General features: G+C 57.6%; 59 protein-coding genes (1 of these 59 running past the window's edge). 55 read left to right on the top strand and 4 right to left on the bottom strand.

Annotated elements, in window-relative coordinates:
- From MRS74_RS17820 to MRS74_RS17700, 25 genes are all read left to right on the top strand, one after another.
- On the top strand, positions 1-455 hold the end of the coding sequence (locus tag MRS74_RS17820; protein WP_254581623.1) for a sodium:solute symporter family protein. The gene continues 1,345 nt to the left of window position 1, outside the view; only the last 455 of its 1,800 coding nucleotides appear in the window; its start codon lies off the left edge, out of view; the stop codon is at positions 453-455.
- Positions 456-823: 368 nt separating this feature from the next.
- Complete coding sequence (locus MRS74_RS17815) at positions 824-2,656, top strand: DUF294 nucleotidyltransferase-like domain-containing protein (protein ID WP_254581622.1); 1,833 nt, start codon at positions 824-826, stop codon at positions 2,654-2,656.
- The gene (locus tag MRS74_RS17810; protein WP_254581621.1) at positions 2,656-3,285 is read left to right on the top strand and encodes a 3'-5' exonuclease; all 630 of its coding nucleotides are present in this window, start codon (positions 2,656-2,658) and stop codon (positions 3,283-3,285) included. Before MRS74_RS17815 ends, MRS74_RS17810 begins: the two co-directional genes overlap by 1 nt.
- 215 nt (positions 3,286-3,500) lie before the next feature.
- Positions 3,501-3,848: a flagellar hook-basal body complex protein FliE gene (gene fliE, locus MRS74_RS17805; protein ID WP_254581620.1), complete on the top strand. Its 348-nt coding sequence runs from the start codon at positions 3,501-3,503 to the stop codon at positions 3,846-3,848.
- Between the two features lie 37 nt (positions 3,849-3,885).
- On the top strand, positions 3,886-5,568 hold the full coding sequence (fliF, locus tag MRS74_RS17800; protein ID WP_254581619.1) for a flagellar basal-body MS-ring/collar protein FliF: 1,683 nt from the start codon (positions 3,886-3,888) through the stop codon (positions 5,566-5,568).
- Positions 5,561-6,577 carry a flagellar motor switch protein FliG gene (fliG, locus tag MRS74_RS17795; protein WP_254581618.1) on the top strand — a complete coding sequence of 339 codons (1,017 nt, stop codon included), beginning with the start codon at positions 5,561-5,563 and terminating at the stop codon, positions 6,575-6,577. Before fliF ends, fliG begins: the two co-directional genes overlap by 8 nt.
- 7 nt (positions 6,578-6,584) lie before the next feature.
- Positions 6,585-7,337 (top strand): flagellar assembly protein FliH, encoded by a 753-nt coding sequence (locus tag MRS74_RS17790; protein ID WP_254581617.1) that lies wholly within the window; start codon positions 6,585-6,587, stop codon positions 7,335-7,337.
- Positions 7,338-7,352: 15 nt separating this feature from the next.
- Positions 7,353-8,738, top strand: coding sequence for a flagellar protein export ATPase FliI (gene fliI / locus MRS74_RS17785; RefSeq protein WP_306422009.1), 1,386 nt, complete (start codon positions 7,353-7,355; stop codon positions 8,736-8,738).
- Entirely contained in the window at positions 8,735-9,178 is a 444-nt protein-coding gene (gene fliJ / locus MRS74_RS17780; protein WP_254581616.1) for a flagellar export protein FliJ, read from the top strand. The genes fliI and fliJ overlap by 4 nt, the downstream gene beginning before the upstream one ends.
- Positions 9,179-9,312: 134 nt before the next feature.
- On the top strand, positions 9,313-11,145 hold the full coding sequence (locus MRS74_RS17775; protein WP_254581615.1) for a flagellar hook-length control protein FliK: 1,833 nt from the start codon (positions 9,313-9,315) through the stop codon (positions 11,143-11,145).
- A gap of 80 nt (positions 11,146-11,225) precedes the next feature.
- On the top strand, positions 11,226-11,753 hold the full coding sequence (locus tag MRS74_RS17770) for a flagellar basal body-associated FliL family protein (protein WP_254581614.1): 528 nt from the start codon (positions 11,226-11,228) through the stop codon (positions 11,751-11,753).
- A 17-nt stretch (positions 11,754-11,770) separates the two neighbouring features.
- On the top strand, positions 11,771-12,751 hold the full coding sequence (gene fliM / locus MRS74_RS17765; protein ID WP_254581613.1) for a flagellar motor switch protein FliM: 981 nt from the start codon (positions 11,771-11,773) through the stop codon (positions 12,749-12,751).
- Positions 12,752-12,844: 93 nt separating this feature from the next.
- Positions 12,845-13,246, top strand: a complete 402-nt coding sequence (fliN, locus tag MRS74_RS17760) for a flagellar motor switch protein FliN (RefSeq protein ID WP_254581612.1) — start codon at positions 12,845-12,847, stop codon at positions 13,244-13,246.
- A 171-nt stretch (positions 13,247-13,417) separates the two neighbouring features.
- Positions 13,418-13,804, top strand: a complete 387-nt coding sequence (gene fliO / locus MRS74_RS17755; protein WP_254581611.1) for a flagellar biosynthetic protein FliO — start codon at positions 13,418-13,420, stop codon at positions 13,802-13,804.
- Positions 13,801-14,595 (top strand): flagellar type III secretion system pore protein FliP, encoded by a 795-nt coding sequence (gene fliP, locus MRS74_RS17750; protein ID WP_254581610.1) that lies wholly within the window; start codon positions 13,801-13,803, stop codon positions 14,593-14,595. The genes fliO and fliP overlap by 4 nt, the downstream gene beginning before the upstream one ends.
- 79 nt (positions 14,596-14,674) lie before the next feature.
- Positions 14,675-14,950: a flagellar biosynthesis protein FliQ gene (gene fliQ / locus MRS74_RS17745; RefSeq protein ID WP_254581609.1), complete on the top strand. Its 276-nt coding sequence runs from the start codon at positions 14,675-14,677 to the stop codon at positions 14,948-14,950.
- A 27-nt stretch (positions 14,951-14,977) separates the two neighbouring features.
- Complete coding sequence (gene fliR / locus MRS74_RS17740; protein ID WP_254581608.1) at positions 14,978-15,760, top strand: flagellar biosynthetic protein FliR; 783 nt, start codon at positions 14,978-14,980, stop codon at positions 15,758-15,760.
- Between the two features lie 2 nt (positions 15,761-15,762).
- On the top strand, positions 15,763-16,902 hold the full coding sequence (gene flhB, locus MRS74_RS17735; RefSeq protein WP_254581607.1) for a flagellar biosynthesis protein FlhB: 1,140 nt from the start codon (positions 15,763-15,765) through the stop codon (positions 16,900-16,902).
- A 204-nt stretch (positions 16,903-17,106) separates the two neighbouring features.
- Positions 17,107-19,191: a flagellar biosynthesis protein FlhA gene (flhA, locus tag MRS74_RS17730; RefSeq protein ID WP_254581630.1), complete on the top strand. Its 2,085-nt coding sequence runs from the start codon at positions 17,107-17,109 to the stop codon at positions 19,189-19,191.
- Between the two features lie 93 nt (positions 19,192-19,284).
- The gene (gene flhF / locus MRS74_RS17725) at positions 19,285-20,991 is read left to right on the top strand and encodes a flagellar biosynthesis GTPase FlhF (protein WP_254581606.1); all 1,707 of its coding nucleotides are present in this window, start codon (positions 19,285-19,287) and stop codon (positions 20,989-20,991) included.
- A 19-nt stretch (positions 20,992-21,010) separates the two neighbouring features.
- On the top strand, positions 21,011-21,817 hold the full coding sequence (locus tag MRS74_RS17720; RefSeq protein WP_254581605.1) for a MinD/ParA family protein: 807 nt from the start codon (positions 21,011-21,013) through the stop codon (positions 21,815-21,817).
- Positions 21,818-21,826: 9 nt separating this feature from the next.
- Positions 21,827-22,537, top strand: a complete 711-nt coding sequence (locus MRS74_RS17715; protein ID WP_254581604.1) for an RNA polymerase sigma factor FliA — start codon at positions 21,827-21,829, stop codon at positions 22,535-22,537.
- Positions 22,538-22,868: 331 nt separating this feature from the next.
- Positions 22,869-23,609 carry a flagellar motor protein gene (locus tag MRS74_RS17710; protein WP_254581603.1) on the top strand — a complete coding sequence of 247 codons (741 nt, stop codon included), beginning with the start codon at positions 22,869-22,871 and terminating at the stop codon, positions 23,607-23,609.
- A gap of 8 nt (positions 23,610-23,617) precedes the next feature.
- The gene (gene motD, locus MRS74_RS17705) at positions 23,618-24,517 is read left to right on the top strand and encodes a flagellar motor protein MotD (RefSeq protein WP_254581602.1); all 900 of its coding nucleotides are present in this window, start codon (positions 23,618-23,620) and stop codon (positions 24,515-24,517) included.
- A gap of 63 nt (positions 24,518-24,580) precedes the next feature.
- Positions 24,581-24,997: a DUF2802 domain-containing protein gene (locus MRS74_RS17700; protein WP_254581601.1), complete on the top strand. Its 417-nt coding sequence runs from the start codon at positions 24,581-24,583 to the stop codon at positions 24,995-24,997.
- Between the two features lie 469 nt (positions 24,998-25,466).
- On the opposite strand, the gene MRS74_RS17695 is transcribed toward MRS74_RS17700, so the two are convergent.
- A complete protein-coding gene (locus MRS74_RS17695) occupies positions 25,467-25,745 on the bottom strand; it encodes an EscU/YscU/HrcU family type III secretion system export apparatus switch protein (RefSeq protein WP_254581600.1) in 279 nt (92 codons plus the stop codon).
- A gap of 19 nt (positions 25,746-25,764) precedes the next feature.
- Positions 25,765-26,943 carry a flagellar hook-length control protein FliK gene (gene fliK, locus MRS74_RS17690; protein ID WP_254581599.1) on the bottom strand — a complete coding sequence of 393 codons (1,179 nt, stop codon included), beginning with the start codon at positions 26,941-26,943 and terminating at the stop codon, positions 25,765-25,767.
- A gap of 260 nt (positions 26,944-27,203) precedes the next feature.
- Between fliK and ccmA the strand changes: the two genes are divergently transcribed.
- From ccmA to MRS74_RS17620, 14 genes are all read left to right on the top strand, one after another.
- Positions 27,204-27,824 (top strand): cytochrome c biogenesis heme-transporting ATPase CcmA, encoded by a 621-nt coding sequence (ccmA, locus tag MRS74_RS17685; protein ID WP_306422008.1) that lies wholly within the window; start codon positions 27,204-27,206, stop codon positions 27,822-27,824.
- Positions 27,821-28,540: a heme exporter protein CcmB gene (gene ccmB / locus MRS74_RS17680; protein WP_254581597.1), complete on the top strand. Its 720-nt coding sequence runs from the start codon at positions 27,821-27,823 to the stop codon at positions 28,538-28,540. Before ccmA ends, ccmB begins: the two co-directional genes overlap by 4 nt.
- Positions 28,541-28,550: 10 nt before the next feature.
- Complete coding sequence (locus tag MRS74_RS17675) at positions 28,551-29,318, top strand: heme ABC transporter permease (RefSeq protein ID WP_254581596.1); 768 nt, start codon at positions 28,551-28,553, stop codon at positions 29,316-29,318.
- A gap of 54 nt (positions 29,319-29,372) precedes the next feature.
- Positions 29,373-29,576, top strand: a complete 204-nt coding sequence (gene ccmD, locus MRS74_RS17670) for a heme exporter protein CcmD (RefSeq protein ID WP_438362347.1) — start codon at positions 29,373-29,375, stop codon at positions 29,574-29,576.
- Positions 29,573-30,034, top strand: coding sequence for a cytochrome c maturation protein CcmE (ccmE, locus tag MRS74_RS17665; protein WP_254581595.1), 462 nt, complete (start codon positions 29,573-29,575; stop codon positions 30,032-30,034). Before ccmD ends, ccmE begins: the two co-directional genes overlap by 4 nt.
- On the top strand, positions 30,031-31,989 hold the full coding sequence (locus MRS74_RS17660; protein ID WP_254581594.1) for a heme lyase CcmF/NrfE family subunit: 1,959 nt from the start codon (positions 30,031-30,033) through the stop codon (positions 31,987-31,989). Before ccmE ends, MRS74_RS17660 begins: the two co-directional genes overlap by 4 nt.
- Positions 31,990-32,006: 17 nt before the next feature.
- Entirely contained in the window at positions 32,007-32,546 is a 540-nt protein-coding gene (locus MRS74_RS17655; RefSeq protein ID WP_254581593.1) for a DsbE family thiol:disulfide interchange protein, read from the top strand.
- Complete coding sequence (locus MRS74_RS17650; protein WP_254581592.1) at positions 32,543-33,043, top strand: cytochrome c-type biogenesis protein; 501 nt, start codon at positions 32,543-32,545, stop codon at positions 33,041-33,043. The genes MRS74_RS17655 and MRS74_RS17650 overlap by 4 nt, the downstream gene beginning before the upstream one ends.
- Positions 33,043-34,296, top strand: coding sequence for a c-type cytochrome biogenesis protein CcmI (gene ccmI / locus MRS74_RS17645; protein ID WP_254581591.1), 1,254 nt, complete (start codon positions 33,043-33,045; stop codon positions 34,294-34,296). Before MRS74_RS17650 ends, ccmI begins: the two co-directional genes overlap by 1 nt.
- A gap of 126 nt (positions 34,297-34,422) precedes the next feature.
- Positions 34,423-35,985 carry a cell division protein ZipA gene (zipA, locus tag MRS74_RS17640; protein ID WP_254581590.1) on the top strand — a complete coding sequence of 521 codons (1,563 nt, stop codon included), beginning with the start codon at positions 34,423-34,425 and terminating at the stop codon, positions 35,983-35,985.
- A gap of 78 nt (positions 35,986-36,063) precedes the next feature.
- Positions 36,064-38,439, top strand: coding sequence for an NAD-dependent DNA ligase LigA (ligA, locus tag MRS74_RS17635; RefSeq protein WP_254581589.1), 2,376 nt, complete (start codon positions 36,064-36,066; stop codon positions 38,437-38,439).
- Positions 38,405-39,034, top strand: a complete 630-nt coding sequence (locus MRS74_RS17630; RefSeq protein WP_254581588.1) for a transglycosylase SLT domain-containing protein — start codon at positions 38,405-38,407, stop codon at positions 39,032-39,034. Before ligA ends, MRS74_RS17630 begins: the two co-directional genes overlap by 35 nt.
- Positions 39,007-39,249 (top strand): YheU family protein, encoded by a 243-nt coding sequence (locus MRS74_RS17625; RefSeq protein WP_256557994.1) that lies wholly within the window; start codon positions 39,007-39,009, stop codon positions 39,247-39,249. The genes MRS74_RS17630 and MRS74_RS17625 overlap by 28 nt, the downstream gene beginning before the upstream one ends.
- A 70-nt stretch (positions 39,250-39,319) precedes the next feature.
- Complete coding sequence (locus MRS74_RS17620; protein WP_254581587.1) at positions 39,320-40,024, top strand: DUF4126 domain-containing protein; 705 nt, start codon at positions 39,320-39,322, stop codon at positions 40,022-40,024.
- Between the two features lie 340 nt (positions 40,025-40,364).
- On the opposite strand, the gene MRS74_RS17615 is transcribed toward MRS74_RS17620, so the two are convergent.
- Both MRS74_RS17615 and mnmC read right to left on the bottom strand, forming a co-directional pair.
- The gene (locus tag MRS74_RS17615) at positions 40,365-41,024 is read right to left on the bottom strand and encodes a CBS domain-containing protein (RefSeq protein ID WP_254581586.1); all 660 of its coding nucleotides are present in this window, start codon (positions 41,022-41,024) and stop codon (positions 40,365-40,367) included.
- A gap of 113 nt (positions 41,025-41,137) precedes the next feature.
- Positions 41,138-43,123, bottom strand: a complete 1,986-nt coding sequence (mnmC, locus tag MRS74_RS17610) for a bifunctional tRNA (5-methylaminomethyl-2-thiouridine)(34)-methyltransferase MnmC2/FAD-dependent 5-carboxymethylaminomethyl-2-thiouridine(34) oxidoreductase MnmC1 (RefSeq protein WP_254581585.1) — start codon at positions 43,121-43,123, stop codon at positions 41,138-41,140.
- Between the two features lie 144 nt (positions 43,124-43,267).
- Here mnmC and tviB point away from each other — a divergent pair, with 144 nt between their 5' ends.
- The 16 genes from tviB to MRS74_RS17530 form a co-directional block, all read left to right on the top strand.
- Positions 43,268-44,551, top strand: coding sequence for a Vi polysaccharide biosynthesis UDP-N-acetylglucosamine C-6 dehydrogenase TviB (tviB, locus tag MRS74_RS17605; protein ID WP_254581584.1), 1,284 nt, complete (start codon positions 43,268-43,270; stop codon positions 44,549-44,551).
- Positions 44,552-44,630: 79 nt separating this feature from the next.
- Positions 44,631-45,134, top strand: a complete 504-nt coding sequence (gene rfaH, locus MRS74_RS17600; protein ID WP_254581583.1) for a transcription/translation regulatory transformer protein RfaH — start codon at positions 44,631-44,633, stop codon at positions 45,132-45,134.
- A gap of 189 nt (positions 45,135-45,323) precedes the next feature.
- Positions 45,324-45,635 carry a nucleotidyltransferase family protein gene (locus MRS74_RS17595; protein ID WP_254581582.1) on the top strand — a complete coding sequence of 104 codons (312 nt, stop codon included), beginning with the start codon at positions 45,324-45,326 and terminating at the stop codon, positions 45,633-45,635.
- Positions 45,625-45,969, top strand: coding sequence for a HepT-like ribonuclease domain-containing protein (locus MRS74_RS17590; RefSeq protein WP_254581581.1), 345 nt, complete (start codon positions 45,625-45,627; stop codon positions 45,967-45,969). The genes MRS74_RS17595 and MRS74_RS17590 overlap by 11 nt, the downstream gene beginning before the upstream one ends.
- A 213-nt stretch (positions 45,970-46,182) precedes the next feature.
- Complete coding sequence (rfbB, locus tag MRS74_RS17585; protein WP_254581580.1) at positions 46,183-47,274, top strand: dTDP-glucose 4,6-dehydratase; 1,092 nt, start codon at positions 46,183-46,185, stop codon at positions 47,272-47,274.
- Positions 47,275-47,441: 167 nt separating this feature from the next.
- Complete coding sequence (rfbD, locus tag MRS74_RS17580) at positions 47,442-48,341, top strand: dTDP-4-dehydrorhamnose reductase (RefSeq protein ID WP_254581579.1); 900 nt, start codon at positions 47,442-47,444, stop codon at positions 48,339-48,341.
- Positions 48,338-49,228 carry a glucose-1-phosphate thymidylyltransferase RfbA gene (gene rfbA, locus MRS74_RS17575; RefSeq protein WP_254581578.1) on the top strand — a complete coding sequence of 297 codons (891 nt, stop codon included), beginning with the start codon at positions 48,338-48,340 and terminating at the stop codon, positions 49,226-49,228. The genes rfbD and rfbA overlap by 4 nt, the downstream gene beginning before the upstream one ends.
- Positions 49,228-49,770 carry a dTDP-4-dehydrorhamnose 3,5-epimerase gene (gene rfbC, locus MRS74_RS17570; RefSeq protein ID WP_254581577.1) on the top strand — a complete coding sequence of 181 codons (543 nt, stop codon included), beginning with the start codon at positions 49,228-49,230 and terminating at the stop codon, positions 49,768-49,770. The genes rfbA and rfbC overlap by 1 nt, the downstream gene beginning before the upstream one ends.
- A 39-nt stretch (positions 49,771-49,809) precedes the next feature.
- Entirely contained in the window at positions 49,810-51,132 is a 1,323-nt protein-coding gene (locus MRS74_RS17565; protein ID WP_254581576.1) for a flippase, read from the top strand.
- Positions 51,132-51,806, top strand: coding sequence for a hypothetical protein (locus MRS74_RS17560; RefSeq protein WP_254581575.1), 675 nt, complete (start codon positions 51,132-51,134; stop codon positions 51,804-51,806). Before MRS74_RS17565 ends, MRS74_RS17560 begins: the two co-directional genes overlap by 1 nt.
- Positions 51,779-52,555, top strand: a complete 777-nt coding sequence (locus MRS74_RS17555) for a DUF268 domain-containing protein (RefSeq protein ID WP_254581574.1) — start codon at positions 51,779-51,781, stop codon at positions 52,553-52,555. Before MRS74_RS17560 ends, MRS74_RS17555 begins: the two co-directional genes overlap by 28 nt.
- Positions 52,545-53,339, top strand: a complete 795-nt coding sequence (locus MRS74_RS17550) for an FkbM family methyltransferase (RefSeq protein ID WP_254581573.1) — start codon at positions 52,545-52,547, stop codon at positions 53,337-53,339. Before MRS74_RS17555 ends, MRS74_RS17550 begins: the two co-directional genes overlap by 11 nt.
- Positions 53,336-54,190: an alpha-1,2-fucosyltransferase gene (locus tag MRS74_RS17545; RefSeq protein ID WP_254581572.1), complete on the top strand. Its 855-nt coding sequence runs from the start codon at positions 53,336-53,338 to the stop codon at positions 54,188-54,190. The genes MRS74_RS17550 and MRS74_RS17545 overlap by 4 nt, the downstream gene beginning before the upstream one ends.
- A 46-nt stretch (positions 54,191-54,236) precedes the next feature.
- Positions 54,237-55,160: a glycosyltransferase family protein gene (locus tag MRS74_RS17540; RefSeq protein ID WP_254581571.1), complete on the top strand. Its 924-nt coding sequence runs from the start codon at positions 54,237-54,239 to the stop codon at positions 55,158-55,160.
- 125 nt (positions 55,161-55,285) lie between these two features.
- Complete coding sequence (locus tag MRS74_RS17535) at positions 55,286-55,930, top strand: class I SAM-dependent methyltransferase (RefSeq protein WP_254581570.1); 645 nt, start codon at positions 55,286-55,288, stop codon at positions 55,928-55,930.
- Between the two features lie 4 nt (positions 55,931-55,934).
- Positions 55,935-56,549, top strand: a 615-nt coding sequence (locus MRS74_RS17530) for a glycosyltransferase (protein ID WP_254581569.1), incomplete at its 3' end; no start/stop codon positions are given.

The following is a 56,549-nucleotide window of genomic DNA, read 5'->3' as shown; positions in this document are numbered from 1 at the left end:
TCAACCCCAACATAACCGACAAGCAGGAGCTGTTGTATGCACGGTTGGCGGCGGTGGTCTCGATCTGTATCGCCGGCTACTTCGGGATCAATCCACCGGGCTTTGTGGCGCAGGTGGTAGCCCTTGCCTTCGGTCTGGCCTGTGCTTCGGTCTTCCCTGTACTGCTGATGGGTATCTTCAGCAAGCGCATGAATACTGAAGGTGCGGTGACAGGCATGCTGGTAGGTCTGGTCTCAACCATGGCGTACATCATCTACTTCAAGTTCATGGGTGGCAGCCCGGATGACTACTTCTTCGGTATTTCTCCCGAAGGTTTCGGTACCGTCGGCATGATCCTGAACTTCGCGTCGGCCTTCCTGGTCTCGTCGATGACGCCCGCGCCCTCGGCTGAAATTCAGGCGATTGTCGAAAACATCCGTATCCCTCGCGGTGCGGGTCAGGCGCACGCACACTAACCTATCTGAGCTTTACTGTTAGTCAGTAGGGACAAAGGCACACCGGCTTATGCGGGTGTGCCTTTTTGGTTTCAGGAGGCTTGTCATGGGCGACGGCAGGGTTCTGGACAGCCTGTCGGACTTAACACTGATCTACTGCGGAAAAGCCGCCTTTGGTCATTTTTCGTGCTCTTTTTTGTTAAATAGAACCACTATTCACAAGCTACATCCCTGTAGCTTGCCCGGTGGGCAGCTAACGCTGTGTAAATCGGCTGTCCTGCCGATTTATCGTCTCAAAAGAGCTCAAAAACTGCCTCAAAACGGGCTTTCCCTCGCTACGATCGGCCAAGCCCGACAGGCTGCTAGCAATGTCAGACAAGGAGTTTGTGATGTCTTCGACCTTTAATATCAGCAATCTGCCCTTCAGCCTGCTTAGTGAGAGCGAGCAGGCGCTGTTGCAGCAGAGTCTGGATATCGCCTACTACCAGAAGGGCGAAACCATAGTTGCGGCCGGTGGTGAGTCCGAGGGGGTCTATGTCATCCTCAAGGGCCGTGTCAGCGAGAGTGAAGAGTGCCGGGCCGATGGGACCGATGTGCCTGGGCAGGTATTTGTGCACTATCAGGCGGATGACTACTTTGGCGGCTGGTCGGCCATCCGTGGCCGTGCGATACATAACTTCGTCGCGGTGGACGAAACTATCTGCCACATACTGCCGACGCGGGTGCTGCTGGAGCTGGTGTCCAGCAACTCGCTGTTTGCGGACTACTTCGCGCAGAATCTGGCGGTCAAATCCGAGATAGTGGCGCAGCACGATCAGGATCAGGACATGGCCGAGTTCATGCTGGCCAAGGTCAGCAGTGGCCTGATGCAGGAACCGCTGATCGTCGACGAAGGCACCAGCATTAGCGATGCCACTGTGTTGATGCGCGCCCGCAAGGCCGACTGCGTGCTGGTGCGCAAGGGCAATCGCTACGGCATGATCACCAAGACGGACCTGCTGGAGGCCCTGGTCATCGGCAAGCTGGAGCAGTCGGCGGATCTGGTGCAGATCGCCAGCTTCCGGCTGGTGACGGTCAGCCCGGATGATTACCTGTTCAATGCGCTGGTACTCATGACCCAGCAGCATATTGAGCGCCTGGTGGTCATGCGCCAGCAGACGCTGGTGGGGATAGTCGCGCTGACCGATATTCTGAGTTATTTCTCCAGCCATTCCCATGTAATAGGTCTTCGTATCGAGCGCGCCCAGAGCGAGGAGGATCTGCAGGAGGCCGCGCAGGGCCTGAACAGCCTGATCAAGTCGCTGGTATCCCACGGCGTCAAGGTGCGCTTTACCATGGATCTGCTGGCGGCCATGAACGGTCGTATCATGGCCAAGCTGTTCGACCTGATGATCCCGGCGGACATGCAGCCCCACGTGTGCCTGGTGGTGATGGGATCCGAAGGGCGGGGTGAGCAGATTCTCAAGACCGACCAGGATAATGCCGTCATCTACCGCGATGGCCTGAGCTGGCCCGGCATGCAGCTGACGCTGCAGCGCTTCAGCGCACGGCTGATCGAGTTTGGCTTTCCGCCTTGCCCCGGCAATATCATGGTATCGAATCCTGCGTGGGTGAATTCGCTGGGGGACTGGACGCAAAAACTGAGCGACTGGGCGCAGTCCTGCGAAGGTGACGCCGTAATGAACCTGGCTATCGCCGTGGATGCCAAGCCTGTGGCGGGAAACCCTGCGCTGTTCAAGGCCGGACGTAACTGGTTTTTGCGTCACCTGCGCAATAACGATCTATTCTTTTCTCACTTCACCCGTGCGGCGCTGGAATTCGACACGCCGCTGACGTTTTTTGGCAGCCTGCGGGACAAGGCGCAGCTGGATATAAAGAAGGGCGGCATTTTCCCTGTGGTGCACGGCATCCGCGCCATGGCGCTGGAGTATAGGCTGCTGGCCACCAATACCTTCGCCCGTATCGACGCCCTGGTGGAGCTGGGGCAGCTACAGACCGAGCAGGGTGCGGAACTGGCTGAAGCGCTGGCGCTCTTTGTGCAGCTGCGCCTGCGACAGCAGATGCGCAGGCTCGAGGCCAGTGCCGACGGTCATGATCCGACCCCCAACCTGATCGAGCTGCCGCTGCTGAACAAGATGGAACGGGATCTGTTGCGCGATGGGCTGCAGATCGTCAAAAGTTTCAAGAAACATCTGGCATTGCGTTATCGCCTGGAGGGCTGATGTACATTCCCAGAACCCTGCGCCGACTCAAGGACCGGCTCGATCACCGCGGCGGCATCCACGGGGCCCTGTTCGAGCCGTATCGGGGTGATGAGGTGGTCTCGCTGGACTGCGAAACCACCAGCCTCAATGTGGCCGAGGCGGAGATTCTCTCCATCGCCGCGGTGCGGATACGCGGCACCCGCGTGCTGACCAGCGAGCGGCTCGATATCCGTCTCAAGCCGCCGGCGAGCCTTGGCGCTGACTCAATCAAGATACACAAGCTGCGTGCTGCGGATCTGGCGGACGGTATCGAGATCGACGAAGCGCTGCGCCTGGTACTGGAGTTTGTCGGCAACCGACCGATTCTCGGCTACTACGTCAGCTTCGATGTGCGCATGCTCGACAAGTATCTGCGCCCGCGTTACGGCTTTGGTCTGCCCAACAAGACCATCGAGCTGTCCCATGTTTATCACGACATCATCAAGTGGAAATCCATCGGCGGCACCCTGGACCTGCGTTTCGACACTCTGGCCTCAAAGCTGGACGTGCCTGTCATTGAACGTCATACCGCCCTCGGTGATGCCATCACCGTGGCGCTGATGTATGTGCGCCTCAAGCACGGCGAAGCTCCCAGCGCCGGTGATTGAAAGCGGGTGGCGCTTCGCTGCCTGGCGGGTTTGTAGCGTGCCGTCAATTTTAAATCATATTGTTGGCGTGCTATTTGCTTTGTTTCCTGTTGATAACTAACTTATTGACGTTCTGGTGACAGCATTTTGTCGTAATAGTGCGTTGGCGAGCTTGCTGACGTGTTAAAGCGACATATAATGTCAAAATGCTGCCAGGTTGGTCGGGGGAGACAGCAATGGTTGAGCGCGCCGATATCAATAGCGTACTGATGCAGATGCGAGCAATGCAGGCCCAGGCACAGCAAGGGGTGTCGCCGATTCTGGCGCCGGGTGTGCAGCAGGGGCCGCAAGGCGTGGACCGTACCGGTTTCGGTGAGCTGCTGAAGAATGCAGTCGACAATGTGAATGGTCTGCAGGGAGATGCCAAAAAATTGGCGGTATCCTACGAGCAGGGCGATCCCACGGTGGACCTTCCCCAGGTCATGATCAGTATGGAAAAGGCGTCGGTTTCGTTCGAGGCCATGACTCAGGTGCGTAACCGGCTGGTTTCGGCCTATGAAGACATTATGAAGATGCCGATGTAATACGGGATCCAACAGGAATCAGGGCGGCTTCACTTGAATGGATAATACCCCGGCGCAACTCGAAGGCGGCAAGCGTGGTCTGATGGCCGGCTTCAGCAGTCTCAGCATTCTTCGGCAGATAGGCCTGATGGTGGGCCTGGCTGCCAGTGTTGCGATCGGTTTCGCCGTGGTGCTCTGGTCGCAACAGCCCGATTACCGGGTGCTCTTTTCCAACCTCTCCTTTGCCGACGCCAATCAGGTGATCGAGCAGCTGCGCCTGTACAACACCCCCTACAAGTTCGATGCCGATGGCCGCGCCATACTGGTGCCGCAGGAGCATGTGCATCAGGCCCGTCTGAAGCTGGCCGCAGAGGGCTTTACCGCGGACAAGAGCGTAGGCTTTGAACTGCTGGATCAGGAACAGACCCTGGGCACCAGTCAGTTCATGGAGAACGCCCGCTACCGCCGCGGCCTGGAAGGTGAGTTGTCGCGTACCATCGCCAGTCTGGTCGCCATTCGCAGCGCCAGAGTGCATCTGGCCATTCCCAAAAGTACCGTGTTTATCCGCGATGAGCGCAAGCCCAGTGCATCGGTGTTCGTTGAGCTCTTTGCCGGCCGGCGTATCGAGCCCAACCAGGTGGCCGCCATTGCCAGCCTGGTGGCCTCGTCGGTGCCGGAACTGGAGGTGCGTGATGTGACGGTGGTGGACCAGAAGGGACGGCTGCTCAATACCCGCGATGTAGATGAAGATGTCGTCCTGGCTGGCAAGCAGCTGGACTACACCCACAAGATTGAGGAAACCCTGCTTAATCGTGTTAACAGCATCCTGCAACCGGTGGTGGGGCTCGGCAACTACCGTGCCGAGGTGTCGGCAGACATCGATTTCAATGCAGTGGAGCAGACCAGCGAGCTGTTCAATCCGGATCTGCCATCGCTGCGCAGTGAACAGACCGTCGAGGAAAGTCGTGCAGGGGGACAGGCCGCCGGTGGCGTGCCGGGTGCGCTGTCGAATCAGCCTCCAGGGCCCAGCACAGTACCGGAAGTGGCCAACGGGGCAGCGGCTGCAGGCGCTGGCGGCGCACTGTCGGGCAGCAGTCGTCAGCAGGCGGTACGCAACTATGAACTGGATCGCTCGATCAGCTACACGCGCCAGCAGATGGGCCGTGTGCGGCGCCTGACCGTCGCCGTGGTGGTGGATGATATTCCCTCGGCGCGTGCGCAAGAGGGCGGCGGGCAGCGTCAGCCCTGGTCCCAGAACGAACTCGAACGGCTGCGCATTCTGGTACAGGATGCCGTGGGCTATTCGCCCCAGCGTGGCGACAGCGTGAATGTCATCAACTCGGCCTTCGCCGCCCCCGAGTCCTTTGTGGAGGCGGCCGACACGCCGTTGTGGCAGCAGGACTGGCTCTGGGATATCGTCAAGCAGGTGATGGCCGCGCTCTTTGTGCTGCTGCTGGTATTTGGCGTGTTACGCCCGATACTGAAGAACCTGGCGGTGCCGGCAACGGATGACGGCAAGCCGTTACTTGGCAGCAGTGGCAATGTGGCTGCAGAGCTTGAAGGGCTCGAAAGCTCCGATGTGGCGGATGACCGGGTGACTTTTGGCAACAAGGAAGAAAGCTTTTTGTCGACACCCAATGAAAGCTTCGAATATCAGATCAATACCATTCGTAGTATGGTGGCCGAGGATCCTGCCCGGGTGGCGCAGGCAGTACGGCAATGGGTAGCGGAACATGAGTGATGATGCCGGGGGCGGCGCCCTGGATGATATTGAAAAGGCGGCGATACTGCTGATCAGTCTGGGCGAGGCGGATGCCGCCGAGGTGCTCAAGCATCTGGGCCCCAAGGAAGTGCAGCGCATCGGCTATGCCATGACGCGCCTGAGTAACGTGCCTCAGTCGCGGGTTGAGGCGGTGGTGTCGGATTTTATGCATGTGGTCAGCGATCAGACCGGCATTGGCATCAACAACGACCGCTATATTCGCGCCATGCTGAATCAGGCGCTGGGCGAGGAAAAGGCCAAGACCCTGATCGATCGTATCCTGATGAGTACCAATACCTCGGGACTCGATACGCTGCGCTGGATGGAGGCGCGCCAGATCGCTGAAGTCATCCGCTTCGAGCACCCGCAGATTCAGGCGGTAGTAATCGCTTACCTCGACCCCGATCAGGCGGCCCACGTGCTGACCTATTTCGACGACCGGGTTCGGCTCGATATACTGATGCGCGTCTCGGCGCTGGATCAGATTCAGCCCCAGGCAATGCAGGAGCTGAACGACATGTTCGAGGCGCAGTTGACCGGTCGCGGCTCCAGCAGTCAGACCTCCACCCTCGGCGGTATCAAGGCTACCGCCAGCATCATGAACTTTATCGACAGCAGCGTGGAAGCCGAGGTCATGGATGGCATTCGCGAGGCTGATGAGGGCCTGGCATCGCAGATCGCCGATCTGATGTTTGTCTTCGACAACCTGCTGGATCTGGACGACAAGGGCGTGCAGGTTCTGCTGCGTGAAGTCTCCACCGATCTTCTGGTCATCGCGCTCAAGGGCGCCGATACGGCGCTGCAGGAAAAGATCTTCAAGAACATGTCCAAGCGTGCCGCCGAGCTGCTGCGTGATGACCTGGAGGCCAAGGGGCCTGTGCGGGTCAGCGAAGTGGAAACGGCACAGAAGGAAATCCTCACAGTGGCACGTCGCCTGGCCGATGACGGCGAGATAATGCTCGCCGGCGGTGGCGAGGAACTGGTCTGAGGTCGCCATGAACCCATCTGACAAAAAACCGACACGTATTCCCGCCGCCGATGTGGGTCTGGTGCTGCCCTGGCAGCTGCCCCGGGTGCAGGGTGCGCATCTGGTGGCGCTGGTGCAGCGACAGGAGTCGGCGGTAGAGGAACAGCTGGAGCCCGAGGAACAGTTGTTTGGCGGCGCCAAGATGACGCTGGCGGAGCTGGAGCAGATCACCGATGAGGCGCGCCAGGAAGGACTGGACGAAGGCTACCGCGAGGGGCTTTCCAAGGGGCTCGAAGAAGGGCGCCTCAAGGGCCACGCCGAAGGCTTGAAACAGGGCAAGGTGGAAATTGACCGCTCCCTGGAACGCCTGTCGCAGCTGCTGGGCGAACTCGAAGCGCCGCTGGCCCAGCAAGGCGAGCAGCTGGAGCAGTGCCTGCTCAGTCTGGTAACCTCGCTGGCTCAGGCTGTGACCGGGCACGAACTCAGCAGTCAGCCGGCGCTGATTCTGCAGGCGGTGCAGGACGCGCTGGCGCAGTTGCCCAGCGAAGGCGGCGCCGTGCGCATCCATGTGAATCCGGAAGACGAAGTGCTGCTGCAGCCGCTGGTGGAGGCAAGGGATGACCGCGAGCTGGTACCCGATGCCGGCATCAGTGCCGGCGGTTGTGTCATCAAGACTGCCAATTGCCGGGTGGATAGCCGCGTAGAGAGCCGTTTTCGCCAGGCTGCCGATCAACTGCTGTCACGTCTGACCGAGTCTGGCCCTGACGACAGCGCCAAGTGACGGAAATTTGACGCCATGTCCCGTCTGCTGCAGCGCATGCAACGCCATCTGGATATAAGCTACAGCGCCGTGCGCCCGCTGGTGGAAGGTCGCATTACCCGTCTTATCGGCCTGACGCTTGAAGCCGTGGGTCTGCAGGTTGCCATCGGCGACAACTGCGAGATTCAGGTGCGCCCCGGCGTACGGGTCGAGGCCGAGGTGGTGGGGTTCTCCGGAGATCGTATTTACCTGATGCCGCTGGACAGCATCGACGGCCTGCAGCCGGGTGCGCGCATCACGCCGCTGGGCGGAGCCGGGCAGGTGGATGTGGGGCCCGGCCTGCTGGGGCGGGTGCTTAATGGTGTCGGCAAGCCGCTGGATGGCAAGGGCCCGATCGAGGCTGTCGAGCGCGTATCCCTGGGCGGCGAGGTGATTAATCCGCTGAATCGCCATCCCATCGAACAGACGCTGGATGTCGGCATTCGCGCCATCAACTCGTTGCTCACCGTGGGTCGCGGCCAGCGTCTGGGTCTGTTTGCCGGCAGCGGTGTGGGCAAGTCGGTGCTGCTGGGCATGATGACGCGCTACACCGAAGCCGACATTATTGTTGTGGGTCTGATCGGCGAGCGCGGCCGCGAAGTCAAGGAGTTTATCGAACACAACCTGGGGGCGGCCGGCCTGGCGCGCTCCGTGGTAGTAGCGTCCCCTGCTGATGATTCTCCCCTGATGCGCCTGCGGGCCGCGCAGCTGGCAACCCGCATTGCTGAATATTTTCGCGCCCAGGGGCGCAATGTGCTGCTGCTGATGGACTCCCTTACGCGTTATGCCCAGGCTCAGCGTGAAATCGCCCTGGCGGTGGGTGAACCGCCGGCCACCAAGGGATATCCGCCGTCGGTGTTTGCCAAGCTGCCGCGTCTGGTGGAGCGGGCGGGCAATGGCGCGACCGGGGGCGGTTCCATCACGGCTTTTTATACGGTGCTTACCGAAGGGGACGACCAGCAGGACCCGGTGGCCGATGCGGCGCGGGCCATTCTGGATGGTCATGTGGTGTTGTCGCGCCGCCTCGCCGAGCAGGGTCATTACCCGGCCATTGATGTGGAGGCCTCCATCAGCCGGGCGATGCCCTCGATCGTGGGGGAGGCTCATCTGGCGCTGGCCATGCGTTTCAAGCAGCTGATGTCACGCTACCAGCAGAACGAAGACCTGATTACCGTGGGTGCCTACAGCAAGGGCAGTGATGCGGACACGGATTTTGCCATAGAGCGCATGCCGGTGCTGCGCAGTTTTCTGCAGCAGAGCCTGAATGAGGCCAAGCCCATGGCGCAGTGCATTCAGGAACTGTCGATGGTGCTGTCGCCACCGCCCAAACCCGCCATGGGTAATCCCGCCGCTGTGACGCCTGTCGCCGGGGTGCGGCGATGAAAAAACGCTCCCAGCGCATGGCCCTGCTGCAGGACCTGGCGCAGCGCAAGAAGCGCCAGGCCGATCAGTTTCTGGCCGACAGTCAGGCCCGGGTGAATCAGGGCGAGGCGACCTTGCTGCAGCTCGAGCAGTTCCTGAGCGAATATCAGCAGCAATTCCAGCAGCAGGGGCAGGCGGGAATTGCCGTGGGTCAGATGCTGATGGCACGGGCCTTCGTCGAGAAAATTGAAGCCAGCATTCGCCAGCATCGCGAAACCATGAAAACCAACGCCGATCAGCTGGAGCAGGTTGAGCAATACTGGCGTCAGGTATACGGCCACCAGTGCGCCATGAATAATCTGGCCGACCGAGCCCTGACCCAGGAGCGCGCCGAGACAGAGAAGCAGCTGCAAAAGGAGCTCGATGAGCGTTCGCAGCGGGTGCGCCCGCCCTTTATCTGATGGCGTGTTCCGCCTGTATGGATTGCTGCAGCCGGATCAGCTGCCAGCGCCAGCGGTCATGGGCGAAAGCCATTGCGGCTGGTTGGCCTGCAATCTGCATGGGTACCCGCAGTTGCTATCACCTTGGAGCTGCCATGCTTGCCTCTTTATTGCCTGCCACCTCTGTTACTGCGTTGTCCGGACCCGTTGCGACAGCCGCCGGCGCTGGCTCTGCAGCCTCCGTTGGCGGGGCTGCGGATTTTTCCGGAGTGCTGGCCGCGGAGCGTGCCGGCGGCGAAAAATTGCCGCAGCCCCAGGATGCAGGGTCACCTGAAAACACCGGCGGCAAGAGCCTGCCAGGCGCCGGGGATAATCCAGTCAGCACCGATACTGCCACTGACGCTGCCGCTAACAGTGCTGCTAATGGTGCTGCTAATGGTGCTGCTGAGGCGGACGCGAATCCTGAGGGCAATCCTGGGGCAGATGTACGAACCTCTGCGCAGGTGCAACCGGCGCGGGGCTTTCCGCCGGCATCGCTGCAGGCCCAGGCCCGTGCGGCCGAGGGGAGTGCGGTGCTCAGTGGCGTGCCCGCCAGGGCTGAGCCAGGGGCTGCCGCAGCGCCTGAACGCTCTATCCAGCAGGCCACCGGCGGCAAGAGCCTGCCAGAGGTCGGGGATCATTCAGTCAGCACCGATACTGCCACTGAGGGTGCCGCTGAGGCGGGCGCGAATCCTGAGGGGAATCTTGAGGCCGATGCACGAATCTCTGCTCAGGTTGCGGATCAAGAGGTTGATCAGAAGCTAGGTCAGAAGGTAGATCAGGAAGCCGATGCGTTGCTGCCGTCCAGGGTTGCGGCACCCTTTGCCGTGCAGGATGAAAGCGCGACTCAGGTGGAGGCTGTGCCGCAATTTGCAGTAGCGACTGAGGGTGCAGATATAACCACAGACGCGGTCGATGGCGATGTTGCTGCCGCGCCTCAGGTACAGGCTGTTATTAATACCGCTGTGAATATTGCGGGCACTGTTACCCCGAATACCGCGGCCATGGCTAGTGCGCCGGCTGCGGATATTCAGACCCTGATGAGCGCGATACAGCCTGATGCCGGCCAGGCACAGCCGCCTGCAGATATTCAAACCCTGATGAGCGCGATTCAGCGGGATGCTGGCCAGGCACTGCCGCCAGCGGTACTGCAGGCCTTGCAGGCGCAGCAAGCCCAGGATGCAGGGCCGCGTTTTGAGGTCGCACCGGCTGGTGTCACAATGGCCGCCGAGCCTGCACTGGCGGGTCCGCCGCCGCGCCTGCCGGGCGCTGAGCTTGGTCCTGTGCCGACGCTATCCACTGCCCCTGCCCCTGGTCTTGGCGCTGATGCAGGCGCAGAGCAGGCGTCTGCGCGGCTGAGCATGGCGGACAGTATGGTGCGCCTCGCGGGCGCTGCTGAAGCGGGCGCCGATGCCCAGGGTGATGACAGTGCCCTGCAGGCAGGGATGCAGCGAACCGGTGTTGAAGGAGCTCGGGCAGCGCAGCCGCTGAATCCGCTAGCGACGCAGCTGCAAAGTATGCCGCCCGGACTTTCGCCGGGACTGTCACAGGGTAACGCAGCCTGGGGGCAGGCCATTTCGGAGCGGGTGCTGCTGATGACGGCCGGCAGCCTGCAGGTGGCTGAAATTCGGCTGGATCCGCCGGAACTGGGTACCCTGCATGTGCGTCTGCAGCTGAATCAGGATCAGGCGAGCCTTAGCTTTACCTCGCCCCATGCCCAGGTAAGGGATGCGCTCGAACAGCAGATGCCACGCCTGCGCGAGATGCTGGCGGAGCAGGGGCTCAATCTTGAAAACAGCTCGGTGGCCGATGATTCAGAGCGTCGTGAACGCTCTGCGCCCGGTGCCGGCGGCGGTGTCGGGCTGATGGCCGAGCAGGATGAGGATCCGGCTGCGACTGTGGCCCCTGTGGCGAGGTCGAGCCGGTCGCTGGTGGATGATTACGCCTGAGCTGAAAAACCGCAGTGAGTCTTTGATAGAGCCTTAAAATCAGTGTGTTATATTAGACCTCCGGGCAGGTGGAGAGACAGATGGCACAGGATAATGCAGTGGAAGATGTGGCAAAGGACAAGTCGGCAAAGTCCGGTCGCCTGATGATGTTGGTGGTAGTCTTGCTGGCACTGCTGATCGGTGGCGGTGGCGTCGCGGCTTTCTTCATGTTGTCCGGCAGCGATAGTACGGACCCAGCCGCGAGCGGTGCGGCGGCTCCTGTGGTCAAGGCCAAGGCGCTCTATACCAAGGTTCGCACGCTCGAAGGCCGGCCTATGTTTGTTGTGACCCTGGCCTCGGATGACGGCAAACGGCACTTTCTGCAGGCCTATGTCGAAGCCAAGAGCCGTGAACAGGAGGTGGTCGATGTGCTGAATCTGCACATGCCGCTGATCGTGGCCCGGCTCAACGCACTTTTATCGACGCAGAAGTTTGAACAGTTGCAGACGATGGATGGCAAGATTCGCTTGCGCACCGAGGCGCTGGAGCTGCTGCAGGGGATTTTGCAGGAGAAAGCAGGGCGCCCCGGTGTTGAAGCTCTGCTGTTTACCAATTTTGTCATGCAGTAACGGAATAGGCAGCACGCATGTCGGTTAAAGATCTGCTGTCACAGGATGAGATTGATGCTCTGCTTCACGGCGTGGACGATGGTGACATCGGTACCGGCGATGAGGCGGATGAACTCGAATCCGGTGGTGTAAAGTCCTACGACCTGGCAAACCAGGAGCGGATCGTGCGCGGGCGCATGCCTGCGCTGGAACTGATTAACGAACGTTTTGCCCGCCATACCCGCCTGACCCTGTTTAACCTGCTGCGCCGTACCGTGGATGTGACGGTCGGCGGCGTGCAGGTCATGAAGTACGGCGACTATGTGCATACGCTCTACCTGCCGACCAGCATGAACCTGGTCAAGGCTTTGCCGCTCAAAGGCACGGCGCTGTTTATCCTGGACGCCAAGCTGGTGTTCAAGCTGGTCGATAACTTCTTCGGTGGCGATGGCCGTCAGGCCAAGATCGAGGGACGCGATTTTACGCCGACCGAAACCCGGCTGGTACGCAAGATACTCGGTCAGCTGTTTGCCGACCTTGAAGAAGCCTGGCGTCCCCTGATGACTTTGCACTTCGAGCATGTCGGGCACGAAATGAACCCGGCGATGGCGAACGTGGTCAGTCCCACGGACGTCGTGGTAGTCAGCACCTTTCAGGTGGATCTGGAGGGTGGCAGCGGTGAGCTGCAGGTCACCATGCCCTATTCGATGCTGGAGCCGATCCGCGATCTGCTGGTGTCGAACTTCCAACCCGCCGAGCGAGAGGGTGACGAGCGCTGGATGCAGGCCCTGCGCCGTGACATCATGTCGGCCGATGTGGATTTGAACCTGCAGCTGGCCGAGCGGGATATGACCCTGCGCGATGTGATGGCGCTGGAAGTTGGCGACGTGATTCCGGTGGACATTCCGCAGGAGCTGATCCTGCGTGCCGCTGGGGTCCCTACCTTTAGCTGCCGCCTGGGGGTGTCCAGATCGAACCTGGCGGTAAAAATCATTGATCAGGTCAAGGCAACGGACTAGCCCGACAGGCTGCTAAGCCTGGTATCCGGGTACGAATTTTATCCACAGGCTGACAGGCCGCCGCCGCCGGCGAGCTTTGGAGTATCTGCACAGATGAGTGATGACAAGGACGCGGGTTCCGACCCGCAGGGCAAGGGCGACGAATGGTCCGCCGCCATGGATGAGCAGGCCGGCGGCGCTGGCGCGCGGGCGGTCGAGCTTGATGAACTGAAAGACGAGTCCACCCCTGTGGGTGACCCCAAGCTGGATGTGATTCTGGATATTCCGGTGACCCTGTCCATGGAAGTGGGCAACACCGAAATTGCCATCCGCAACCTGCTGCAACTTAGCCAGGGCTCGGTGATCGAGCTCGGTCGCATGGCCGGCGAGCCACTGGACGTCAAGGTGAACGGTACCCTTATCGCCCATGGCGAGGTGGTAGTGGTGAACGAGCGTTACGGCATTCGCCTGACGGACGTAATCAGCCCGCAAGAACGCATCAAGAAGCTGCGCTGAAGGATGCGGCGTCTCTTGGTAATCCTGTGTTCCTCACTGGCGGCACCTGCTGCACTGGCACAGGTCGTTGCTGCTGCCTTGGCAACAACGGCGTCCGGCGCTGTCGCGGGAACTGTTTCAGAAACCGTCTCAGGGGCCGTTTCTGGGGTGGTATCGCAGGCCCAGACTCAGTTGCAGACAGAGCCTGCCCTGAGCCTGGCACCCGGCTCCATGGCGCGCCCGGCGATGCAGGATCCGGTGTCCTTCGCCATGCTCGGCCAGCTGCTGATGGGGCTGGTGATCGTGATCATGGCGATACTGCTGGTGCTCTGGCTGATCAAGCGTTTTACCGGCCTGGGCGTGCAGGGGCGTCACCTGAAGGTTATCGCTGCCTTGCCGCTGGGAACCCGGGAAAAGGCCGTGCTGATCGAGGTTGGCGGCAGGCAGCTGCTGCTGGGCGTCGCGCCCGGGCGGGTCAGCCTGCTGGAGCGCTTCGATCAGCCGGTGGTGGAAACTGACCCCGGTGCCGGATTCGGTGCCAGGCTGCGTGAAGTGCTGGAACGCAAGGAGCGTCAATGACAGGGTCCATCGCCTGGATTTCGACGGGGGGCATTCCCCGGGTAGCACGCTTCTGGTCCCTGCTGCTGTTGCCGTTATTGGTGTTGCTGGCGCTGCCCGCAAGCGCTGAGGATATTGGCATACCCGCGGTTAATATCATCACCGCGGATGACGGCAGTACCAGCTACAGCGTGACGATTCAGATTCTCGCGCTCATGACCATGCTGACGTTCCTGCCGGCACTGGTCATGATGATGACCGCCTTTACCCGCATCATCGTGGTATTCGCCATTCTGCGCCAGGCGCTGGGGCTGCAGCAGACGCCATCGAATCAGGTGCTGATGGGCCTGGCGTTGTTCCTGACCCTGTTTATCATGACACCGGTGATCGAGCGGGTGAACACCGCTGCGGTGCAGCCCTACCTGAACGAGCAGCTTGCACCGCTGGAAGCCGTACAGGCCGCAGCGGCGCCATTTCGCGATTTCATGTCCATGCAGACACGGGAAAGTGACCTCGAACTCTTTATGCGGCTGTCGAAAACGCCGCGGGTGAGCTCGGTTGAGGAAATACCCTTTACCGTGCTGGTGCCGGCTTTTGTCACCAGCGAGCTTAAAACCGCCTTCCAGATCGGCTTCATGCTGTTTATCCCTTTTCTGGTGATCGATCTGGTGGTGGCCAGTGTGCTGATGGCCATGGGCATGATGATGCTGTCGCCGGTTATCATTTCGCTGCCGTTCAAGATCATGCTGTTTGTACTGGTGGACGGCTGGGTTATGGTGGTGGGGACGCTGGCCACCAGTTTCGGGCTCTGACGGCGGTTCGCCGCCGCACCTTGACTATCAGCGCTCGCCCGATCCGGGCCCAGGGCAAAAGCAGAGGCAGGAGGACATAATGGCACCGCAACTGATGCTCGATCTCTTCGGCGAGGCGCTCTGGCTGGTGGTGTTGCTGGTGTGCGTCATTATTCTGCCGAGCCTGATTGTGGGTCTGATGGTCTCCATGTTTCAGGCCGCTACCCAGATCAACGAACAGACGCTGAGCTTTCTGCCGCGTCTGGTCATTACCCTCGGCATGGTGATGTGGGCCGGCCCCTGGATAGTGACCCGCCTGCTGGATCACTTTCGCCTGATCTTCGATGCCATTCCCCAGATGATCCAGGTCGGATAGCGCGATGCCGGGCCCGGGAGCGCGCTGATGTTCGACATCGGGTTGCTGCAGATCGAGCAGATGGTGGCGGATTTCCTCTGGCCCCTGTTTCGTATCGCCGCGTTCTTTATGGCCATCCCCATGATCGGCAGTGGCCTGGTGCCGCCGCGCATTCGCTTAGGCCTGGCGCTCGGGGTGACGGTGCTGCTGTTGCCGGTGCTGCCGCCCATGCCGTCCTTTGCGGCCTTTTCCGTCGAAAGTTACCTGGTGATTGCACAGCAGATCCTCATTGGCGCTGCCATGGGTTTCATGGTGCAGCTGATGTTGCAGGTGTTTGTGGTGGGCGGGCAGCTGATTTCGACCCAGATGGGGCTGGGCTTTGCGTCGGTATCGGACCCGGTCAACGGCGTGTCGGTGGTGGTGCTGAGCCAGTTTTACCTGCAGCTGGTGATGCTGCTGTTTCTGGCCATGAATGGCCATCTGGTGATGATCGATGCGCTGGCCCGCAGTTTCGAGCGTATTCCGGTGGGCCTGTCGGGCCTGGGTCCGGAGATTTTTTCCGAAATCGTGCGCACCGGTGGCTGGATGTTCGCCGCGGCCCTGATGATGGCGCTGCCGCCGGTGACCGCCTTGCTGATTATCAATTTCTCCTTTGGCATTATCACCAAGGCCGCGCCGCAGCTGAACATCTTCGCTATCGGCTTCCCCTTCACCATGCTTATGGGCCTGCTGATTGCCTGGGTTAGCCTGGGCGGTTTTCTGGGGCAGTATCAGCGCATCGCCGAGTATGCGCTGGAGCTTATCAGCATCACCTTCCTGGGCGGTGGCTGAGCATGGCTGAGGAAACCGGTCAGGAGAAAACCGAAGAGCCTACCCCCAAGCGAATAAGAGAGGCGCGGGAGAAGGGCGACGTACCGCGTTCGAAGGAGCTGGGCGCGACCGTACTGCTGCTGGCCGCCGCCGCCAGTGCGCTGATGTTTGGCGACCTGGTTGCAGGTCGCATGCGGGGCATGATGGCAAGCAATCTCTCGCTGGAGCGTGAAGCCCTGTTCGACTCGTCGATGATGCTGGCTTACCTGGCGCGCTCCATGTTTGATGCACTGCTGTCGCTGTCCGGCTTCTTCGGGCTGGTGCTGCTGGCGGCGATTGTCGGCCCCATTGCGCTGGGTGGCTGGAACTTCAGCGGCGAGTCAATACAGCCCAAGGCCAGTCGGATCAATCCGCTTTCCGGCCTCAAGCGCATGTTTTCCCTCAAGGCACTGGTGGAGCTGGTCAAGGCGCTGGCCAAGTTCCTGCTGGTGGCGTCCATCGCCATCCTGGTACTCAAGGTCATGCAGCCGAGGTTGCTGGGGCTGGGGGCGCAGGATGTGGTGCCGGCTATCAGTGATGCGGTAAACATCGTTATCTGGACTTTTCTGCTGATCAGCGCCAGCCTGATCCTGATTTCCCTGCTGGATGTGCCCTTTCAGCTGTACGACTACAGCAAGAAAATGAAAATGACGCTGCAGGAAGTCAAGGACGAGATGAAAAGCACCGAAGGCAAGCCCGAGGTGAAAGGGCGCATTCGCCAGCTGCAGCGCGAGATTTCCCAGCGCCAGATGATGGGCAAGATACCCGAGGCCGATGTGGTCATTACCAACCCGACCCACTATGCGGTGGCGCTGAAGTACGATCCCGAGTCCGGTCGGGCGCCGGTGGTGCTGGCCAAGGGCGCTGATTTTGTCGCACTCAGGATTCGTGAACTGGCGGTGGAGCACGAAGTGCCCATGCTGTCGGCGCCGCCGCTGGCCCGAGCCCTGTATCAGCACGCGGAGCTGGATCAGGAAATTCCCGCCGGTCTGTTCAAGGCTGTGGCCCAGGTGCTGGCCTATGTGTATCAGCTGCGCAGTTACCGCAGGCGCGAGTCGGTGGCGCCCACCCAGGTGCAGGATGATGATCTGGATATTCCGGATGACCTGCGATTTGATGATTAAACGCGGCTGTTAAGGGGAATAGCCCGGTTTGTCAGTTAATTGGCTGGTTTCTTGCATTACTTACTGCGGTTGGAAATACAGGCGTCAATATTTTGAGTTTTGTTTCCATTGAGTCTGAATACAGCGACATTGAGCCGGATTCCGGCTGTCTGTGACTGAATATTGACGGGTAGTCGATTGGATCGAACCTTCTTGAGTAACGGCATGCGCAGCCTCGGTCAGGGCAACCTGGGGGTTCCGCTGTTACTGCTGGTGGTCATCGGCATGGTTACGCTGCCGGTTCCGCCATTCCTGCTGGACGTTTTTTTTACGTTCAACATAGCGTTGTCGCTGGTGGTACTGCTGGTCTGTGTGTACGCCCTGCGACCGCTGGAATTTACCGTGTTTCCAACCATCCTGCTGGTGGCAACGCTGCTGCGGCTGGCGCTGAACGTGGCTTCCACCCGGGTGGTGCTGCTCTATGGTCATGAGGGCGGCGATGCCGCCGGCAAGGTAATCGAGGCCTTCGGTCAGGTGGTGATCGGCGGCAACTATGTGGTCGGCATAGTGGTGTTCCTGATCCTGGTGATTATCAACTTCGTGGTGGTGACCAAGGGGGCCGGGCGTATCTCGGAAGTGAGCGCTCGCTTTACACTGGATGCCATGCCAGGCAAGCAGATGGCGGTGGATGCGGATCTCAACTCGGGCCTGATCACGCAGGAAGAGGCCAAGCTGCGGCGCCAGGAAGTCACTGAGGAAGCCGACTTCTACGGCTCCATGGACGGTGCTTCAAAGTTCGTTCGCGGGGATGCGGTTGCCGGTATCCTGATCCTGGTGATCAACCTGGTGGGCGGACTGTCCATCGGCATGCTGCAGCACGGCCTGAGCTTTGATCTGGCGATTCAGTATTACTCCATGCTGACCATTGGTGATGGTCTGGTGGCGCAGATTCCGTCCTTGCTGCTCTCCACCGCAGCGGCGATCACGGTAACGCGGCAGAACTCGTCCCAGGACATGGGTAACCAGATCCTGCAGCAGATGTTCTCGGCACCCCGGGCGCTGATTGTCGCCGCCTGCCTGCTGGGTGTGATCGGCATAGTGCCCGGCATGCCGCATGTCGCTTTTTTGACGCTTGCCGGAACTGCCGGTGCTATCGCCTGGCTGATCCTGCGTCGTCAGGCGCGGGAGGCACAGCAGCAGCAGACCGACAAGCAGGAGCTGGCGCGCACCCAGACGGCGGTGTCTGTGGATGAACAGAAAGAGCTCGACTGGGATGATGTGATGCCGGTGGACATGATCGGTCTGGAAGTGGGCTACCGCCTGATTCCCATGGTGGACAAGTTGCAGGGCGGTCAGTTGCTCGGGCGGATCAAGGGAATCAGGCGCAAGCTGTCGCAGGATCTGGGTTTTCTGGTGCCCTCGGTACATATCCGCGACAACCTGGACCTGGTTCCAGGCGGCTACCGCATTCTGCTGATGGGGGTTATCGTCGGCGAGGCCGAGGTCTATCCCGATCGCGAACTGGCGATCAATCCGGGCCAGGTGTTCGGTACTCTCAAGGGTGTCGCTGTGACGGACCCGGCCTTCGGGCTGGAAGCCGTCTGGATTGAAACCGGACAAAAGGAGCAGGCGCAGTCGCTGGGGTATACGGTGGTGGATGCCAGTACCGTGGTGGCCACGCATTTGAATCAGCTGCTGCAAAACCATGCCCATGAACTGCTTGGGCATGAAGAGGTGCAGCAACTGCTGGACATGCTGGGCAAACACTCGCCCAAGCTGGTGGATGAGCTGGTGCCGGCCAAGCTGTCGATCAGCGGCCTGCTGAAGGTGCTGCAGAACCTGCTGATGGAGCATGTGCCGCTGAAGGATTTTCGCAGTATCGCCGAGGCCCTGGCTGAGGCCGTGGGTCGCAGCCCGGATCCGATGGCGCTGACCGCTGCGGTGCGGATATCGCTGTCACGGCTTATTGTGCAGGAGATCAACGGTTATTCCGATGAGGTACCAGTGATTACCCTCGATCCCAAGCTCGAGCAGATGCTGCTCAACTCGGTGCAGAATCAGAACGGGGGTGATGGTCTGGTGCTGGAGCCCGGTATGGCCGAGCGTCTGCAGCAGTCCCTGGCCACGACGGCTCAGAATCAGGAAATGGCGGGTAAACCGTCGGTATTGCTGGTGGCGGCGCCGGTACGGCCGCTGATGGCGAAGTTCGTGCGCTATGGAAACCACCGGATTCATGTACTCTCCTATCAGGAGATACCGGAAAACAAGAAAGTCACCATAGTGGCAACCGTGGGCGGACAGGGTGGCTAATCCCGCCTGTCGGCGGTCAGGCTTTGCGCCCGGCGGCCGATATGACAGTAGAACGCGAAGCTGGCCCTGCAACGCCCAATTCAGAGGACGACTATGAAAGTAAAACGCATTTTTGCCCCTGACATGCGACAGGCGATGCGGCGGGTCCGGGAAGAAATCGGTCCCGATGCGGTCATTGTCTCCAATCACCGTGTGGCGGGTGGTGTTGAGGTGGTTGCCGCTCACGAACAGGAATACGAGGCGGCCCAGGCGGAGTTCAAGCGTCAGAGTCAGGAGCGCCGCCGGCGTGACGAACAGGTGCAGGCGCTGACCGGTGCCAATCGTGCCAGCGCTGGGCGCCAGGGTGCTGTGCTGGAAGACGAGATGCGCAAGGTCAGGGCGCGTATCGCCTCGGCGCAGCAGCAGAGCGGCGTTGCGGCCGGGCCGGATATGGGGGTGATGCGCAATCGCCAGATCGGTCAGGATGATGACGAGGATCTGCGCAGCATTCTGGAATCGCTCAAACAGCGGCAAAAATCCCGTGCCGAGGTTGTCGCGCCGCCGTTTGACGCCGGCGGTTTTGATGCCGATCCCTTCGCCCCTGGATCCCGGCCTGAACCGTCCTTCAGGGCTGAAGCTGCGTCAGGGCCTGCGCCCAGGCCCGAGCCCGCCTCATGGTCAGAGCCAGCGTCATGGTCAGAGCCTGCGCCAAGATCCGCCGCGCCCCTGCGTCCAGAGCCCCAGCAGCAGTCGCCGTCAGTATCTGCACCTCAGGCGCCGGCTGAACACCCAGTGGCGTCGCAGCGTTCAGAACACGCGCCTAATACTCAGAATTCGCAGGATCATGAGCGCATCCTCAGCATGCAGGATGAGATTCAGCAGCTCAAGGTCATACTGCAGCAGCAGTTACAGGCCCAGGCGCAGCCGCAGATGCAGGCGCCACAACCGGCGCCGGTTCAGCCCGCGCCTGCCCCGCAGCCTGCAGCAGCACAGCCCCAGCTGCGCCTCAGTCGCAGGCTCGACAGTCTCGGTATCGGGCCCCGGGTGGTGCGCCATCTGGTGTCGAGCATCGAGCAGGATATCGAGATCGACAAGGCCTGGCGCAGCAGCCTTGCGCGCCTGTCCGATGCCATTCCGGTGGTGGGTGAGGAGTTTATCGAGCGCGGCGGCATGGTGGCCTTTGTGGGTCCTACCGGGGTGGGTAAGACCACCACCATCGGCAAGCTGGCGGCGCGCTACGTGCTCAAGCACGGCAGTGCCAGTCTCGCGCTGGTGACCACCGATACCTACCGTATTGCGGCCCATGAGCAACTGCGCACCTTTGGTCGCATTCTGGATGTACCGGTGCGGGTGGTGGATGAAAACCATTCGCTGGATGATGTGCTGCACTCGCTCAAGGGCAAGCGTCTGGTGCTGATCGATACCGCCGGCATGAGCGCCGACGAGCCCCATACCGCGGCGCAGATCGAGCTGCTGCAGGGCGTGTCGCTGCGGCTTAAAAAACTGCTGGTGCTGTCATGTTCCAGCCAGAAACGGGTGATCGAAAGTGCCTACAATACCTATCAGAAACTGGGTCTGAGCGGCTGCGTACTGAGCAAGCTCGACGAGTCCGGCAGCCTGGGAGAGGCGCTGACGCTGTCGATCGAGAAGCAGTTGCCCATCGCCTATGTGACCGATGGGCAGAAAATTCCCGACGATATCGGGGTGGCGCGGCGCCATGATCTGGTGAGTCGTGCCGTAGTGACGGCGCAGAAGGCGCAGGAACGGGAACAGCAGGCGGACGAAGGTCCGGATCTGAGTTTTATAGGTCGGGCAGGATGACCCAGGGAAAAAGCAGACTATGCATCCAGTAAAAGTAGTTGCTGTCACCGGCGGCAAGGGCGGTGTCGGCAAAACCAACGTTTCGGTGAATCTGTCACTGGCACTGGGGCAGATGGGTCGCCGCGTGGTGCTGCTGGATGCGGATCTGGGGCTGGCCAACGTCGACGTGCTGCTGGGCCTGCGGCCCAAGTACAACATATCCGATGTGCTGGCCGGGGACTGTGCGCTGTCCGATGTGATGTTGAAGGCGGGGGAAAATGTCCGCATAGTGCCGGCATCCTCCGGTACTCAATCCATGACGGCGCTGGGCGTGCATGAACATGCCGAGCTGATTCATGCCTTTACCGATATCGCCGACGAAATTGATGTGCTGGTGATTGATACCGCGGCGGGCATATCCGAGTCGGTGGTCAGCTTCCTGCGTGCGGCTCAGGAAGTGCTGATGGTGGTGTGCGACGAGCCCACGTCCATTACCGATGCCTACGCGCTGATCAAATTGCTGAATCGTGACCACAAGGTCACGCGCTTTCGGGTCCTGGCCAACATGGTGCGTAACGAGTCTGAAGGTCGCAACATGTATAACAAGCTGCTGACAGTGACGGATCGATTCCTTGATGTAACGCTTCAATACGTCGGTTCAATCCCTTATGATGAGGCGGTGCGCAAGGCGGTTAAGCGGCAAACAGCTGTTTTGCAAGCGTTTTCCAGCAGTAATGCGGCGCTTGCCTATCGTCAGCTTGCCAACCGGGTCGATGCCTGGCCGGTGATGACAACGCCGCGCGGACACCTGGAATTCTTTGTCGAGCGCCTGGTGCAGGGTAAATAAAGAGGCTCCATGTATAACCAGCTGGAATTTACCTCTAGTCAGGACCTGATCACGCAGTATGCGCCGCTGGTTAAGCGTATTGCCTACCATCTGCTCGCCCGCCTTCCGGCCAGTGTAGTGCTGGACGATCTGATTCAGTCCGGCATGATCGGCCTGCTTGAAGCGTCCCGCAAATACAATCCCGCCAAGGGCGCCAGTTTCGAAACCTACGCCGGTATTCGCATTCGCGGTGCCATTATCGATGAAGTGCGTCGCGGTGACTGGACGCCACGCTCGGTACATCGCAACAGCCGGCGCATTTCCGATAGCATCCATCAGCTCGAAGCGCGCCTGGGGCGCGACGCCAGTGATAGCGAAGTGGCGGCCGAGATGGGCATCAGTGTCAGCGAATACCACGGCCTGCTGCAGGACTCGATGGAAAGCCGTCTGTTCAGTTTTGAAGAACTGCAAAGGCCGGAGGACGACAGCGTCGGCGAGCAGTTTGTGGCGGATGATCCCGAACCCGAACATCAGGTTGAAAAGAATGTCTTCAACCAGGCACTGGCCAAGGCAATTCAAGGGTTGCCGGAGCGCGAGCGGCTGGTGCTGGCGCTCTACTATGACGAGCAGCTCAATCTGAAGGAAATCGGTGAGGTGCTGGGCGTCAGTGAGTCGCGCATCAGTCAGATCCACAGCCAGGCGGCGCACCGGCTGAAGGGCAGGCTGCGGGACTGGCGCTAGACAGCAGCCTGTCGGACTTACCACTGATCTACTGCGGAAAAGCCGACTTTGGTCGTTTTTTGTCCTCTTCTTTGTTAAATAGAACCACTATTTGCCTCAAAAGAGCTCAAAAACTGCCTCAAATCGGACTTTCCCTCGCTACGATCGGCCAAGTCTGACAGGCTGCTAGTTGCAGGGCTAAAACTGAATATTTGCCGGCCTTGGCCGATAACCAAACATCACTACACAGGCTGCGATGCTCTGATACTTAACGCGCATTTGAACCTAATACCTTTACTCAGTGCCAGGCAGGAGTCTGCTGTGGCCACTTTTCTCTGACGGAGCCTTGTGCATGGATCGCCTGAGCGTTGCAGGACTGTTACTCGCCGTAGTCGCCATTGCGGGCGGTCATTATCTGGATGGTGGGCAGATTCAGCAGCTGCTTAACGGGCCCGCGGTGGTGATCGTCGTTGGCGGCACCCTGGCGGCGGCGGCCATTCAGACCCCCAGTAATGAGTTTCGCCGAGCCCTCTGGCTGATGCGCTGGCTGGTACGCGGCCCCAGCTATGATTTCGAGCGCGGTATCGAGCGCGTCGTGCAGTGGTGTCAGCGGACCCGCAAGTTCGGGTTGCTGGGGCTGGAGGCGGAAATGGAAGCTGAGCCGGATCCGGTGGTGCGCAGTGGCCTGCAGTTGCTGGTGGATGGCAAGGATGCCAACGTCATTCGCGGCATGCTGGAGATACAGCTGGTGTCCCAGGAACAGCGTGACCTGCAGGGGGCTCGTGTGATCGAGAGCATGGGCGGCTATGCCCCGACGCTGGGTATTCTCGGCGCGGTGATTGGCCTGATTCAGGTAATGAGCAATCTGCAAGACCCCGAGGGGCTGGGCGCGGGTATCGCCACTGCCTTTGTGGCCACCATCTACGGTGTGGCCCTGGCCAACCTGCTGCTGATTCCGCTGGCCAACAAGATCAAGAGTCTGGTGCTGGCGCGTTACCGTTATCAGGAAATGATGCTCGAAGGTCTGCTGTCGATTTCTGAAGGGCAGAGCCCGCAACTCATTCGCCAGCGCATGCAGGGCTATCTGGGGTAGGAGAGACTATGGCGCGTCGGCACCCGCAGCTTGAAAATACGCGCCAGGATCGCTGGGTGCTGTCCTACGCCGACTTCATTACACTACTGCTGGCGTTCTTTATTGTCATGTATGCCATTTCCTCGGTGAATGAGGAGAAATACCGTTCCATTTCCGATGCGCTGTCCGGCGTGTTCGAGGGCTCCGGCCGCCCGGCGGGCGCGGCCAGCCAGGATGCCGCCAGTGATCTGACCATCGGCAACGCCGTGCGCCCCGATGCCCCGGCAATACAGATCGACCCCGCCGATGCTGCGGTGACCGAACAGCTGCGCAGCCTGCAGGCCGAGTTGCAGCGCAGGTTCTCGCCCCAGATAGAGGCGGGTAGCATGAAAATCGACGGTAATGACCTTTGGCTGTCGATCGAGCTGCCCGCATCACGGCTGTTTGGCAGCGCCGATGCGTTGCCGGAAATAGAAGCCGACGCCCTGCTGGGCAAGATTGCAGAGGTGTTGCGCGGGCTCGACAATCCGATTCATGTCGAAGGCTTTACCGACAATCAGCCCATTGCGACAGACCTCTATCCCTCCAACTGGGAGTTGTCTGCCGCCCGGGCCGCGGCCGTGGTGCGAATTCTGGCGCACAATGGCGTCAGTCCCCAGCGCATGGCGGCCGTGGGCTATGGTGAATATCAGCCGGCCTACAGTAACCGTACCGCAGAGGGGCGGGGCATGAACAGGCGCGTGCTGGTAGTGGTGTCCCGTGACAAGCGGGTGCGCCGTACGGTGTCCTCCTTTGGCAGTCAGCAGATCAGCAGTGATACGGTCAGCGAGCTGCTGGATGCCGAACCGGCGCCTCCCCTGCCCGCCATCGAGCAGCTTGAAACCGAAAACGGCGGCGTGCTGTTCCGTCGTGCCGAGGTGCAGCCCTGATCGCAGCGTCGTTGTCCGCGGGCGGCGGGATCGAGTATCCTTGAACGCTGGCAGAAAGACTGGATGGTTCGGGTGACTCAAATAACAATACTCTGGCTTGGTTTTGCGCTCTTGTCCCTGGCGGGGACTGGGGCGGGAATCATGCTGTACAGGCGCATGCGCTACTACGAGCGACAGCAGCAGGCGCTGGTCAACGTACTGCGCAACGAGATTCGCTCCATGACCAGTGGTTCCATTGGCATGGGGCGGCGCCTGATGGACGCCGAACGCAGGCTCAATATTACCGTTGAAAAGCAGCAGGAGCTGGAGAATCGCGATCCCGGCGTGCTGGCCTACAATCAGGCGGCGCGCTTGATGGAGATGGGTGGCAATGTTGATGATCTGGTGAAAAGCTGCGGCATAGGCCGGCCCGAAGCCGAGCTGATGGCGCTGCTGCACCGCGAACTGCAATCCACTGAATCCCTGCCGCAGCAGCGCTAGGAGGCTGTCCGAGAACACTCAACCTACTGTGAACCATCTGAGTTTGGCTGTTTTTTGTGCTGTTTTTCGTTAAATAGAACCACTATTCGCCTTAAAACACCGCAAAAAGTCAGCTCAAAGCAGCCGGCTCTCGCTACGGCCAGCATTCTCGGACAGCCTCCTAGGAGGCTGTCGGGCTTGCCCCATCGCCGTTCCCGCGAACGCAGGAATCCATGCTCCGGGCCAAGTTTAACCCGTAGGAGTCGCGCCTCGCGACGAACGCGTCGCGACGAACGCCTCGCGACGAACGCCCCGCGACGAACGCCTCGCGACGAACGCGTCGCGACGACGGCCTCGCGACGCATGGTCGGCACCCCGTGGAACCTGCCATCTACCCCCGAAAGCTTCGCTGCGGGGCGCAGCTCCTACGGGCGTGCCTTTCTTTCCCTTGCATCTTTAACCTTGCACCTGCTCCTCAGGCCCGCAAGCATCAGGGTTGCACCGGCGGCTCGGCCTTGAGCTGGTAGGCAAAGGCAATCACTTCGGCAATGGCCTGGTAGAGTGCCTGGGGGATTTCGTCGCCCAGCTCCAGCCGTATCAGGACCTCCAGCAATTCCGGACTTTTGTGAATATGTATCTGGTGCTCCTCGGCCAGGGCGATGATCTGTTCGGCAATCAGTCCGCGGCCCTTGGCGAGTACTTCCGGCGCCCGCTGGCCGGGGGCGTACCCCAGCGCGATGGCGCCCTCTTCAGGATTGATCGGTTTCATCAGTTCAGATCGTCTTTGGTCAGGTTTTCAGGTTGATAAGCTGGCGGCGAATAGCTGTTTCGCCGCGCGGCGCCGTGCCCTGGTGGCAGCCCAGATTGTCGAGCTGTATGCCCTGGCGGTCCAGGTTGCTGGCAAACTCAGGCAGGCGTTGCTCAATCAGTCGTGCGGTTTCCGGTTCCGGTGTCCAGAAGCGGGCGCTCATGTGACTATCGTCCCGCAGTCGCAATTCAGCCTCCAGCGGTCCCAGGGTCTGCAGATCAAAATGCAGCCGCACCAGCCAGTGGCTGCTGGCGGGATCCTCGCCCCGGCGGGCGCGGTAGCGCTTGAGGCGCAACTCCACGTTTTCCATGCGCTCACCGAGGCGCACCGGCAAATCCAGTGCCAGATGGCGCTCGCTCGTGCCATCCGGCAGATCCTTGTTCTGGCTGGCGCTGTGCAGTTGCGACGTGGTGATGCGGGCCAGCAGGTCGCCCAGCAGTTTGTGCATTTGCTCCCGGGCCTGGGGCGGCAGGGCGTCTGCCAGCTGTTGCAGCTGCCCCATCTGGGCCTTGAGATCCGTATGGGCGCTGCCCGTATTGCCGGGGGCGGCGTTCTTTGTGCCGCTGGGCTGCGAGGCTGTGCGGCCGAGGCTCGCTTCGGTAAAGAATCCCCCTTTCTCGATATTGCGGCGCACGGCCAGGTCTGAATCACGCAGGCCCGGTGTAATGCCGAATATCTGCAGCAAGGATTGTACGACGGGGCTGAGCTGGCGCGAGGCCTGGGTGGCGGCGGCGCTGCCCGGCTGAGCCTGTTGCAGCAGCTGATTGAGCACATCGGCGAAACTTTGCTGGCGCGGCAGGCTGGTACGTAGCAGGCTGTCCAGCGTCGCAGTCGCAGTCGCAGGGTTTGAGGTTGCTGGTGGGCGGGCGGGCGCTGCCGGCGCCTGTGCAGCCGGTTGGGCTGCGAGGCTGAGTTGCAGCTGGCCCGCGCTGTTGCGTGACAGCACGACGGCAGTGCCGGTCGGTAACGCATGCTGGGTGTTCAGTGCCAGCAGTTGTCCTGCACGATGCAGCTGCAGTTGCAGGCGGATGCCGCTGGCATCGGAGCTGGATTGCACCACGGTTGCCGCCAGCTGGCCACCGGCGGGGAGCAGACGTGCCAGTGTTGCTTCGACGGACGGCTGAGTCAGCAGCAGGTTGGGGCCCAAAGTAGCTATCAAAATGGCTCCAAAGAGGGGGTTGAATGCACGGCGCCTGCAATACAGAATTTGTATATAATGGCGGGTTTTACGCATGCAGGCAGACATTGGGAGTATAGCCCTTTCGCCGGTTGCGGGCGCGGTGAGCGGATTCTGTTCGATGGTCTGTCGTTCGAAATTGGCGTCTGTGAAGTGCTACATACGCATGGGGGCAGGCAGGGGGGAATAAAGCTCTCTTGTCCTTGCGCACCTTTGAGGGTCCTGGATTGGCTGAGCCTGTGTTGAAAGTTGAGAATCTGTACTCTGAGCGCGATGAGCGGGTCCTGTTCGATGGCCTCTGCTTCGAAGTCGGCGCCGGTGAGGTGTTACAGATCGAGGGGCAGAACGGCAGTGGCAAAACCACCTTGCTGCGTATCCTCAGTGGGCTGTCGCGCAATTACGAGGGTGAGCTGTACTGGCGCGGCGAGCCCATGGACGAGGTGGTCGATGAGTATCGTCAGGCGCTGCTGTATTTCGGCCATCTGCCGGGCGTCAAGGCGACCCTGACACCGCAGGAGAACCTCGGCTGGTATGCCGCGCTGCAACCGGGCACGGATAGTGCGTCCATCGATGCGGCGCTGCGCCAGGTGGGGCTGGCAGGTTACGAGGATGTGCCTTGCCATATGCTGTCCGCCGGGCAGCATCGCCGTGTGAGCCTGGCCCGGCTCTATTTGAGCCAGGCGAGCTTGTGGATACTGGACGAGCCTTTTACCGCGATCGATAAAAAGGGCGTGGCACAAAAGGAGCAACTGATCCTGCGCCATGCCGCCGCCGGCGGCACGGTGATCCTCACTACACACCATGAATTGCACCTTGATGGGCTGCGTCGACTGAATCTGGACCAACTGGCTGGAACTTCATGAGCGAGATAGCGACTAATGAGCCGGCCAGACGGCGGGGGCCCACCGCTGTAGGCGTGTTTCGGGCGGCATTGAAGCGTGACTTGCTGCTGGCGTTTCGCAGCAAGAGTGATCTGGTAAACCCGCTGATCTTTTTCCTGATGGTGGCGACCCTGTTTCCGCTGGGGGTGAGTCCGGAGCCCGGTTTTCTGGCGCTGCTGGCACCGGGGCTGGTCTGGGTTGCGGCACTGCTGGCCACGCTGCTGTCGATGGACAGCCTGTTTCGGGCTGATTTTGAGGACGGTACTCTGGAGCAGGCGCTGCTAAGCCCGCAGCCGCTGATACTGATTGTGTTGGCGCGGGTGCTGGCGCACTGGATAATGACTGGCCTGCCACTGACGCTGATGGCCCCACTGCTGGGGCTGATGCTATTTCTGCCGGCGGAGGGCATGGGCGGTCTGATGCTGAGTCTGTTGCTCGGAACGCCGACGCTGAGCCTGATCGGCGCCATAGGCGCGGCGCTGACGGTGGGTCTGCGCAAGGGCGGCGTGCTGATTTCGCTGCTGGTACTGCCGCTTTATATCCCGGTGCTGATCTTTGGCTCGGGCGCGGTACAGGCGGCGGTGACGGGTCTGCCACTGGCGGGCTATCTGGCGCTGCTGGGGGCCATGCTGGCACTGGGGGTGGTGCTGGCGCCGCTGGCGATCGGGGCAGCTTTACGAATTTCTGTGAGCGGATAGTTGATTGTTTATGGCCAAGACTAAAACCGATAAAAACTGGATGCCGCGCTGGTTCTACCAGCTGGCGTCACCGCGCTGGTGTTATGAGATTACCGGCAAGCTGCTGCCGGCATTCAGTGTGCTGGCGCTGGTGCTGCTGCTCGGTGGCACTGTCTGGGCGCTGCTGTTCGCGCCGGCGGACTACCAGCAGGGCAACAGCTTTCGGATCATCTATATCCATGTACCCTCGGCCATACTGGCGCAGTCCTGTTACATGATGATGGCGCTGGCAGGCGCCATTGGCCTGATCTGGAAAATGAAGGTGGCCGACATGGTGGCCAAGGCCTGCGCGCCGCTGGGGGCATCACTGGCGCTGCTGGCGCTTGCGACCGGCGCTATCTGGGGCAAGCCGACCTGGGGGTCCTGGTGGGTCTGGGACGCGCGTCTGACCTCCATGCTGATTCTGCTGTTTCTGTACCTCGGCGTGATGGCGCTGCATTCGGCGATCGAAAACGATACCACGGCGGCGCAGTCCACGGCGGTACTGGCACTGGTGGGGCTGGTGAATATTCCGATCATCAAGTATTCGGTGGAGTGGTGGAATACCCTGCACCAGCCCGCCACCTTCAAACTGACCGAAAAACCGGCGATGCCGCCTGAAATGTGGCTGCCTCTGCTGGTGATGGTGGTGGGGTTTTACTGTTTCTTTGCAGTGTCGCTGATGTTGCGCCTGCGCCACGAAATTCTTCGCCGCGAAAGACGCAGCTCCTGGGTGCAGGCGCTGGTCGAGTCGCGCTGAGCACAGCCGGCCCGATGGCTGGAGCTCGAGCTCCTGCGGGCAGGCATACCGAATTTGACTGAAGTTGTTGAGGTGAACGTGAAGTTCGAAAGTATGGCAGATTTCATCGGGATGGGCGGGCACGGGCTTTACGTCTGGCTGGCCTACGGCATAGCGCTGGTAATCCTGTTGCTCAATGTGGTGCAGCCGCTGCGCCAGACGCGTCAGCTCCTTAATCAGCAGGCGCGCCGTGTGCGCCGGGAGAAAGGGCTGTCATGAATCCCAAACGCAAACGTCGCCTGGTCATAGTGCTGGCCATTCTGGTGAGCGTCACAGTGGCTGTTGGGCTGGCCCTGTTCGCACTCAACCAGAACATCAACCTGTTCTACTCACCCACCCAGATCGCGGCTGGTGAAGTGCCCGAAGGCACTCGCATCCGTGCCGGCGGCATGGTGGTTGAGGGTTCCGTGATCCGTGATACGCAATCGCTTATGGTGCGTTTTGAACTGACGGACTTCGCCCAGACCGTGCCGGTTGAATACACCGGTATCCTGCCCGACCTGTTCCGCGAAGGTCAGGGCATCGTGGCTCAGGGCTCGGTGAATGCGCAGGGTGTCTTTACCGCGGTTGAAGTGCTGGCCAAACACGATGAAAACTACATGCCGCCCGAAGTGGCAGAAGCACTCAAGGCTGCCGGTACCCTGCCCACGCCAGAGCCCGAGGTGTTTAACAAATGATTCCTGAACTCGGTGAGTATACGCTGATACTGGCGCTGTGCATGTCGGTACTGCTGGCGGTGGTGCCAATGGTGGGCGCCAGTACCAACAACCTGCTGTGGATGGGGTACGCCAGGCCGCTGGCGCGGGGACAGTTCCTGTTTCTGTCCATCAGCATGGCCTGCCTGGTCTATGCCTTCCTGACCGATGACTTCTCGGTGGCCTATGTGGCGGGCAACTCCAACACCCTGCTGCCGAGCTATTACAAGTTCAGCGCCGTCTGGGGTGGTCACGAAGGTTCGCTGCTGCTGTGGGTGCTGATCCTGGGCGGCTGGACCTGGGCGGTGGCCGCCAAGAGTCGCGACCTGCCGCTGGACATTCTGGCCCGCGTACTGGGCGTGATGGGCATGATCGCGGTGGGCTTTATCCTGTTCATGCTGCTGACCTCGAGCCCGTTCGAGCGCCTGTTGCCAGGCTTCCCGGCCGAAGGCGGCGATCTTAACCCGCTGCTGCAGGATATCGGTCTGATCATTCATCCGCCGATGCTCTATATGGGCTATGTCGGCTTCTCTGTGGCCTTTGCATTCGCTATCGCCGCACTGCTGAGTGGCCGGCTGGATGCGGCCTGGGCGCGCTGGTCGCGGCCCTGGACCGTCATGGCCTGGGCCTTCCTGTCTTTGGGGATCGCGCTGGGCAGCTGGTGGGCCTATTACGAACTTGGCTGGGGCGGCTGGTGGTTCTGGGATCCGGTGGAAAACGCATCCTTCATGCCCTGGCTGGTGGGTACGGCCCTGGTACACAGCCTGGCGGTGACGGAAAAGCGCGGCGTCTTCAAAAGCTGGACGGTGCTGCTGGCCATCTTTGCGTTCTCATTGAGCCTGCTGGGGACCTTCCTGGTGCGCTCCGGCGTGCTGACCTCGGTCCATGCCTTCGCCACGGATCCTGAGCGTGGCTTCTTCGTGCTGGCGCTGCTGGGCATTTCCATCGGCGGTTCGCTGCTGCTGTACGCGCTGCGCGCGGCCCATGTGAAGAGTGATTCAAGCTTTGCGCTGCTGTCCCGGGAAACCCTGCTGCTGGTCAACAACATTGTGCTGGTGGTGGTCTGCCTGATGGTGCTGCTGGGTACGCTCTATCCGTTGCTGATCGATGCTCTGGGCATGGGCAAGATTTCGGTCGGGCCGCCGTACTTCAACAGCCTCTTTGTCCCGCTTATGGCACTGCTGGTGCTGTTCATGAGTGTCGGTACCGTATCGCGCTGGAAGCAAAGTCAGGTGACGCAGATATCCCTGGTGCTCTGGCTGCCGGCCGTGCTGGCGATCCTGTGTGGCCTTGCCACCCCCCTGCTGATGGATGGCAGCTTCAATCTGGTGGCGGCCGCGGCCATGGCGCTGGCTTACTGGGTATTCTTCAGTCAGCTGCGTGATCTGTATGCCAAGGTGCGCAGCAAGCGCCGTTTGCGCGATGGCCTGCGCGGCCTGTCGCGCAGCTATTGCGGCATGGTCATTGCGCATACCGGCATCGCCGCCGTAGTGGTGGGCGTCACCATGGTCTCGCTCTACAGCGAAGCACGGGATCTGCGCATGGCGCCCGGAGACCAGGTCGAGTTCGGCCAGTATTCCTTCATCTTCGATGGTGTGCGCGAGCGCCAGGGGCCGAACTATGTGTCGGACATGGCCCGCATCCGGGTACTGAAAAACGGTGAAGCCTATACCGAAATGTTCCCGGAGAAACGTTTCTACAAGGCGCGCGGCAATGTCATGACGGAGGCGGCCATAGATGCAGGCCTGTTCCGCGATCTTTATGTGGCCATGGGTGAGTCCCTGGGCGAAGGCGCCTGGGCTGTGCGCGTGCAGCACAAGCCCTTTGTGCGCTGGCTCTGGCTGGGGGGGCTGCTGATGACCCTCGGCGGCCTGCTGGCCGCGACAGACCCGCGTTATCGCAAACAGGCGCGCCGCAAGGCGCCGGTTGCGGCCTGATATCAAGGATTCTGACGATGCTAAGACGATTACTGGTTTTTATTCCGTTGCTCATTTTCGTGACGGTGAGCGTGTTCCTCTGGCGCGGTTTGCAGCTGGATCCGACGGAGCTGCCTTCGGCGCTGATCGGCAAGCCCGTGCCGGCCTTCAGCCTCAGCTCGGTGTTCGACGAAAACGCTCAGCTGACCCAGGAACAGCTCAAGGGCAAGCCTGCGCTGCTGAACGTCTGGGCCACCTGGTGCCCGACCTGCAAGCAGGAGCACGAGCAGCTCAACCGTATCGCCCGGAACGAGGGCGTGACCATCTACGGTATCAACTACAAGGATGATCGTGCCAAGGCGCAGGAGTGGCTGACCCGGTATGAGAACCCTTATGTCCTTAATATCTACGATGACAAGGGTTTGCTGGGGCTCGACCTGGGTGTCTATGGTGCGCCTGAAACCTACATCCTCGACAAGGACGGCATTATCCGTTATCGCCATGTGGGCGAGGTCAACGAGAAGGTCTGGGACACACTGCGCAGGCGGATGCAGGATCTGGAGGGCAGCGGCTCATGAGGCATCTGCTGATCGTGCTGCTGCTCTGGCTGCCGCTGACTGCCCAGGCGGCCATCGACAGTTTCGAGTTCAGCGATGAGGCGACCCGGGAACGTTTTTACAGCCTCACCGCCGAACTGCGCTGCCCCAAGTGTCAGAACCAGAATATCGCCGACTCCAACTCGCCCATTGCCCAGGATCTGCGTACCGAGATTCACCGCATGCTGCAGCAGGGCGATTCGGATAAGGATATCGTCGATTTCATGGTGGCACGCTATGGCGAGTTCGTACTCTATCGCCCGCGGGTCACCGCCCAGACACTGGTGCTCTGGTACGGCCCCTTTGGCCTGCTGGCCGTAGGGGCGGTGGTCGTGCTGGTCATGACGCGGCGGCGCAAAAAAGCGCCTCGCCCGGGTATATCGGCGGGCTCGGAGTCGAGCCAGACTGAGCCGGTGGAGCCTTTGTCGGACGCAGAGCGGCACCGGCTGGATAAATTGCTTAAACAGGATGAGAAATAATGGCGGGCCTGTGGACCGGAATAGCTCTGTTGACACTCTGTGCGCTGGGCATAGTGCTGCTGCCCCTGTTGCGTGCGCGCAGGCTGCAGCAGCAGGAAGTGGCCGAGGATCGTGACCGGCAGAATATCGATATCTATCGCGAACGCCTGTCGGAGCTCGAGGAGGAAAAGGCCCTGGGCAATCTGGCCCAGCCCGAGTTCGATGAGCTGAAACTGGAACTCGAGCGTAGTCTGCTGCAGGACGTAGGCGATACCGAAGCCGCGCTGCAGGTGTCGAAAGTCAGCAGCATGCAGGTGGTCACGGTTTCAGTGATGGCGTTACTGCTGGTGGTCAGCGCGCTGGGGCTCTACGCAAAGCTTGGCAGTGCGCCGCGTCTTGAGCTGGCGCTGGAGCGTCAGGCCGGGCCGGATCCGTTTGATGGCCGTACTCCGACGCTGGAGGAGGCCTTGTCGCGACTGGAGCATGAACTGGAAGTGACGCCGGAAAATGTCGAGGGCTGGTATCTGCTGGCCACCACCTATATGGGGGCAGGGCGCTTTGACGACGGTATTGCCGCTTTCAAGCAGCTGCTGGCGCGACTGCCGGAAGATGCGCCGCAGTACACAGGCGTGATGGGGCAGTATGCCCAGGCGCTGTATTTCGCCAATGGCGGCAAGATGAATGAGCAGGTGCGCGAGCAGGTGACAGCCACGCTGCAGCGTAATCCCGGCGAAATCACCGCTCTGGGGCTGCTGGGTATAGATGCTTTTGAGCAGCAGCGCTATGCCGAAGCCATCGATTTCTGGTCCCGGGCGCTGGCCCAGGCTGAGCCTTCCGCGGCCGAGTCGCTGCGCGCCGGTATCAGCCGTGCCCAGCAGGAACTGCGGGCGCTGGGCGAGCCGGTGCCGGAGGTTGCGGGCATTGAACCTGCGGAAATTCGACTGGCGGTGCGCCTGGCCGAAGGCCTTGGCACTGCGCTGGAGCCGGACCAGGCGGTCTTTATCTTCGCCCGCCCGGTAGGAGGGCGCATGCCGCTGGCGGCGGTCAAGCTCAAGGTGTCGGACTTGCCGCTGGAAGTGGTGCTCGACGATACCCAGGCCATGACACCCCAGGCGCGGCTGTCCGGCGTGGATGAGGTTGAGGTTGGAGCGCGCATTTCCCTGACCGGCACACCGGAACCCAAAACGGGTGATCTGTTCGCGATTCTGAGTCCTGTTTCGGTGCGTGGACAGACGCAAGCGATTGATCTGGTTATTGATCAGGTTGTGGAGTAGTCGCCGCTCGGTCTATAGTTGCATCTGTTCTTGTCGGGGCGACGCTGTTGCTCCGGCAAGAAAAGTAGTCGGTGGCCAGAGTTCGGCTGGACGCCAGTCAAAAAACTTTGAGATAGCAGCGGATTTATGGAAATCAGCCTCAGAGAGTGGCTTGTCGTCGGCGGCGTGATTGTCATTGCGTTGATCATCTTTGATGGCTGGCGTCGTGTGCGTGGCGGCCGCAACAGTTTGCGCATGGATATTGACCGTAAGCTGCGTGATCTGCCGGAGGAACCGGTGGAACCTTCGAGCAATCCCGAATTGCCCTACGGCGGTGCCAGGCCGATCAGTGGCGAGGTGCCGGAGTTTGTGCCCAAGCGCAAGTCTGGTGCGGCCTATGCTGCGAAAATGGCCGCCGCGGCCAAGGCTGCGGATGAGTCGGCAACAGAGCCCGCTGAACGCATTGAGCCGACCTTCGGCTTTAGTGCCGAGTCACGCCAGCAGTCTCAGCCTCGCGTGGCTGAACTCGCGCGTGAGCCTGCGCCTGAGGCAGCCCCAGAGCATCAGGCCCGCCCGGTGTCGGATTTCCGTGCACCGCTGCGCGCTGAATCCGACCGCGATGCTCCGTCTGCTGTCCAGCCTTCTGCTGCCCGGCCTTCCGTTGAACGCCCCCCAGTTGCCCGAGCCGCTGCTGACCAAGAAGCTGTCAAGCAGGCACCGGTGCCACCGGTCGCTGCGCCGCGAACTGAAAACCACGTCTCTTTTGATGCTGATCCACTGTTTGATGAGCCGACAAAGGAAGACTATCCGGCAGCGCGCAGGGCGTCTTTTAGCGCATTTGAACCAGAAGCGGACGACACTCAGGGCGCCCTTGATGCTACGCCTTCAGAGCCTGTTGATGCCAGGACTGCGGCGGGCTCGGTGCAACAGCCGCAACAGCCGCTGGCCGAGGAGGCCCCCCGGGGCTTTTCGCAGGGGGCGGGCGAAACCGACCCGCTGTTTGATGATCTGCCCGCAGCCCCGGCACTGGATCTGGAAAAGCCGATTCCGCTGCTGATGGAGCGCAATCGTCAGCCCAAACGCGCCAGCGCGTCGGCCGAAGGTGCGGCCGGGTCGTCCAGTTCGAAAGCGCCGGCTGCGCCCCAGCAGGACTTGCTCTTCGGTACTGCACCGGAACAGCCTGAACAGAAAGCCCCCAGTGGGCGTGCAGCTGAGCCCGCGGCGTCTAAGGCGCGCGCGGTGGACGGTTCGGCGCCTGCGCCTAACCCGGATAGCGTTCTGGTCATCACCGTTGTTTCCAGTGTGCCTGAGGGCTTGCCCGGTGCCATGCTGTACAAGATCATCGGCGCCTGTGATCTGCACTTCGGTGACATGGATATTTTTCATCGCCATGAAGATGGCAGCGACACCGGGCCTGTGCAGTTCAGCATGGCCAATGCGGTCAACCCCGGTACCTTCGATCTGGCAACCATCAATGAGATGACAACCCCGGCCGTGACCTTTTTCATGTCCATGCGAGAGCCACGGGATGTGATGAACGCCTTTGAGTGCATGCTGGCGACGGCCGAGACACTGGCGCGACATCTTGACGGTGATCTGCTGGATGAAAATCGCTCGGTGCTGCGCCCGCAGACCAAGGAGCACTATCGCCAGCGCATTCGCGATTTTGAAATGCACAACCGGTCCCGCCGCAGCGGCTCGCGCGCTTGAGCCTGAGCCGCCTGCGCGCCGCGTTCTCTGCTCCCCTCTGCCTGTCCCATAATTTCTTTCCAGGATGATCTTGATTCCATGTGTTCGGCTGTAACGATTGAGCAGGAACTGCGGCAACTGCGTGATGCCCTGAATCACCATAACTATCGCTACTACGTGCTCGATGACCCCGAGTTGCCGGATGCCGAATATGATCGCCTGTTCCAGCGCCTCAAGGCACTGGAAACCGAACATCCCGAGCAGGTCACCGCCAGTTCACCGACCCAGCGTGTAGGTGCCAGACCGCTGTCCGCCTTTAGCCAGGTGCAGCACGAAATGCCGATGCTGTCGCTGGATAACGCCTTTAATGCCCAGGACCTGCGCGACTTCGTGCGCCGGGTACAGGAGCGGCTCAAGCTTGCCAGCGGTGATGACATTGCCTTCGCCTGCGAGCCCAAGCTCGATGGTATTGCCGTCAGCGTGCTGTACGAAGACGGGCTGCTGGTTCGGGCCGCCACGCGGGGGGATGGCTCCACTGGCGAGGATATTACCCAGAACGTGCGCACCCTGCGCAGCGTGCCGCTGCAACTCAATGGTACTGGCTGGCCGGCCAGGCTCGAGGTGCGGGGTGAAATTTACCTGCCCAAAGCCGGTTTCGACGCACTGAATGAACGCCAGCGCGAGCGGGACGAGAAAACCTTTGTGAACCCGCGCAATGCCGCTGCCGGCAGCCTGCGCCAGCTGGATGCCCGCATTACCGCGGACAGGCCGCTGGAGATGTGCTGCTACAGCACCGGTATCGTCTCTGACCCTGAAGCGCTGCCCGAGGGCCATTTCGAAACCCTGCAGCTGCTGCACCGCTGGGGCTTTCGCATCAATGCGCAAATGCGCCTGGTACAGGGTGCCGAGGGTTGCCTGGAATACTACGAGGATCTCGCTGCGCGGCGCGACAGCCTGAGCTACGACATCGACGGCATCGTTTTCAAGGTAAACAATCGGGCACAGCAGGAACAGCTGGGCTTTATCTCGCGGGCGCCGCGCTGGGCCATCGCCCACAAGTTTCCCGCCCAGGAAGAAATGACCCGGGTGCTGGCGGTGGAGTTTCAGGTGGGCCGCACCGGTGCGGTGACGCCGGTGGCACGACTTGAGCCGGTGTTTGTGGGCGGCGTGACCGTGAGTAACGCCACGCTGCACAACATGGATGAGATCGCCCGACTGGATCTGCGTGTTGGCGATACGGTGGTGGTACGCCGGGCAGGGGATGTGATTCCCCAGGTGGTGCAGGTGGTGACCGAGCGGCGCAGCGGTGCAGAAACGCCTGTGACTGTACCCGAGACCTGCCCCGAATGTGGCTCCCAGGTTGTGCGCAACCAGCTGGTGCGCATGCTCAAGGGCAAGGAGGAGCTGGTTGACGGCACGGGCTTTCATTGCGTTGGTCGCCTCGCCTGCCGGGCGCAGCTGTCCCAGGCCATTATTCATTTTGTTTCGCGCCGCGCCCTGGATATCGACGGTCTGGGCGACAAGAGCGTTGAGCTGCTGGTTGAGCGCGAGCTGGTGCGCTCACCGGCCGACCTGTATCGCCTGGGCATCAGTGATTTCATGACGCTGGAAGGCTTTGCTGAAGTCTCGTCAGCCAATCTGTACCATTCGATTCAGGCCAGCAAGCAGGTGCCATTGCCGCGCTTCATTTATGCCCTGGGCATCAGTGAAGTGGGCGAAGGCACGGCGCGGGTGCTGGCACAGAATCTGGGCAGCCTGGAGCGCGTCGCTGCGGCCTTGCCGCTGTTGCTGACCTGCCTGCCCGAGGTGGGGCTGGGTGTGGCGCGCGAGATCGCCGGGTTCTTTGGCGATGAGCATAACCGTCAGGTGATTGCCGATCTGGCAGAGCTCGGCGTTGTGCCCCAGGGCAGTGGTGAGCTGGGTGCGGCGCTTCGCGGCAGCGTAACCCTGGCTGACCTGCTGGTAAAACTGAAAATCGACAAGGTTGGCCCGGTGATGGCCCAGCACCTGGCGGGTCACTTTGGCTCGCTGCAGGCCCTGCTGCAGGCGGATGATGCCCAGCTGGCTGCCGTGCCCAAACTGTCCAAGGCTGCCTGCCTCAATCTGCGCCACAAGCTGCTGGACACCGACTGGTGCGCGCAGGCGCGGGCGATTGAAGCCCAGCTGCTTGAATTTGGCATGCACTGGAGCTGTGAAATCGAGAGTACCGATGAATCAGCGGCTGCGGTCGAGCCCCTGGCCGGTCAGACATGGGTGCTGACCGGAACCCTGGAGCTCATGACGCGGGATCAGGCCAAGGCTTATCTGCTATCGCTCGGTGCCAAGGTGTCGGGCAGTGTATCCGCAAAAACCGACTGTGTGGTTGCAGGTCCTGGTGCCGGCTCCAAGCTGGCAAAGGCGCAGTCGCTGGCGGTCAAAGTGATTGATGAAGGAGAATTCGTTGAACAGCTCCAACACTACGGTATTACCCATTAAACGCCTGGCCCTGCTTGCCCCCGGACTCTGGCTGGCCGGATGCGCATCCATATCACCATCCTGGGTGCCAGGCTGGGCTGGCAATAACGAGGCTGCTAGCGTCGAGGTGGCAACACCTGCAGTCTGTACGCTGCTGAAAAACCAGGGTCAGCTGCGTGTGGCATTGCAGGACACCCGCGGCAAATGGGGGCTGGAGCCCGCCGTTGCCCTGGCGCTGCTGGAGCCACCGCTGGGTGGCGGGCGCAAGCGCCATGTGCTGCCCTTTGGCAATACCTGGGATGAGTACCGCATTGCCGAGAGTAACTGGTCAGCCACGACCGACAATATCGAGGATGCGGTGGACTTCCTTGGCTGGGGTGTGGCGCGCAACCGCCAGATGCTGCAGCTGGATATCCAGCAGGTAGACGCACTCTATCTGGCGTACCGGCTGGGGCCTGGTGCCTATAGCCAGGGCGTACACAAGGGTATCTGGATTGAGAAGGAAGCTGAGCGCGTTGCGGCACGGGCCAAACAGTATGACAGCGAGCTGCAGCGTTGCCCGGCGCTGGTGGATCCCAGTCGCTGGGAATGGCAGCGACTCTGGAGCTGGTGGTGATTATTCCCCATGGCGAGCTTTCGCCCGACACCCTGGATAACCTGATCAGCGAGTTTGTTACCCGTGATGGTACCGACTACGGTGAACATGAAACGCCCCTGGCGAGCCGGATAGGGCAGGTGCGCCAGCTGCTGCAGCGCGGCCAGGTGGTTATACTGTTCAGCGAAAGTACAGGACTGTGCAATATAGTGGCAAAGGATCAGCTGGAAAAATAAGCCTGTTCCGTGGTCATACTTATTGAGCGGGCTCTTCCCCCTTTATCCTATTGCCGTAACCGGAGGCGCTATGGATCAGCTAGAGCAAATCACCCAAATGATTGCCCTGTCCATGGGCCTGGCCTGGGCCAGTGGTATCAACCTGTACGCCACCCTGCTGATGCTGGGGGTCTTGTCCAACACCGGCAACATAGTGCTGCCGCCCGGGCTCGACGTCGTTGGCGACCCTATGGTGCTGATGGCCGCAGGCTTGATGTACTGCGTGGAATTTTTCGCCGACAAGGTACCGGGTGTCGACACCGGCTGGGATACCCTGCATACCTTTATCCGTATTCCCGCGGGGGCTGCGCTGGCGGCAGGTGCCGTGGGCGAGATCGGCCTGCCGGTGGAACTGGCCGCCGCTATTGTGGGGGGCTCACTGGCGACGGCGACCCATGCGGCCAAGGCCGGCAGCCGGGTGCTGATCAATACCTCGCCGGAACCTTTCAGTAACTGGACGGCGTCCGTGGCCGAAGATGTGATGGTCGTCGGCGGTATCTGGGCGGCGCTCTATAACCCCTGGCTGTTCATTGCCGGCCTGATTGTCTTCGTACTGCTGCTGGTGTGGCTGTTGCCCAGGATCTGGCGTGGTGTAAAGGGGGTGTTTCGTTTCCTGGCGCGGCTTTTTGGCGGCGGTGCCGACGAGATGGCGCCGATGCACTCGAGTTTGGACTCTGGCTCTGGTTCAAGTCCAAATTCTGGCCGGGCCTTGCCGGGCGAACGCCCGCGCCACTGAATCCGGGGAAAGGGGCAAGGCCGGTGAGCAGGAGGTTAAAGAGCCGTGATTCGTCATTCGCAGCGAGCATCAGACCTGCCCCGTTGAACTGTTCTCCACAGCTGCGCTGCGGATGTCGGAATTCGCTACGCTCATTACCAACCTACGGCGTGCAGCCCGTAGCCTGGAATGAGCCTGCGAATTCCGGGAAATGAGCCCCAAGCGAGTTTCGAGGATATGCGTACAAATATCGGGGAACAGGAGGGAACCTGCGGCGTTTGAGCAGGCGATCATCTTTTCACCATTCACCATTCACCATTCACCATTCACCATTCACCTCGCCCCTTCTTGCACTTAATAATCAGGCCCAGCCTTCGATGTGAGCGCCGGTAATCAGCAGGCGCAGCAGGTCGGTGCGGGTCACAATGCCGACCAGCCTGTCTTTTGCATCGACGATGGGCATGGCGCCCAGATCAAACTCGACAAAACTTGCCGCCAGGTGGGATGCATCGGTGTGGGGGGATGCCGCCAGCAGGTGGCGACCATGAATGGCGGCGACCGGGCTTTGGGGCGGCAGCCCAGTCTGGTGCAGGTCGCGGCTGCTGAGCATGGCCAGCGGGCGCTGTTCGGCCGAGACGATAACCAGATGCTCAATATGCAGGCGCCGCATGCGCTCGCGGGCTTCACCGATGGGGGTCTCGGGGCTGATGTGCTGTACCGGGCTCGTCATTATCTGGGCGGCTAACAGCTGGGGTGCCTTGCGCTTTGCTGCGGTGTCTTCACCGGCTTCTTCACTGGCCGCGTAAGCACGCTGGGCAGGTTGCTTTGCTGTACGGGCGTTGCTTTGGTGGGCCGCGTGCGGCAGTTTGAAACGCTCGGTATCGGTCTCCAGTCGCTGTTCCTCCCCGGCCGCCGCATGGGTAGCCTTGACCGGTTCTATGCTGACGACACCACCGGGCTTGAACAGCGCCCGCACCGGGGTCTGGATCCGATACCCCTGATCGTAGATGACAAGTGCCATAGTGCCTCCTCGGGGTCGCTGCGGTGTGGGTGGGAGCCCGCTCCCCGGGCGGATGGTTGCCGATTCGCCCACAGAGTGGGCTCCCACCAGTCTCACAACTCACCACTTTCCCGCTATATCGACCCGCGGATCAGATTCTTGATGATAAAGCGTGCCGGGTTTAGCGCCTCGGTGAGGGTGCGCCCGAGCGGCAGCGGCTCATTGCAGATCAGGCTCGCCAGCAGCTCGCCGCCGATCGGGCAGGTCAGCAAGCCCTTGGAGCCGTGGCCGACACTGACATAGAGTCCGGGGTAATGGCAGGGTTCCGTGTCGAAGCGCCACTTGCGGTCCTGACGCAGGCGCCCGTAGTCCTCCGTAAAACGCTCGGCATCGGGGGCGGGCCCGACAATGGGCAGATAGTCCGGAGTCGAGCAGCGAAACGCGACCCGGCCCTGCAGCGGCTGTTGCGCCAGTGCCGCACCGAGGGCGGGCAGGGTTTTGCACAGGGTGGCGAGGTTGCTCTGGTGATCCTGGGCGCGGACATCCGTATCGCTGTCGTGCAGGTCGAAGGTGGCGCCAAAGCAGTAGGTGCCGTTCATGGCGGGCGCAATGTAGCCATCGCCACAGACGACGGTACCCAGTGCGGGCTCTGCGGCCGGCGCCGGGGCTTCGCTGACCTGGCCGCGGATGGACTTGAGCGGCAGCTGGGCGAGGGGGCTCAGTGCCTTGGCGGCCCCCGCGGTGGCAACAATCACCGCTGCGGCCAGAAAGTGCTCACCGCTGTCGGATTGCGCCTGCCAGCGTTGCGAGTCCTGTTGATATTCCAGTGCCTTCACCGTCACGTCGGTACTAAGGCTGATCAGCGGGTGTCGCAGCAGCGCCTGGCACAGGTCCACCGGTGATACCCAGCCTGCGCCGGGGAAAAACAGGCCGCTGTGGGGCGTGCTGCTGCCAGCCAGGGTGCTGGCTTGGGTGGCGCTCACCCCGTGCACCAGCGTTGCGGGGTAGGCACCGGATTCAAGCAGTTGCTCCTGGCGCTTGGCTTCCTTGTCGCTCTGGGCCAGTTGCAGCAAGCCGCAGGCTTGCCAGCTGTGTTCCGACAGCAACCCCTGCGCGCTCAGTTCCTGCAGCAGATGGCGGCTGTAATCAAGCCCGGTGCTGTGCAGCAGCCCCTGTTTGGTGGGGCGTACCGGCAGTTTTGCATAGAGTGCGCCCTGTCGATTGCCGGACCCGCCGCTGGCCACCTGGCCGCTGCGTTCCAGTAGTCTGACCGGGATACCCCGGCGGGCCAGCGCGTAGGCGGCACAGCAGCCGGCAAGGCCTGCGCCCAGGATCAGCACTGATTCGGGTCGCGGGCGGGCTTTGGGGCGATCAAACCAGGGGCTGCTTGATGTGCAGACAGGAGGGGTGTCAGAGGCGAGATGGCCGCTGTAGATGCCAGTTAGCGTCCTGCCTGTGGTATCAAGCCCCGCTGCCTGGCGGATCTCAAAACCCACTGCGGCAAGGCCCTCATGTACGCAGCTGTCAGTGTGAGCGGCGGCGAGCGTCGTGCCGCTGTGGCTCAGGCGCGCGACCTGCTGGAGGAGCGCTGCGGACCAGAGATCCGGGTTTGTGGCGGGTGAAAAGCCGTCGAGAAACCATGCATCCACGGGGCCCTCTAACGCGGACAGGCCCTGGGTGGCATCGGCGAATATCAGCGTCAGGCTGATGCGGCCGTTATCGAATTCCAGCCGGTGAAACCCCTCCAGCAGGGGCGGATACTGCGCTGTCAGCTGCGCGCTGGCGAATTCCGGCCAGTGCCCGAGGCAGCGGGCAAGATCCTGCAGCTTAAGCGGGTACTGTTCCAGCGCGATGTAGTTCAGCCGGGCCTTGGATGGCGCCTGTTGCAACCAGAGCTGTCGTGTGACGAGAAAGTTGAGCCCGCTGCCAAAACCGGCTTCGGCAATGCTGAAGTGGGGCTGCGTGAGGGCAGCGAAGCGCGCCCCAAGCCGGTTGCCATCCACGAAGCGGTGGCGGGCGTCGGCCGGGCCCGTGTCACTGTTGAAATAGGCTTCACCGAAGCGGGCGGACTGCGCCCTGTGCTGGTGCCAGTCGATGACGGCGTGCTGAAGTTGAGTCACAGAATTTGGGTCACGGGCTTGCGAAATCCGGTTCGGGTTTTTTGGCGGCGGCGCAGGTTTAGCACTAACTCACGGCTACCCGCAATCCGCCTGTGGCTGCTATGATACCTGCTTTGCGAAATTCCGAGCACAAGGGCGTAAAGAATGTTGGACTTGGAGAACATCAGGATCTGTGTGTTGGGTCTGGGTTACGTAGGGCTGCCGCTGGCGGTCGAATTTGGGAAACAATTCGAAACCGTCGGTTTTGATATCAATCTGGGGCGGGTTAACGAGCTTGGCAGTGGGCAGGACAGCACCCTGGAAGTTGAGCCCGAGGAACTGCGCACCGCCAGCAAACTGAGCTTCAGTGCCGAACTTGCGGATGTGGCGCAGTGCAACGTTTTTATCGTCACAGTGCCGACGCCGGTGGATGAGAGCAAGCAGCCGGATCTGTCGCCTTTGCGCCGTGCCAGCCAGGCTATCGGCTCGATCCTGCAGTCAGGCTCCGTGGTTATTTACGAATCCACCGTTTATCCGGGTGCAACCGAAGAGGTCTGCGTGCCCGAGCTGGAAGCGGCGTCCGGTATGACCTTCAACCAGGACTTCTTTGTCGGCTACAGCCCCGAGCGCATCAATCCTGGCGACAAGCAGCACCGTCTTCCCAGCATCGTCAAGGTCACCTCGGGCTCCACGCCTGCGGTCGCTGACTTTGTCGATGATCTGTATCGCCGCGTTATTACCGCCGGTACCCACAAGGCGAGCAGCATCAAGGTGGCCGAGGCCTCCAAGGTGATTGAAAATACCCAGCGCGACCTGAACATCGCCCTGGTGAATGAGCTGGCGATCATCTTCGGCAAGCTGGGGATCGATACCGCCCAGGTACTGGAAGCCGCCGGCACCAAGTGGAACTTCCTGCCGTTCCGCCCGGGCCTGGTGGGCGGGCACTGCATCGGCGTTGACCCTTATTACCTTACCCACAAGGCGCAGGCGGCAGGCTATTTTCCCGACGTGATCCTGGCGGGGCGGCGTATCAACGACGGCATGGGTCAGTACGTGGCTGAAGAAGTGGTCAAGCTGATGATCAAGCGGCGCGTGCACGTGTCCGATGCGAAGGTGCTGATACTGGGACTCTCGTTCAAGGAGAACTGCCCCGATATCCGCAATACCAAGGTCATTGATGTGGTGCGCCAGCTTGAGTCCTATGGTGCCCACGTGGATGTGCACGATCCCTGGGTGTCTGCGCACCAGGCCCGGGAAGAATACGGCCTTGATCTGCTCGAAAGCCTGCAGCCGGGTCAGTTCGATGCCGTGGTGCTGGCCGTGGCCCATCGCGAGTTTCAGGACATGGGTGCCGAGCGCATCCGTGGGCTGTGCAGGGACCTCGAACACAGTGTATTGTTTGATGTGAAAGGAATGCTGGCGCTGGATGAAGTGGATAAGCGCCTGTAATGCAAGCCAGAAACAAAGGTCGACATCTGATTCTGGTTGTTCGGCTCGCTCGAAACGGAATCTGAACACGGAGAGCGCAATGGCTGTAAAGCGCGCCTGGTACCTGTTGCAAACCAAGCCCCGGCAGGACGCCCGTGCTCTGGAAAATCTGGAGTTCCAGGGCTTCGACTGCTTCGCGCCTTTCATGACCGTTGAACGAATCCGTGCCGGCAAGCGGTGCGAGCTGTCTGAACCTCTTTTCCCCGGTTACCTGTTTATCTACCTGGATCAGGTCGCCGATAACTGGCGCCCGATCCGCTCGACCCGCGGCGTCAGTCGCCTGGTTACATTCAACGATACCCCGCTGCCGGTTGGTCACGACATTGTCGACCAGCTGCGCAAGCGCGTGGCCGGAGAGAAAAAACAGCCCGCGGCCACCCTACTGAAACCCGGTGATCCGGTACGTATATCGGACGGTGCCTTTGCCGAACTTGATGCCCTGTTCGAGTGCTACGAAGGCACCGAACGGGTGGTGATACTGCTCAAACTGATGCAACGAAACCAGCGCCTGGTCATGCCGCTGGCCAACATCCGCCAGGCCTGACTTTATCTGCAGGCAGGCCGCGTTCTCGGGAAACTGACGGTCAATCCTGGGGCGGTAGCGTGTCTGGAGCAACGGTTTACGTTTACGATGGTACGAAATTTAGGCAATCTCGGTTTCTGATGAACGGTGCGAATTCCACCGAACAACGGTATCGACTTGCTCCATAATTCCGTTTCTGCGAGACAGATGATGATTCCGATCATTGCACAAAATAAGAGCTTGATAGCCCAGGCATGCCGGCAGCACCGGGTCAAACGCCTGGTTCTGTTTGGCTCCTGTGTCGACGGGCGTTTCAGCGAACAGACGAGCGATATTGATCTGCTGGTGGAGTTCGAAGCCCAACTGAGCCCCGTTGAATATTCAGAGGGCTATTTCAGCCTGCTGAGTATATTTGAGGATCTTTTTCATCGAAACGTTGATCTCTTAACTGCCAGCTCGATCAAGAATCCGTATCTGCAAGCCGCGATAGAGTCGAACCAGGAGCTGCTCTATGCTGCTTGAAGAGAAAAAATATCTTTACGATATTCTTCAGGCGATTGAGCGCATTGAAAGATTTGCCAGTGGCAAGACGATTTCGGATTATCTGCAGGACGAAATGTTGCAGGCGGCCATTGAGCGCCAGTTCGAGATCATGGGCGAAGCCGTCAATAAACTGAGCAAAGTCTCTGCTGCTATTGCGGATCAGCTACCGAACAAGCGCAAAATGATCAGCTTCAGAAACATACTGATTCATGCCTATGACACCATAGACCCGATGATTGTATGGGGCGTCGTGGAAAAGGATAGCGCAAAGCTGAAAGAGGTCGTCGAACAGCTGTTAACCACAAACACCTAGCTTCGGATGTGTTAGATCTGGGCACTTGGGCTCGGTCACGCAACCTCATCGCGAAGCCGCTGTTGTAGGAGCGACCTACCCCAAGGACACCTCCCCGTCGCGAAAAGGTGACGGGGGGACCAAATCCCCCTTTTTAATCTGTAAAAGCCAGCTGGTAAGGTTCGAAATGATTCGAGTGGTACTGAATATCCTCTGCCTGGAAGGGCAACACCGATGAAAATACTGATTACCGGCGGGGCAGGCTTTATCGGCTCGGCCGTGATCCGTCACCTGATTCAGAATACCCAGGATCAGGTGGTCAATGTCGACAAGCTGACCTACGCCGCCAATCTCGACTCCCTGGGCGAGGCTGCCCACAGTGATCGTTATGTGTTTGAGCAGGTGGATATCTGCGATCGCGCAGCGCTGGAGCTTGTGTTCGGCCGCCATAGCCCCGATGCCGTGATGCACCTGGCAGCCGAAAGCCATGTCGATCGTTCCATCGACGGGCCCGCGGCCTTTATCGAAACCAATATTGTGGGTACCTATAGCCTGCTTGAAGCCGCAAAGACCTACTGGCAGGGGCTGGATGCCGAGCAAAAAGGCGCCTTTCGTTTCCACCATGTATCCACCGATGAGGTATATGGCGATCTGGCAGGCACCGAAGATCTGTTCAGTGAATCCACCGCCTATGCGCCGAGCTCGCCCTATTCGGCCAGCAAGGCCAGCTCCGATCATCTGGTGCGGGCCTGGCAGCGCACCTACGGTTTGCCGACGCTGATCACCAACTGTTCCAACAATTACGGCCCCTGCCAGTTTCCTGAAAAACTCATACCGCTGATGATCCTCAATGCACTGGAGGCCAAACCCCTGCCGGTGTATGGCAAGGGTGACCAGGTACGCGACTGGCTGCACGTGGAAGACCATGCCCGGGCGCTCTGCCAGGTACTGAGCCTGGGGCAGGTGGGTGAGACCTACAACATTGGCGGCCTGAACGAGAAACAGAACCTGGATGTTATCCACAGCATCTGCGAGTTGCTGGAAGAACTGGTGCCGGAAAACCCCCAGTCACGCGCCAGCGGCAACCCCCAGGGCTTCAGCGGGCTGATCACAAAGGTGCAGGATCGCCCGGGTCACGACCTGCGCTACGCCATAGACGCCAGCAAGATTCAGCGCGAACTGGGGTGGATACCGGAGGAAAGCTTTGAATCGGGGCTGCGCAAGACCGTGCAATGGTATCTGGACAACCCTGCCTGGGTCGCCCGCGTTAAGAGTGGAGCCTATCAGCAGTGGATCGACAGCCAGTATGGCGCCAGGCAGCTATAGGAGCCTGCCGGGCTTATCCGGTCGTTGCGAGGGGAAGTCCGTTTTGAGGCAGTTTTTGAGTTATTTTGAGGCGAATAGTGGTTCTATTTAATGAGAAAGAATGCAAAAAATGACCAAAAGCGGCTTTTCCGCAGTAGACCAGTGTTAAGTCTGGCAGGCTCCTTCGCATGAGAATCCTGCTGCTAGGCAAGAATGGGCAAGTCGGGTGGGAGCTACAACGCGCCCTGGCGCCGCTCGGTGAGCTTGTCGCGCTGGATCGCACGGGGCTGAACGGCCTTGTCGGCGATCTGGCAGATCTCGACGGCCTGCGCGATACGATTCGCCGTGTGAAGCCTGATGTGCTGGTGAACGCTGCCGCCTATACGGCGGTAGACAGGGCCGAGCAGGAACAGAGCCAGGCGATGCTGATCAACGCCTTGGCCGTACAGCTGATGGCGGATGAAATGTGCAGGCTCAATGGCTGGCTGCTGCATTACTCCACCGATTATGTCTTCGATGGCAGCGGCAGCCGACCCTGGCGCGAAAGCGATACCGCAGCGCCACTGAATGCCTATGGCCAAAGCAAGCGGGCCGGTGAAGAGGCCATTGCCGCCAGCGGCTGCCGGCACCTGATCTTTCGTACCAGCTGGGTCTATGGCCTGCACGGCAACAACTTCATCAAGACGATTCTGCGCCTGGCCCGCGAGCGGGAGCAGCTGAGCCTGATAAACGATCAGATAGGCGCACCCACAGGCGCGGACCTGCTGGCGGATGTGACGGCCCATGCACTGCGCAGTGCAGCGTCGAATCCGGATCTCGGCGGGCTCTATCATCTGGCGGCGGGCGGCGAAACCAGCTGGTACCACTATGGCTGCTACCTGGTTGACCAGGCGCGCAACCAGGGCGCAACGCTGGCGGTGAAGGCCATAGCGCCGATAGCGAGCCAGGACTACCCCGTTGCGGCACAGCGCCCGCTCAACTCCAGGCTCGATACCCACAAGCTGCAAGAACGTTTTGGCCTCTGTCTGCCTCACTGGCAGCACGGGGTGTCCCGCCTGCTGCAGCAAATAACAGGGAACAATCCATGACGCAACGCAAAGGCATTATCCTGGCCGGCGGCGCCGGCACCCGTCTGCACCCCATCACCCTGGGTGTATCCAAGCAGTTGCTGCCGATCTACGACAAGCCGATGATCTACTATCCGCTGTCGGTACTGATGCTGGCGGGTATTCGCGAAGTACTGATCATCTCCACCCCCGAAGACCTGCCCAATTTCCGGCACCTGCTGGGGGATGGCAGCCGCTTTGGCATAGCGCTGGAGTATGCCGAGCAGCCCTCGCCGGATGGTCTGGCGCAGGCCTTCATCATTGGCGAAGACTTTATCGGCAATGATAATTGTTGCCTGATACTCGGCGACAATATCTTTTACGGCCAGCACTTTACCGACAAGCTGCGCGCCGCCGACAGCCGAACCGAGGGCGCCACCGTGTTCGGCTACCATGTGTCGGACCCTGAGCGTTTCGGTGTGGTGGAGTTCGATAGCGCCGGGCGCGCCATCAGCATCGAGGAAAAGCCTAAAGTCCCCAAATCCAGTTACGCCGTGACCGGGCTCTATTTCTACGACAACCGCGTGATCGATATCGCCAAGTCGATAAGCCCCTCGCCCCGCGGCGAGCTGGAAATCACCGATATCAACAGCTTCTATCTGCAGGATCAGAGCCTGAATGTCGAAATGCTCGGCCGTGGCTTTGCCTGGCTCGACACCGGCACCCATGACTCCCTGCTCGATGCCGGCCAGTTTGTCGCCACCATCGAACAGCGCCAGGGGCTGAAAGTCGCCTGTCTCGAAGAGATCGCCTTCTACAAGGGCTGGCTCACGGCGGCACAGGTGCAGCAACAGGCCGAGCGCCTGCAAAAGAACGGCTATGGCCAGTATCTGTTAAAAGTTCTCCGGGAAAGCGGAGGAATGCACTGATGGAATTTACCCGCCTTGAAATTCCCGATGTCGTTCTGATAACCCCCAAGGTGTTTGAAGACGAACGTGGCTTCTTCATGGAAACTTTCCGCCAGAACGAATTTGAAGCCTACTGCGGCGCCTACAGCTTCGTGCAGGAAAACCACAGCCGCTCCAGCAAGGGCGTGCTGCGAGGGCTGCATTACCAGCTTGAACGGCCACAGGGAAAACTGGTAAGGGTCACCCGGGGCGAGGTGTTCGATGTCGCAGTGGATATTCGCCGCGATTCGCCGACCTTCGGAAAATGGGTCGGCGTCACTCTCAGTGAAGCCAACAAGCAGATGCTATGGGTACCGCCAGGCTTTGCCCACGGCTTTTATGTAACCTCGGAAGAGGCGGAGCTGCAGTACAAGTGCACGGATTACTATGCACCGGAACATGAACGCTGTATCCGGTGGGATGATCCGGAGATTGGGATTGAGTGGCCGTTAATAAACGACAAGGTTTTCCTCTCAAGTAAAGATGCTAATGGAAGCTTTATTTTTGCAGCTGAAAATAATTGAATTCAACGCCGAGCCGATGCCCTGACGAAATATATAAAAATGTTCAATAAGTTTGATGAGCTTCTTAAACATCAAGGTTTTAGAAAGTACGCAGAAAATACAAGTTGGCTTTTAGCAGAAAAAATCCTACGAATGTTTGTAGGACTTTTTGTAGGGATTTGGGTGGCTCGTTATCTTGGGCCAGAACAATTTGGACTTTTTAGTTACTCACAGAGTTTTGTTGGCCTTTTTGTTGCTATTTCTACTTTAGGTCTGGATGGCATAGTTGTTAGAGAGCTGGTTAAAGGTAGCTCTCGATCTGATGAGATCATAGGAACCAGTTTTTGGCTAAAGATAGTCGGTGCAATGTTAGTTTTAATGGTGTTGAGTGTCGCAATAAAGTTCACGTCAAATGACGATTTGACTAATGTTCTGGTTTATATAATAGCGTCAGCGACAATATTTCAAAGCTTTAATGTCATAGACTTGTATTTCCAAAGTAAGGTGTTAAGTCGCTATGCTGTTTACTCGAATGTAATCAGTTTGTTTTTTTCTTCTGTTCTAAAAGTCGTTCTTATATTAAATGATGCTCCGCTTTTGGCTTTCGCTTGGGTTGTCGTTTTTGAAAGCATTGTGCTGGCAGTAGGTTATATATATTATTATCTATTTCAAAGAGACCTGAAATTATTTTTGTTTAATTTTGATATTAAGGTTGCAGTAGAGCTCTTGAGAAATAGTTGGCCGCTTATCTTAAGTGGGTCAGTTTTGATGATACAAGCCAGAATTGATCAGGTTATGTTGAAAGAAATGATTGGGGTCGGCGCGGTAGGCGTTTATAGCGTAGCACTAAGACTTATAGAAATATTTACATTCTTGCCGTTAGTTGTTAAAAGCTCGCTATATCCTTCTATTCAAAACTCAAAAAAAATATCAAATGATCTTTATCAAGAAAGGCTTTTGAACTTTTACAGATTAAATTTTATATTATTTTTACTTACGGCAGTCCCTATATTTATTTTTGCGGATAGTATAGTGTCAACGCTCTTTGGTGTCGAGTATAAAGAGGCTGGTGCTTTATTGGCCTTGATGGCTGCGCGACTATTTTTTGCCAACATGGGAATAGCTCGAGGAGTATACATATTGACAGAAAATCTTATGAAGTATTCGTTATTATCAATGGTTTTAGGTACTATTTCAAATATTGCGTTGAATTATTTGTGGATAGATCCGTATGGTGCTAAGGGAGCAATTTTAGCTACTATTTTTTCTTTTGCTATTTCAGTTTTCATTGTCGATTTTTTTTATTATAAAACTAGGCAGAATGTATTTGTTTCTTTTAGGGGAGTATGTACTTTCTATAAAATTAGCTTAAGGGCTGGGTAATGGGATTGATCAATTTTGGTGTGCCTGAAAAGGAAGTTTGTTACTTAGAAAAAACTCTTAATCTAAATGTTTTCGTGGAAGGTGGAACGTATTTAGGTGGTACTGCTAAAATAATGAGCAGTAGCTTTAAAACGGTCTATACGATTGAAAAATCTGAAGAGATGTTTAAAAAGGCGGAGAAGAACTTAAGCAGTTTTTCTAATGTCATAATGTTAAAGGGTGACACTCGAGAACATCTCCACTCTATTTTGGAACAAAATGATAATATTTTATTTTGGTTGGATGCGCATTGGAGTGGCGGGCTCACTTATGGTAAATACGACGAATGTCCACTTATAGATGAGCTTGAAATTATATTCACATACAACAAAAATTATATAGTGATGATTGATGATGCCAGGCTTTTTTTGGCGCCTCCTCCTTGCCCCCATGATTTTATGGAATGGAAAACTTTGGTCGATATAGTTAAATCTATGCCAGAAGGCTGGGATTTAATAGTGTATGAAGATGTTATCTATTTATTCCCGGATAAAATCAGTGCGGAATTTAAGGCCTTTTTGCAAAAAAAAATCACAGATAAAGCAAGAAAGAAACGATTTTTTCTATCGAAGTCTATGTTTGGTAAAATAGGTTATATAAATCGTATATGCAAATTTATAAAACTAAAAAATTAATTCGAGCTGCTTATCTATTTTTGGTTGGTGCTGGTTCGTTTTTTAAATTTAAGCCAATAGGTTTTATTAGGCGATATGTGTGGTTCTTTGGGCAGTTTAATAAGTTTCGTAATATGGGTTGTAATACTAATTTCAAGGAAGTGGAGTTTTATCCATGTTTGTCAGACAATCTATCCTATACGCCAATTGAGCCAACTTATTTTTTTCAGGATACATGGGCTGCAAAGCATATATTCGATCTGAAACCAGAGCACCATTATGATATAGGTAGTTCAGCGAAAACGATCGGTATTATATCCCAATTTACACCTGTTACCATGATAGATATAAGGCCTATCGGGCTGGAGTTGGAAAATTTATTTTTTGAAGAAGGGTCTATCCTGGATCTTCCATTTGAAAGTGGTTCAATAAAAAGTTTGTCATCTTTATGCGTTGTGGAACATATTGGTCTTGGGCGATATGGAGATGACATAGACCCCTTCGGTAGTGAAAATGCTATTAAAGAGCTAAAGAGAGTATTGTGTGTGGGCGGGGTGCTCTTGATAAGTGTTCCTGTTGATAATGTAAATAAGATTTATTTCAACGCTCACAGAGCATTTACGAGAAATTATATTTTAGAACTGTTTAATGGCTTTGATTTGCTTGAAGAAAAATATCATTATGGAACTAGTCTATTCGATAGCTACGACCCTAGTAAGGGGTTCGGGACTGGTTTATATATGTTTAAAAAGGTGAGTAATGTTTACTAAAGTATCCTTTTTTAAAAAGAAGCTAAGAGGTTTGTCTTTAAAGATTTTTTACTCTATTGAAAACAATGGAAATAGTAATCTAAACGAAAACGGAGAAAGAGTATTTGTTAATAATATTTTAAAATATTTTATAGATAAGAAATGTACTGATAAAATCGTAGTTTTTGATGTTGGTGCAAATGCAGGTGATTATGCGAGATTAATTACTGATGTCGCCAAAAAGTGTGACTCAAATGTGAGTCTTCATTTGTTTGAGCCTCAGCGGAAATGCTTTATAAAGCTTTCAAGCATTTTTGGTAACGGTGCTGCTAAATTGAATGGCTTCGGCGTTTCAGATGAGGAACAGGAGACGCTTATTTATTATGACAAGGAAGAAAGTACACTAGCTTCTTTGCATAATAGGAATCTGAAATATTATGATTTAGATCTTGCCTTAAGTGAGAAGGTGCAGCTTAGACGGCTCGATAGTTATATAGAAGAAAATAATATAGGTCATATCAATTTTATAAAATTAGATGTCGAAGGGCATGAGTTGAAAGCGCTCGTCGGTCTTGGGAAATATCTAGACAGTAAGTTTATAGATTTTATTCAGTTTGAGTATGGTGGTGCAAATCTTGATTCACATACAAGTTTGTTACAGTTATATGATTTGCTGGAGGATAAAGGATTCTGTATCTCTAAAGTTATGCCAAAAGGTCTGGAAATAAGGAAATACCAGCCATACATGGAAAATTTTAGCTATGCAAATTATGCGGCTATATCTTCGGAGGTAATAGACGGTTGATTTTATTTTTATCGGATGGGCGGCTTGGTAATCAATTGTTTCAATATGCGTTTTTAAGAACGATAGCAGCTGAGGATGAAATAATATATACGGCGAATATGGACCAGTTTGTTTCTTCCTTTAACTATGGCTGTAAAGCGTTCAAGCATGTCCCTCTTGGAAGGCGTTCTATTTTTCTTATTCGAAGATTTTTTCTACCTTTTCTAAGGTTAGCATGCTCACTAAGACTTATTCGGAGTATCAAACAGAATAGAACTGATATTTCCGCGCTAAGCAGTTATTCTGAAAAAAAAGGACTACTACCTATTACTCTAGTAGAAACTGGTTTTTTTCAGTCTGAGAATTTTTTTTTAAAGAATAAAATTGATTTTACATTGAAATCCAAATTTCAGGATGAGGCTGTCCATGTTTTAAGAAATATCCCGCCAGAGTTCACAAAGGTTTTTGTTCACGTTCGGCGAGGAGATTATTTGACCGAGGTCTATTGTGGCAATAGGGGAATCGATCTGCCACGGAGTTATTTTCTTGGGGCTATTGATATTATAAGTGCAGAAGTTGAGAATCCTTACTATATTTTTTTGTCAGATGATCCAGGGTATGTTGAATGTTGCTTTGAGAATATAGAAAATAAGTATATTTCAACGAACCGGATGGAAGTTGATTTCGCTTTGATGACACTATGCAATTACGGGGTGGTTTCTAATAGCAGCTTCTCCTGGTGGGGAGCCTATATGATGCAGGAGCGTAGAAAGGTGATTTTTCCAAAGTACTGGTATGGGTGGAAAGAAAAAGTAGATTCACATGTGGATATACACCCGTCTTGGTGTGAAGTGATAGATGTCGATCGTTAGTGTATGAATATCTTATTCTCGAATATGATGAGTCCTTTCGTATAGTATGAAGGAAGATAAAGCACCGATTGTTTTGTTTGTTTATAACCGCCCCTGGCATACACAGCAGACTGTTGAAGCATTGCAGCGTAATCAGTTGGCAAGCCAAAGTGAATTATTTATTTACTCCGATGCACCAAAAAATGAAGAGACGAAACCGCAAGTTAAGCAAGTGCGAGACTACATAAAAACTGTTTCTGGATTTAAAACTGTTACGATTATTGAACGTGACAAAAACTGGGGTCTGGCAGAAAATATTATTGATGGTGTAACTGAGATAGTGAACATGTATGGGCGCATAATTGTGCTTGAGGATGATTTGGTTACCAGCCCTTATTTTCTAAATTTTATGAATGATGCTCTAAGTTTTTATAATAATGAAGATAAAGTTTGGCATATAAGTGGTTGGAATTACCCTATAGACTCGGAAGGGCTAGATTCCACATTTTTGTGGCACGTAATGAATTGTTGGGGATGGGCGACTTGGCGTGATCGTTGGCGGGGATTTATAAAGAATCCGGAACAGCTGATAGCGTCTTGGGATAAGGACAAAGTGTATGAGTTTAACTTATATGGGAAACAAGATTTTTGGTCTCAAGTTCAGGCTAATAGTAATGGAAGTTTGAATACGTGGGCTGTTTTTTGGTATTCAAGCATCTTTCAAAATGGAGGGCTATGTCTTAATCCTGTAAAAACATATGTTGAAAATATCGGTCTTGATGGCTCTGGTGAAAACTGCGGAAATAACAACGAATTAAATTCTAGGCTTTCTGATGTGATTTGCTCCGATTTTGAAAGCTGTCTTTTTGAAAACGAAAACGCACTGGCCAAAGTATTACAGCTTCTTGATGAGTTAAACTCTAAATCTATTCGTTGTTTTTTATCTCGTGCTAGTAAAGGATTTAAAAGAGTAATTAAAGGTTTAAAATGAATTGCCATATCTGTGGAAGTAATAGTCTATTTCTATTTTCGAGTAAAATAATTTCAAGATTTGAAATAAGTTATTTTCGTTGTCATAGCTGTGGTTTTGTTCAAACCGAAGAGCCGTTTTGGTTAGTGGAAGCTTATGCTAGCGCTATTAATGATTCTGATACAGGATATATTGAGCGGAACATCCTCTACTCTAAGAAATTAACGATACTCATTTTTTTATTATTCAATAAAAGTGGAAAGTATCTTGATTATGCAGGTGGGTATGGAATTTTTGTTCGTTTGATGCGCGATATAGGCTTTGACTTTTTTTGGGATGATAAGTATACAAATAATATATTTGCCAAAGGTTTTGAATGGAACGGTGATGGTAAAGTAGACGTTGTTACCAGTTTTGAAAGTTTTGAACATTTTGTGAATCCTGTCTTCGAAATTGAAAAAATATTAAATATTTCAAAAAATATTATATTTACTACAGAGTTGCTGCCAGACCCAGTGCCAAGGCCAGAAGAATGGTGGTATTACGGGATAGAACATGGTCAACATGTATCCTTCTATACCAAATCGTCATTGCACTATTTAGCTGAGAAATATGGAGTTTTTTATTCCAGTGTTGGGAGTCTGCATCTTTTTACTGAGAGAAGAATCCAGCCTGGATTGTTGGCGATATCCAAACTAAGCCGATTGGGTTTACATCGGCTAATACAGCGAATGATGAAGAGCAAAACTTGGGACGATCATAAGGTATTTCTCAATACTGACCCGCATTAACTTTATGAAAATAGCATTCGATCACCAAATTTTTACAATGCAGCCTTACGGTGGTATATCTCGTTATTATTCTATACTGGGGAGGATTTTGGTTGAATTGAAGCAGGATGTAAATATTTTTAGTGCTTTTTATCAGAATAATTATCTAGATGAATTGTCTGCAGATATTGTTCGGGGTAAAAAAGTAGAGAAATATCCCCCAAAAATGAATCGCTTATTTATGTGGCTTAATGGTCTGCTTTTCAAAAAAAATATGCGTCACTGGAATCCAGATATTATTCATGAAACATATTATCACTCTGTTGTATTGAAAAATAAATCTTGCCCAGTTGTAGTAACCGTCTATGACATGATTCATGAGCTATTTCCCGAGTCATTTTCTTCTAAAGACGAGACGAGTCGATATAAAAAACTTTCAGTTGATCGAGCTGATCATGTTATTTGTATTTCGCAGAGCACAAAAAGTGATCTTGTCAGGCTCTTTGGAATAGCTGAGAATAAGGTTTCGGTCGTATACTTGGGTGTTGAAAAAAAATCGACGGATCATAAAACTTACTGTAGTCCATCTGTGTCCCATCGTCCGTACCTGCTCTATGTTGGAAATCGTCAGGGGTATAAA

The sequence above is a fragment of the Marinobacterium sedimentorum genome, from assembly GCF_024267675.1.
Classification (GTDB): Bacteria; Pseudomonadota; Gammaproteobacteria; order Pseudomonadales; family Balneatricaceae; genus Marinobacterium_A; species Marinobacterium_A sedimentorum.
This window is presented reverse-complemented; position numbering and strand designations above follow the sequence as displayed.

Excerpts from the sequence above, each read along its gene's own strand:
- MRS74_RS17815 (WP_254581622.1), top strand. The coding sequence starts at position 824 with ATGTCTTCGACCTTTAATATCAGCAATCTGCCCTTCAGCCTGCTTAGT.
- MRS74_RS17810 (WP_254581621.1), top strand. The coding sequence starts at position 2,656 with ATGTACATTCCCAGAACCCTGCGCCGACTCAAGGACCGGCTCGATCAC.
- fliE (WP_254581620.1), top strand. The coding sequence starts at position 3,501 with ATGGTTGAGCGCGCCGATATCAATAGCGTACTGATGCAGATGCGAGCA.
- fliF (WP_254581619.1), top strand. The coding sequence starts at position 3,886 with ATGGATAATACCCCGGCGCAACTCGAAGGCGGCAAGCGTGGTCTGATG.
- fliG (WP_254581618.1), top strand. The coding sequence starts at position 5,561 with ATGAGTGATGATGCCGGGGGCGGCGCCCTGGATGATATTGAAAAGGCG.
- MRS74_RS17790 (WP_254581617.1), top strand. The coding sequence starts at position 6,585 with ATGAACCCATCTGACAAAAAACCGACACGTATTCCCGCCGCCGATGTG.
- fliI (WP_306422009.1), top strand. The coding sequence starts at position 7,353 with ATGTCCCGTCTGCTGCAGCGCATGCAACGCCATCTGGATATAAGCTAC.
- fliJ (WP_254581616.1), top strand. The coding sequence starts at position 8,735 with ATGAAAAAACGCTCCCAGCGCATGGCCCTGCTGCAGGACCTGGCGCAG.
- MRS74_RS17775 (WP_254581615.1), top strand. The coding sequence starts at position 9,313 with ATGCTTGCCTCTTTATTGCCTGCCACCTCTGTTACTGCGTTGTCCGGA.
- MRS74_RS17770 (WP_254581614.1), top strand. The coding sequence starts at position 11,226 with ATGGCACAGGATAATGCAGTGGAAGATGTGGCAAAGGACAAGTCGGCA.
- fliM (WP_254581613.1), top strand. The coding sequence starts at position 11,771 with ATGTCGGTTAAAGATCTGCTGTCACAGGATGAGATTGATGCTCTGCTT.
- fliN (WP_254581612.1), top strand. The coding sequence starts at position 12,845 with ATGAGTGATGACAAGGACGCGGGTTCCGACCCGCAGGGCAAGGGCGAC.
- fliP (WP_254581610.1), top strand. The coding sequence starts at position 13,801 with ATGACAGGGTCCATCGCCTGGATTTCGACGGGGGGCATTCCCCGGGTA.
- fliQ (WP_254581609.1), top strand. The coding sequence starts at position 14,675 with ATGGCACCGCAACTGATGCTCGATCTCTTCGGCGAGGCGCTCTGGCTG.
- fliR (WP_254581608.1), top strand. The coding sequence starts at position 14,978 with ATGTTCGACATCGGGTTGCTGCAGATCGAGCAGATGGTGGCGGATTTC.
- flhB (WP_254581607.1), top strand. The coding sequence starts at position 15,763 with ATGGCTGAGGAAACCGGTCAGGAGAAAACCGAAGAGCCTACCCCCAAG.
- flhA (WP_254581630.1), top strand. The coding sequence starts at position 17,107 with ATGCGCAGCCTCGGTCAGGGCAACCTGGGGGTTCCGCTGTTACTGCTG.
- flhF (WP_254581606.1), top strand. The coding sequence starts at position 19,285 with ATGAAAGTAAAACGCATTTTTGCCCCTGACATGCGACAGGCGATGCGG.
- MRS74_RS17720 (WP_254581605.1), top strand. The coding sequence starts at position 21,011 with ATGCATCCAGTAAAAGTAGTTGCTGTCACCGGCGGCAAGGGCGGTGTC.
- MRS74_RS17715 (WP_254581604.1), top strand. The coding sequence starts at position 21,827 with ATGTATAACCAGCTGGAATTTACCTCTAGTCAGGACCTGATCACGCAG.
- MRS74_RS17710 (WP_254581603.1), top strand. The coding sequence starts at position 22,869 with ATGGATCGCCTGAGCGTTGCAGGACTGTTACTCGCCGTAGTCGCCATT.
- motD (WP_254581602.1), top strand. The coding sequence starts at position 23,618 with ATGGCGCGTCGGCACCCGCAGCTTGAAAATACGCGCCAGGATCGCTGG.
- MRS74_RS17700 (WP_254581601.1), top strand. The coding sequence starts at position 24,581 with ATGGTTCGGGTGACTCAAATAACAATACTCTGGCTTGGTTTTGCGCTC.
- MRS74_RS17695 (WP_254581600.1), bottom strand. The coding sequence starts at position 25,745 with ATGAAACCGATCAATCCTGAAGAGGGCGCCATCGCGCTGGGGTACGCC.
- ccmB (WP_254581597.1), top strand. The coding sequence starts at position 27,821 with ATGAGCGAGATAGCGACTAATGAGCCGGCCAGACGGCGGGGGCCCACC.
- MRS74_RS17675 (WP_254581596.1), top strand. The coding sequence starts at position 28,551 with ATGGCCAAGACTAAAACCGATAAAAACTGGATGCCGCGCTGGTTCTAC.
- ccmE (WP_254581595.1), top strand. The coding sequence starts at position 29,573 with ATGAATCCCAAACGCAAACGTCGCCTGGTCATAGTGCTGGCCATTCTG.
- MRS74_RS17660 (WP_254581594.1), top strand. The coding sequence starts at position 30,031 with ATGATTCCTGAACTCGGTGAGTATACGCTGATACTGGCGCTGTGCATG.
- MRS74_RS17655 (WP_254581593.1), top strand. The coding sequence starts at position 32,007 with ATGCTAAGACGATTACTGGTTTTTATTCCGTTGCTCATTTTCGTGACG.
- MRS74_RS17650 (WP_254581592.1), top strand. The coding sequence starts at position 32,543 with ATGAGGCATCTGCTGATCGTGCTGCTGCTCTGGCTGCCGCTGACTGCC.
- ccmI (WP_254581591.1), top strand. The coding sequence starts at position 33,043 with ATGGCGGGCCTGTGGACCGGAATAGCTCTGTTGACACTCTGTGCGCTG.
- zipA (WP_254581590.1), top strand. The coding sequence starts at position 34,423 with ATGGAAATCAGCCTCAGAGAGTGGCTTGTCGTCGGCGGCGTGATTGTC.
- ligA (WP_254581589.1), top strand. The coding sequence starts at position 36,064 with ATGTGTTCGGCTGTAACGATTGAGCAGGAACTGCGGCAACTGCGTGAT.
- MRS74_RS17625 (WP_256557994.1), top strand. The coding sequence starts at position 39,007 with ATGGCAGCGACTCTGGAGCTGGTGGTGATTATTCCCCATGGCGAGCTT.
- MRS74_RS17620 (WP_254581587.1), top strand. The coding sequence starts at position 39,320 with ATGGATCAGCTAGAGCAAATCACCCAAATGATTGCCCTGTCCATGGGC.
- MRS74_RS17615 (WP_254581586.1), bottom strand. The coding sequence starts at position 41,024 with ATGGCACTTGTCATCTACGATCAGGGGTATCGGATCCAGACCCCGGTG.
- tviB (WP_254581584.1), top strand. The coding sequence starts at position 43,268 with ATGTTGGACTTGGAGAACATCAGGATCTGTGTGTTGGGTCTGGGTTAC.
- rfaH (WP_254581583.1), top strand. The coding sequence starts at position 44,631 with ATGGCTGTAAAGCGCGCCTGGTACCTGTTGCAAACCAAGCCCCGGCAG.
- MRS74_RS17595 (WP_254581582.1), top strand. The coding sequence starts at position 45,324 with ATGATTCCGATCATTGCACAAAATAAGAGCTTGATAGCCCAGGCATGC.
- MRS74_RS17590 (WP_254581581.1), top strand. The coding sequence starts at position 45,625 with ATGCTGCTTGAAGAGAAAAAATATCTTTACGATATTCTTCAGGCGATT.
- rfbB (WP_254581580.1), top strand. The coding sequence starts at position 46,183 with ATGAAAATACTGATTACCGGCGGGGCAGGCTTTATCGGCTCGGCCGTG.
- rfbD (WP_254581579.1), top strand. The coding sequence starts at position 47,442 with ATGAGAATCCTGCTGCTAGGCAAGAATGGGCAAGTCGGGTGGGAGCTA.
- rfbA (WP_254581578.1), top strand. The coding sequence starts at position 48,338 with ATGACGCAACGCAAAGGCATTATCCTGGCCGGCGGCGCCGGCACCCGT.
- rfbC (WP_254581577.1), top strand. The coding sequence starts at position 49,228 with ATGGAATTTACCCGCCTTGAAATTCCCGATGTCGTTCTGATAACCCCC.
- MRS74_RS17565 (WP_254581576.1), top strand. The coding sequence starts at position 49,810 with ATGTTCAATAAGTTTGATGAGCTTCTTAAACATCAAGGTTTTAGAAAG.
- MRS74_RS17560 (WP_254581575.1), top strand. The coding sequence starts at position 51,132 with ATGGGATTGATCAATTTTGGTGTGCCTGAAAAGGAAGTTTGTTACTTA.
- MRS74_RS17555 (WP_254581574.1), top strand. The coding sequence starts at position 51,779 with ATGCAAATTTATAAAACTAAAAAATTAATTCGAGCTGCTTATCTATTT.
- MRS74_RS17550 (WP_254581573.1), top strand. The coding sequence starts at position 52,545 with ATGTTTACTAAAGTATCCTTTTTTAAAAAGAAGCTAAGAGGTTTGTCT.
- MRS74_RS17540 (WP_254581571.1), top strand. The coding sequence starts at position 54,237 with ATGAAGGAAGATAAAGCACCGATTGTTTTGTTTGTTTATAACCGCCCC.